Genomic DNA, 57,671 nt, shown 5'->3' with positions numbered 1-57,671 from the left:
TCACTGTCCCCGGAACTCGCGAAGGGACTCGAGTTCGATCTGGTCGTCCTCATCGATCCCGAGTCGTTCGGGACAGGAATCGAAGGGGCGGTGGACCGCTACGTCGCGATGACGAGGGCGACCAGGCAGCTCGTCATCCTGACCAGCTCCTGACGCCCCATCATGGTTCCCTGTGGGCGGCTGCCAAGGCTTCCGCCTTGACGGTCTCGATGTCTTCCCAGGCGATGCGCGGACGGGTCAGCCCACGCCGATCGAGGTAGCGCCGCGCGGTCCCGCGCAGCGCCCGGATCGTCTTCACCATGCTCAGCGGACCCTTCGGGTCGGCCGCCGGGATGTACCGCGACGGGTGCACCGTCCAGCTGTCGCCCTCTCCGGTCAGCTCGCCGGCGACCACGAAGCCGTGCAGACTCGCCAGCTCCTCGTCGTGGCTGTGGCAGAGCAGGCTGGCCTTGCCCGCGCAGACCGAGAAGCCCTCCGGCACGGTGATCAGCAGAGACCGGTTCCGGGGATCGACGACCGGACGGACCCTGGTCATCGTCGGGTGGCCGTTCTGATCGAACCCGGCCAGGACCGCACTGCGGAACTCGGGGAGCCGGCGTGCCGCCTGGCCATACGCGTCGTCCGCATCGGGTTCGACGCGGGCCGGGCCTTGGTCCCCGGCGAGCGGTCCCGGTGCAGCTACAGCCCGGCGTCGGGTGACGGCGGTCGGGGTGATCGTGATCAGCAGGCGCATGTAGTAGAAGTCCATCATCCATCGGGAGACCGGGTTCGCGCTGTAGGCCCGGGATTCCGGCTGCCGCTCGAAGATGCGGCTCCAGACCTCACGTGCCCGGAGCACGCTGGTGACCACTTCGTCCGGACAGACGGCGGTGCCCTGGATCAGGACCTGCGGTGTGTCCTGTAGCCCGCTGCCGGTGGGATCGGAGAACAGCACCGCCACCTGCGGATTGCGGCGCACGTTGAAAGCCTTCTGCGGCAGCCCGATCGAGGTGGTGAGGGTGAAGGTGCCGTCGGTGCCGTACGCGCTCACCGTCGGCCAGGCGATCGGCACGCCGCTCTTGGACACGGTGAGGAACTCGCAGGTGCGGTACGCGTCGATCACCGGAAGGACGTCGGACGGCATGCTCAGGCTGGCGGCGGTCATGGATCACTCCTGGGACGAAGGCTCGAGAATCATCTGACGGACCGATGGTGCGATCCGAGCCTTGACGACCGCTGAAAAGTCACTGAAAGGCCGTGTTCGGGGACGTCACGCAGGTTGCAGGACCACCCCGAAGGTTGAATCCGGATCGTCGAACCGCCGCACCCAGTGCCGATCCGGCCAGCGCAGTTCGACCGTGCCCGCCGCCGGCCGGTACAGGGCGGTGTAGACCGTCCCGAACGCCCGCCAGAAATGCGTCGAGTAGAGCGGCGGTTCCAGGAAGGCCGCCGCGAGTCGATCCGGCAGCGGATCACCGGACGTCAAGTCCAGCAGACGTTGTCGTCGCGGAACGCTTGCGTATCGCTCGGCATGTTCGATGTTGTCGGGGATCTCGCCGCGATGGTTGGTCGCGACCGGTGACATGCTGAACTCCGCGGCCCGGCCCGGCCCCACATAGGCCGTTAGCACATGACTGTCGGCGTCCACCACCGTCAGGTTGTAGGCCATCGCGACCGGCATCCGGGACAGGATGTCCCTTGCCTCTTCGGTGGTGGTCGCGACCTCCAGCAGGTACCGGACGACGAGTGACACCGCGAACCCCGGACCCGATCCCCGCCGCCCGCCGAAGCTGAGCGAGACCACCAGTCCGTCGGCGTTCATCCCGTCCAGCAGCCCCCACAGGCAGTCGCTGTTGCCGATCACCGGGCGACCGGTGAATCGGCTGGACAGCACCACCCGCTCCCACAGCTCCGGTGAATAGTCGTAGTTGCGGCACAGTGCGATCTCCGGCTCGGTCACCACCGCCTGTGAACAGCCGGGCAGGAACCGCGGCGGATCCCACAGGGTCAGCATCCTGGCCGCCACCTCGTCGGCGCCGGCGGCCCCCGCGAGTTCCACCATCCGCCGGTACGTCGGCACCAGTTCGGGCATGTGCCGTTCGAGCATCCCGGTGGCGTGTTCGACCGTCGGCCGGGGGCGGACGTCCCGCTGCAGGTACCAGGTCCGGTACCCGGGCCAGGTCGCGGCGAACAACTGCTGCCACCGCGCCCCCGGAACTGCTTCGTTGATGCCGTACACGGTGAGCGGGATGGGTGCGTCGGCATCGAACGGGGGCCGCCGCGGGAACGGGTCGAGCGCCCGGCGACGTCCACCCTGCGTCATCGCCGCATTCTCCGTCCTCCGGCAACCGCGCCGCCGGGTGGCTCGTTCTGCGGCCGGGCGTCCCATGCCTACCGCGGTATTGATGCCGGGTGGCCATCTTGCCGCATTTGCGCTGCTGCGGGATGCTCTGCGCACCCACGATCACCTCGAGCGAGACGATGACACGGAGATTCCATGGTCGAGCAGCAGTCGTCCGAAGCATCCAGCGACATGTCGCGCCGGCCGTTGCACGGCATCGCTGAGATCCGACACTTCTTCCGCACCAACACCACTCCGATCTTCTTCGTCGGTGCCACGTCGTTCAATCTGCTGGGTCTCGACCGGTGGGTGCGCAATTTCGACTACATCACCTACTACGACGCCTGGGAGGGGGCGCACCCTAGGGTGTTCACCCCGCAGGACAAGCCCTATATCGAATTCTCCAGCGGAGAGGAGATCAACAACTACCTGTTGCTGCATCCCGAGGTGCAGGCGCACATGCAGCGTGCCGGCGGGCGACCGAAGGTGGCGATGGTCTTCTTCGACGAGGAGACCGAGAAGATCTGCACCGAATTGGGTTACGACCTGATCCTGCCCTCGGCGGCACTGCGCGAGCACCTCGACTCCAAGATCGTCACCACCCGGCTCGGGGACGAGGCGGGGGCGCCCAGCGTGCCGAACATCCTGACGTCCGTCGACTCGTGGGACGAGCTGGTCGAGCAGACCACCGCCGCGGGTCTCGGCACCGACGTGGTGCTGCAGACGCCGTACGGGGACAGCGGCAAGACGACGTTCTTCCTCACCTCGCAGGCCGACTGGGACAAGTACGCCGACGACATCGTGGGACAGCAGCAAAAGATCATGAAGCGGATCAACCACCGGGCGATCGCGGTGGAGGCGGTGCTCACCCGGCACGGCACCGTGGTGGGGCCGTTCATGACGGAGCTGACCGGGCATCCGGAGCTGACCCCGTACAAGGGCGGCTGGTGCGGCAACGAGATGTTCCCGGACGCCCTGTCCGGCGCGCGGCGGATCAAGGCCAACCAGCTGGTGCGCCGGCTCGGGGATCGGCTGGCGGGCGAGGGTTACCGCGGATTCTTCGAGGTCGACGTGCTCGTCGACACCGATGCGGACGAGGTCTATCTGGGCGAGCTGAATCCCCGGATCAGCGGCGCGTCCTCCATCACCAATGTCACCGCCGGTGCCTATTCCGACATGCCGCTGTTCCTTTTCCATTTGCTCGAGTACATGGGCGTCGACTACATCCTCGACGTGGACGAGATCAATCGCCGTTGGGAGGACCTGGCCTCTGTCGACCTGTGGAGTCAGATGATCATCAAGGAGACCGGTTCCGCCGTCGAGGAGATCACCGCTGCCGCGCGGACGGGTCAGTGGTATTTCGATTCTGCCGGCGAATTGCGATTCCGGCGTGCTGCGCTGGACTGGCATCAATTGCAGAACGAGGACGAGTGCTTCTTCCTCCGCATCTACGGACCCGGCGATTACCGTTGGAAGGGCGCAGATCTCGGCGTCCTGGTGACGAAGGGCCGGCTGCAGACCGAGGAGCCGGAAGATTCCGGCCTGGCGAGCGCACTGGTCGGCGCCGCTTCCACCACGCCGGTCGATGTCGCGGCCGTGACGCAGGCCATCGCCGAGGAGGGCAAGGAACCACCGGCCGGCATCGATCTGGTGTCCGAGCATGAATCGGATGCCGCGCCGCGGAATGCCCCCGCCACCGCCGGCGGCCCGTCCGTGGCCGGGAGTTCCCGGCTCACCCCACGCGCCATCCGGTTGATCCAGGCGATCCGCGCGCAGTACGCCGGCACCCCGGTGGGTGCGGAGTTCACCGCTCCGGTGTCACCGGTCGGAATCAAGTCCGGCGGCTGACGGCGGGCCGGGGCCGGTAGGCGGCCGGCGTCTGCGACCGGCACGACCGGGCCGCTACCCTTTGCGGTCCGCACTGTCCGCACGCCCCGCACCTCGAGGATGACGTCCATGGGTTCTCCCAGCACGCCGGCACAGGACCTCACCGCGCGCCTCGCAGGGACAAGATCCGTTGTGGCGGTGGCACTCCTGTTCGCGGTGAACGGGCTGATCATCGGCGGATACGGGGGAGTGCTGCCGTCCATCCGGGAACGCCTGGACATCGACGCGACGTCCATCGCCATCCTGCTGTTCACCTCCGGGCTGGCCGGCATCCTGTCGATGCAGATCGGCGGCCGGTTGTCCGACTCGATCGGTGCGCGGCAGGTCGCGCTGACCGGACTTCCGTTCCTCATCGCCGCCGCGGTGACGTTCGCCTTCGCCACCACGTTTCCCGTCGCGATTGCGGGAGCCGTGCTGCTGGGGCTGGGCAACGGCTCCATCGACGTCTCCATGAACGCCATCGGGGTCCAGGTGGAGGGCGCCCGCAAGCGGCCGATCATGAGCACGTTCCATGCCCTGTGGTCGGTGGGCGGGTTCGTCGGTGCCGGGTGCGTGCTGCTGATGGCGACGGTGCTGGGTCTCTCCGGCGCCGCGATCGTGTTGCCGCTGCTGCTGTTCGTCGCGGCGGTTGCTGCCGCGGCCTTCGTGGTCCTGCTGCGGATCACGCCGCCGACGGCCGTGGTCCCGCACAGCGTCGACGGTGTTCGGGTCAAGATCCCGCCGATCGCCTGGGCGCTGGCGATCATGGCGCTGGCCTTCGGCCTGTCCGAGGGCACCGCCACGGACTGGGCCGCCCTGCACGTCACTGAGGTCGCCCAGGTCGACTCCACCACCGGTTCCCTGGGCCTCGTCGCGGTCAGTGGCTTCATGGTCGTCATCCGGCTGATCGGCGACCGGTTGGTCGCCCGGTTCGGCCGTCGTGCCGTGGTGCGCTTCGGCGGGCTGTGCGCCGCGATCGGTTACGGCACAGTCGCTCTGGTCAGTGGCCTGCCGTTGCTGCTGGTCGGCTGGGCGCTGGTCGGGCTGGGCGTCGGGATGATCGCGCCGCAGGTGTACGCGGTCGCCGGGCACGTCGGCGGCGGCCGGGTGCTCGCCGTCGTCGTCACCTTCGGATACGCCGCCTTCCTCGCCGGCCCGGCCGTCGTCGGCTTCCTGGTGAACCACCTCGGGCTGCACCACACGATGGCGGTCCCCGCGGTTCTCTGCCTGGGCATCGTGGCCCTGGCGGCGACCATGCCGAAGCAGGACGCCGACCTGACGGGCTGAACCGAACCCACCCCCGGTATCGCGAGCGGGGTCAGCCCAGGCTCAGCTGGAAGCCGATCGAATCGATCACGGCCAGCGTGTCCAGCAGCCGGCCGACGTCCTGCGGGAGCGGCCACGACGACAGCTTCACCGCCACCAGTCGCCTGGCCGGCTCCACCCAGATCATCTGACCGTGAATACCGAGACACAGCAACACGTCTCGCCCGGCATAGGGCAGCCAGAACTGGTTGCGGTAACCGCCCCCGGGGAGCCACGAATCGTTGCCGGAGGCCGCGAACGTCGCCCTGGTGTCGGGTGCCGCGGTGTAGCTGTCGGTGATCCACCCGGCCGGCACGATCTGCTGGCCGTTCGCCGTGCCGCCGTCGAGCAACATCTGGCCGAACCGGCCGAGATCGCGCAGCGTGGCCGCGAGCCCGCCGTCGTGGAACACCGCACCGGCCGGGTCCATCGCGGCGTCCATGTCCTGCTCGGTGCCGATCCGAGACCAGATCAGGCTGGACAACAATTCGGGCATCCGGATCCCGGACGCCCGCTCGCACACCCAGCCTAGGATGTCCGTCTCGCAGGAGCGGTATTCGAACGCAGCTCCATGAGGTCGATTCGCTGCCAGTGTGGTCAGGTACTCATACATCGAGGTCGGCAGTCCGGGCCGGGAACGCGGCGCCCAGCCAATGACCTCCTCGAGCACCCGTACCTCCGCCGCGGGATCGAGGTACTCCTCCGAGAACGCGATCCCTGATCGCATGTCGAGCACGTCGCGGACGGTGGCACCGCGGTATCCCGAGCCGGCGAGTTCGGGGACGTAGTGGTCGACCGCGGCGGTGACGTCGATGGCGCCCGCGTCGGCCAGCACCCCGACGACGCAGCCGATGAGCGACTTGCTGACCGACATCAACATGTGGGTGCGGTCAGCCGGCATGCCGCCCGGGTAGAGCTCTGTCACCAGGTGTCCGTCCCGGAGCACCAGGAACCCGTCCGTGTAGGTGTCATCGAGGATCTGCCCGACCGAGCCGGACGTGCCGTCGAACCGCCACACCACCTGCTCCAGGTCGACACCGATGCCGAGCGGCAGCGGCCGTGGCCCTGCCGCTTCCCGGGCGACCCGTGCCGTGGGCACGACCTCGCGCATGTGCTGGAACGACCACCGGTTGTACGGCGCGTTCTGCCAGTTGGTGAGCGACCAGCGGTCGGCGACGGCCGGCGGGAAGCCGATCATGGTCATGGCAGAGCTGCTCCAACTGGCGTGACGGCCGTGAACGGGGGGACGGGGCGGCTCCGATCGGGGGCCGATCGGAGGTAGGGACGTTACCCGGAACGCCGGCCAGGTGAGGGCCGGCGGACTGCACCCGCCACCCGTCGTAAAGTCTGGATCCATGAGCGAGACCACCGGGCAGCAGACGCCGGCCCAGCCCGCGTCCGAACAGCGTGAGCACCGCAAGCCGCACAGCCACATCGTCACGGACGGCATCGAGCGGGCCGCGGCCCGCGGCATGTTGCGAGCGGTCGGCATGGGCGATGACGACTGGCGCAAGCCGCAGATCGGCGTCGCCAGTTCCTGGAACGAGATCACCCCGTGCAACCTGTCACTGGACCGGCTTGCCAAGGCCGCGAAGCAGGGTGTGCACGAGGCCGACGGCTACCCGCTCGAATTCGGGACAATTTCGGTGTCCGACGGCATCTCGATGGGCCACGGCGGCATGCACTATTCGCTGGTCAGCAGGGAGATCATCGCCGATTCGGTGGAGACGGTGTTCCGCGCGGAGCAGCTGGACGGCGGGGTGCTGCTGGCCGGCTGTGACAAGTCGCTGCCCGGGATGCTGATGGCCGCCGCACGGCTCGACGTGGCCGCGGTGTTCCTGTACGCCGGTTCGACGCTGCCCGGCAAGCTGGACGGCGAGACGGTCACCATCATCGATGCGTTCGAGGGGACCGGCGCCTGCCTGGCCGGCAAGATCACCCGGGACCGGCTCACCGAGATCGAGAAGGCCATCTGCCCCGGCGAGGGCGCCTGCGGCGGGATGTACACCGCGAACACCATGGCGTCGGCCGCCGAAGCGTTGGGAATGTCACTTCCCGGCAGTGCCGCACCGCCTGCGCCGGACGCCCGCCGGGACGCGTTCGCGGTCCGCTCGGGCGAGGCCGCGGTGGCGCTGGTCGACGCCGGCATCACCGCCCGCGACATCCTGACCAAGAAGGCGTTCGAGAACGCCATCACCGTGGTGATGGCCCTCGGTGGTTCGACCAACGCCGTGTTGCACCTGCTGGCGATCGCCCATGAGGCGGGAGTGGAGCTGGGGCTGGACGACTTCAACCGGATCGGTGACCGGACCCCGCACCTGGCCGATGTGAAGCCGTTCGGCCGCTACGTGATGACCGACGTCGACCGGATCGGCGGGATCCCGGTGGTGATGAAGGCGCTGCTCGATGCCGGCCTGCTGCACGGCGACGCGCTCACCGTCACCGGCCGCACGCTGGCCGAGAACCTGGCGGAGCTGGACCCGCCCGCGCTCGACGGAGACGTGCTGCACACCATGACCAATCCGATCCACCGCACCGGCGGCATCTCGGTGCTGCTCGGGTCGTTGGCCCCGGAAGGAGCGGTGGTGAAGAGCGCAGGCTTCGACGCCGAGGTGTGGGAAGGACCGGCCAGGGTGTTCGACGGCGAGCAGGGCGCGATGGACGCCGTCTCCGACGGCACGCTCAAGCCCGGCGACGTCATCGTGATCCGCTGGGAAGGCCCCAAGGGCGGCCCGGGGATGCGCGAGATGCTGGCCGTCACCGGCGCGATCAAGGGCGCCGGTCTCGGCAAGGACGTGCTGCTGCTGACCGACGGCCGCTTCTCCGGCGGGACCACAGGCTTGTGCATCGGCCACGTCGCGCCGGAGGCGGCGAACGGCGGGCCGATCGCCCTGGTGCAGGACGGGGACCTCATCCATCTGGACATGGCGTCCAAGAAGCTTGACCTGCTGGTCGACGACGCCGAACTGGCCGCCCGCCGTGACGCGTGGACCCCGCATCCGCAGAACCTGAACCACGGCGTCCTGGGCAAATACGCGAAGCTGGTCGGCTCGGCGGCCAAGGGTGCGGTCTGCTTCTGAGCCGTCTGCTTGCCGGCTACGCGCCGCGCCGCGCCGATGTCAGCGCAGCCGATGTCAGCGCAGCCGATGTCAGCGCACGGTGCTGACGGCCCGAAGGGGACCGTGCGGCCGGGGGAGCGGTGCGGCGTGCCGTTCGGTGGGATGGGCACCGTTGAGGGCAGCAACCTCGCGACTGACCTCCTGCCGGGCCAGGTCGGCGGCCGCGGCAAGGCGTTGCGCGCGGATGCTGATCTGACGCTCCAATGCCGCGGCCCTTGCGTGGGCCTCTTCGATGATTGCGGCCGCACCGAGCCTGGCACGCTCGATCAGCGCGCTGCACTCGGCGAGCGTCTGTGCGCGCTGCTCCTCGGCCTCGGCGATGAGCTCGTCGGCGCGGCGCCGCCCCTCCGCCTCGACATCGAAGGCGAGGTCGGCGACCTCGGTGGGAACCGAATCGTCGGCCTCCAGGCGTGCACGCAGCAGGTCGACCTGCTGGCTGCAGGCGAGCCAGCCGTTGGACAAGGCGTCGACGACCGCTGCGCAGTGTTCCTGGAACCGGTCGACCTCCTGCGGGTGGTACCCGCGGCCGAAGGGCTCGGTGACTCCGAACCGGACGGACCTGATCGCAGCCGCGGTCCCGCCGGCGGCGCTACGGCGCGACGGGGGCAAGGACGTGGCCATCGTTGCTCCTGAACAGTGGGGCTGGCGGTGGAGGTTGGCAGGGGTCTGACGGTGGGTCTAGCAGTGGGGGGTGTCACCGGGGTGTGACGCGGAATGCCGGTGTTCTCGCTGATTGTTAACCATGGATCGTGATCGGTCGAGCGTTTGGTGCAAATAGGACGAAAATGAGTAAGCAGACACGATTTAGCACCACGTTCCGTTGCCGGTGGACCGCTCGTCGGGCAGTCGGCGTCATGCCGGGGCGGCCGGTCAATCGGTGAAGACGTCGTCCCTGTCGGCCGCCGGGTGACCAGCGTCGTCGGTGCGCGATCGTTGGTAGGGCACACCGTCCCAGCCGACGCCCTGTGTCCGGCCGGGCTGCCCGGCCACCCGCGCCGTCGACCCGCTCGTCCGGCCGAGCTGAGGTGCGGGTCGACCGTTCACCTTGGTGCTGCCCTTGGTCCCCCCGGGTCTGGTGCTGCGTCGCGGCTTTCGCGGGACATCCCTGGCGGCTTCGACCGCCAGCGGATTCGCCTTGCCGTACTCCTCGGCGACCCGGTCGAGCAGACCCTCCAGGAAGGCCTCCATCTGGGTGCGGGTGGCATCCCGCAGGGTGCGCAGGTAAGCGGTCTGCGCATCCAATTCCTGCTGGGCCGTCACCGCGCTCATCGTGAGATCGGCGAGCCGTTGCTCGGTCTCGCGTTCCAGCGCCTCCGAGCGGGCGACCGCGTCCTGGTACACCGAGCGTGCCTTGTCCTCGGTCTCCTGCTCGAGGATCGCCGCGTTGCGGCGGGCGTCCTCGTACAGGTCGCGGGCCTCCGCCATCACCGTGGTGCTGTACCCGTCCGCCTCCGCGATGGTCTTGTCCGCCGTTCGCTGAGCTGTCGTCAGCACGTTCATGGCGTTGGAGACGTCCCTGCTCCGGCCACTGCGTTCCACCTGAGCCTGCAGGTCCTCGATCTGCTGGGTGGCAGCGCGGAGCCGTCCCCGAAGCTGGTCGACCGCGGCGGCGCAGCGAGTGACGAACGAGTCGACCTCGTGCTGGTCGTACCCGCGGCCGAATGCGGTCGACATCGCGAACGTCGCGGTGCGCAGATCCGCACCCGTCAGCGCGTCGAGATCGACGTCAGCGCCAGTGTTCTCGGTCATCAATTTCCTCTCGGGTCGAACGGGTACGCCGCGCCGAATTCCTCGAAGGTGATGTCCCCCGCCGGGACGCCGGAGGCGACCAACTCGGTCACCGTTGCCTGCACCATCGGCGGTGAGCCGCAGACGAAGATGTCGTGCCCGGCCCAGTCGCCGTCGGCGGCGGCCACGTGACCGACCGGTCCACGCGCTCCGCGCCAGCGGATGTCGTCGGACACCGCGGTCACCACCCTCAGCCACGGATGGCGGTCCGCCAGCAGCTCCAGGTCCTTGCGGTCGTAGATCTCCCTCGCCGACCGCGCACCCACGTACAGGTGGGTCGGGCGTCCACCGTTGCGGGCGAGTTGGTCGATCATCGCCTTCATCGGTGCCAACCCGGTCCCGCCGGCGATCATCAGCACGGGCCGGTCCGAGCCCGGGTCGAGCACCATCCGGCCGAACGGTGGGCCGAGGCGGAGTTGATCGCCCGCTGCGGCGGTGCGGACCAGCGCCGTGGACACCGGGCCCCCGTTGACCAGCCTGGCGTGCAATTCGATGACCAGACCACCGGGGGCGGTGGCGGGTGTGTACAGGCGCCATTCGCGCGGCCGGAGGTCGGTCGGCTCGACCGAGATGGACTGGCCGGCGCGGTAGGGATGCGGGGTGACGGTGCGCACCGTCAGGACCGCGATGTCGAATGTCCGCGCGTCGACGTCGATGACCTCGGCATCCCACCACGCGGGCTCGGACTCGCCGACCTTGTCGGCGGACGCGACCATGGTGTCCGCGACGATGCCGTACGCGGCGGTCCAGTCGCGCTGCAGCCGGTCGTTCCAGGCGCTTCCGCTGAAGTGACGCAACGTATGGATCAGCGCCTCGCCGACCGCGGGGTAGTGCTCGGCGACGGTGCCGAACTTGCGGTGATCGCGGCCGAGATCCTCGAGGTACGGCACCAGCGCGCCGAGATCGTCGACGTCCGTCACGATCCGGCCCAGCGCCCGGACCAGCCGATCACGCTGCCGGGTCATGGCGGGTGGGAACATCGATCGCGTCTCGGGGTACCGCAGGAACAGATAACTGTAGAAGTGATGCGCAACCTCGTCGCCGCCGTGGGCGGCGACCTGGGCGAAGTTCAGCTTCAACCCGGCGGTGTCGATGGCTGCCTGCTCGACCGCCGGACCCGCGGCTGCTGACGGGTCCGGATCGATGGCGGCCACCCCGCTCTCACGCCGTCACGATGGACGAGCGCAACGGCGCCAGGGCTGCGACGACGGCTCCGATGGTCTCGTCGGACGCGCCGGCCGTCGCCAGGGTCGCACCCAGATGGGCAACCACGGCATCGAACGCACTGTCCGTGATGGCCCGGTCGCCGTGCGCCTCGGCCATGCTGCGTCCGGTGTACGGACGCGGCCCGCCGGCGGCCGCGGAGAGCATGGCGGCCTGGTGCCGGCGGAGAGCGGCCATGTCCACGCCGGCGAAATATCCTGCCAGCGCCGGATCGGAGGTCACCCGCTCGTAGAACACGTCGACCGCTCCCGCGATGCCTTCTTCGGCGCCCAGCTTTTCGTACAGGGTCGTGGTCGAGCTGGTCACGGTTGCTCCTCGGGGTGTCATCGGTGATCGGTCATCGGCGATCACTGTCGGGGAGCGTAGCGGTCACATGCGTCAGGACGAAAGGGACGAAACGTCCTTCTTTGCCACCGAAAGTGTGACGCGCGTCAAGATCTTCCGTTCATTGATGACAGAGCGTCATTGTGAAGACCTTCGGGTCTTGGCGGCGGACCGGTCAGGCCGGTGAGCCGACCCGGTGGGCTGCGCCGGTCAGCCGGCCGCCCCGCCGAAGGCGCTCGACGGCACCTCCGCCTCGTCGTCCAGGATCGCGCGGACGATGCGCCGGGCCACGTCGACCGGATCCGAACCGGTCGGCAGCCGTGGCGACTGCCCGGCGATCGGCCGCTGCGCGAGACCGGTCTCGGTATGCGCGGGCCGCACATCGACCACCCTGATCCGACGCCGCCGCAACTCCGCGGCCGCCGCGCGGTCGAAAGCCGTCACGCCGGCCTTGGTGGCGCTGTAGGCGGCCATCCCCTTCATCGGCTGCTCGGCGACGACGGCGCTGATGTTCAGCACGAATCCGCCGGCCGGCAGGTTCCTGGCGGCGGCCCGGGCCACCCGGATCGGCGCCATCAGGTTCACCAGCATCAACTGGTCCAGGACGTCGTCGTCGAGATCGGCCAGGTCACCGAAGGCAACGACGCCGGCGGCGAAGACCACGCCGGTCAGCGGTCGCGTCTCCGTCGCCAGTGCGAACAGTCCGGCAGGAAAGTCCGGGTCGACCAGATCCCCGGCGGCGGTCGCGAGCACTGCGTCGCCGTGCTGTGCCGACCGGGCGGCCGACAGGACGGCCGACAGGGCGGCCAGCCGGTCTGCCGAACGCCCGGACAGGGTCAGTGCCGCCCCGTTCGCGACCAGCTCCCGGCTCACAGCAGTGCCGAGGCCGCCGGTCGCGCCGATCACCAGAACATGGGCACCGTCCAGATCCGTCATGCCCACCACGATGCCATCGGCGCGCGCCGGGCGGACCGCGTCAGGTACTGACCCGGTTCCGGCCGTGCTTCTTCGCGTTGTAGAGCGCCGAGTCGGCGCGGCCGATGCACGACGTCAGCGCCTCGCCCGGGACCCAGGTGGTGTGGCCGATGGAGCAGCTGAGCCCGGAAGGCACGCTGAGCCGCACCCGATCGAGGATGGCCGCCGCCTCCGACTGGGTGCAGTCCGGGAGGGCGACGACGAACTCCTCACCACCCCACCGCGCGAAGACGTCCTGCTTCCGCAGGCAGCGGGCGGCGGCGTCGGCGAACTCGGCGAGCAGCGCGTCCCCCGCCACGTGCCCAAAGTGGTCGTTGAACGCCTTGAAGTGATCGAGATCGACGACGGCGACAGCCAGCGGCTCTCCGGTGAGCTGCGCCAGATCCATCAGGGTGTGCAGTTCGCGGTCCCAGGCACGTCGGTTCAGCGAGCCCGTCAACGGGTCGGTGTTCGCCGACCGCTCGAGTTCCCGATGCAGCCGGGCCGCCCGCAGAGAGGCACCCGCTTCGTCCGCGACGACCTCGACCACCCGCACCGCACGATCGCCGAGATCGTCGATGCGGTGCCGCCAGCCCACGACGATGACCGCCTCCACCCGCCCCTGGACGGTGACCGGCTGCCACAGTGCGCCGACCACCCGGTCGCATGTCATGAGCCCGGGATGGACGCGTGCATCGGCGGTGATGTCCGGGATGAAGACCCGCTCCCCCGATCGCCACACCTCAGCGGTCACCGAGGTCTCGCCGAGCGACAGGGAACGCCCGAGCAGGTCCCCGCCGTCGGCGGCCGTCACCAGCAGGCTGCCGTCGCCGGCCGCCTCGATCATCGACACCGAGTCGGCGCCCGACAGCGACCGGATCGTCGCCGCCACCAACGGTCGGGGGTCGTCACCGGACTGCACGCACTTGGCCACCGCCGCAACGGCGGCGAGATCGTTGCGGCTCTGCAGCAGTGCCAGCTCGGCGGTCTTGCGGGCCGTCGAGTCCTGCGCAACGCCGAGCACCCAACGACTTCCGGTCGGCCCGGCCATCGGCGCCCGATCCAGGCACAGCCAGCGGATTTCACCGTCGGTCCGCACGCACCGCAGTTCCTGGCGGGTCGGCCGACCGGTCCGGAGATGTTCGCGGCCCGCGGCGATGAAGTCCGCCCGGTCCTCGGGATGGACGAAGTCCACCGGTCTCGCTCCGATCAGCACAGCCGGTTCGACGCCCATCAGATCACCGAGCGCGTCGTTGACGTCCACCCAGCGGCCGTTCTCGTCGGCGATGCCCATCGGGGCCGGACTGTCCGAGAACACGGTGTGGAAGCGCTCTTCGGACGATCGCAGCGCCTCTTCCGCAGCGGCCGCTCCGGTCACGTCCCGCACCTCCACCAGCACCGCGGGTTCACCGTGATCGACGATTGCCGCCAAGCTGAACTCCACGGTCAGCTCGATCCCGCGAAAGGTCCGCATCGGTGAACGCCGCGAGAGGATCGGCGCGCCGCCGGCGATGACGGACGACAGTCCCGACGTGGCAGCCGTTCTCCGGTCCTCCCGCACGATGTCCAGGCACGTGCGGCCCAGCAGGGACTCGGCGTTATCGGCGTCGAGCAGGGCGACCAGTCTCGGGTTCACGTAACGGAACCGCGCCTGCCCGTCCAGCACTGCAACGGCGACCGGGGAGTGCTCGACCAGGGTCTGCCACCGCTGTTCGGCTTCGTGGTGCGCCTGACGTGCCGCGGCGAGGTCGGTGACGTCGACGGCAACACCTGCGACGGCGTAGGCCCTGCCTTGGTCGTCGAGCAGCGGGAACTTCGCCGACCGGTAAGTGTGGATGGCTCCGCCCGGCAGAGTCACTTCTTCCTCGAAGACCAGTTGCGTACCGGCCGTGGCGATGAGTTCGTCGTTCCGCCGGAACGCGGCCGCCTGGTCGGCGGGTAACAGGTCCGCGGCGGTCTTGCCGACGATGCCGGTGGGAAACTGCATCGCGCGTTCCGCGGCCGGGTTCACCACGATGAAACGGCCCGCGAGGTCCTTGGCGTAGACCACCGCATCGGTGTGCGCGAGTATCCCGTTGAGCACCCGTTGCGACTCCGCCGACCTGTCCCGGGTGGCGGTGCGGTCGGCGAGCCTGGAGGCCAGCAGGGCGTTGCGCCGCTGCAGGACGATGCGGTCGGCACCGATGCGGGCGAACGCGCGCAGATCGTCGAGGTTCTGCGCGGTGAGCACCGTCTGGGCGGTGCCGTGGACGGTCAGTGACCCGACGGCTTCGCCGTCCGTCGTGAGCAGCGGGACGTCGGCAACGGGTGCCCGGTCGGCAGGTGATTCATGGTGCGGCTGGTCGGGGTCGATCCTGTTGCTGTCGACCCGGCCGGTTCCGCGCTGGGGTGGGTGGCGGACGACGGTGCCGTCGGTCAGCCGGATCTCCGCCAGCGGGAGTCGCAGGTTTCGCGCGGCCAGACCGGCGAGCTCTTCGAGCATCGCGACATCGACCGCTGAATCGTGCTCGGCGGTCGGCCCGTTCGGACCATGCACCACGACACCCGTCCCCGCCGATGAGATCTTCTTGCAACCGCATCAACCTAGCTGACCTAGCGAAAAGCCGCCCTCCGATGACTGAGCGTGACAACACCCCTTCGCTGGTCGTCATCAGCCGCGGTCAATGTCGCTGATGGCCCAGGGAGTGTTCATGACGGCGGGGGGTGCTGGCAGGGTGAGCCGATGGTCCTGCACATGTCCGCCGACCAGCGCCGGGCCCGGTTGGGGGTGCGTCATGGGCTCGCCGCGCGCGTCACAGATCGGAGCCCCGCGGCGATCGCCGAGCGGGTGCTGGCGCTGCATGCCACCGATCCGGCGTCCGTTTATCTGTCGGTCGGCGCCCGGTCCGCCGATCTCGGCCCCGCGGAGGTTGCCGCGGCCCTGTACGACGATCGCACCCTGATCCGGATGCTCGGGATGCGCCGGACCATGTTCGTGGTGCCCACGTCCACCGCGCCGAGGGTCCAGTACGCGGCGAGCATCGCGGTGGCCGCGAGGTTGCGCGCCGCACTGGTGAAGGACCTCGGTGCGGTGGTCGAGGAACCGGACAGCTGGCTGGCTGACGTGGAGGACGCCGTCGTGCAGGTGCTCCGCGGAGCCGGTGGCGCGACCACCACCGCCCTCACCGCCGCCGAACCGCGCCTTCGGACGCAGCTCGTCTACGCGGAAGGAAAGCCCTACGGCGGTCCCGCCGCCATCAGCGGTCGGGTGCTGAACCTGCTCTCCGCGCAGGGTCGGATCGTCCGGGGACGATCCTCAGGGCCGTGGACCGGCAGCCGGTACGAATGGGCGCCGATCGAGCAGTGGCTTCCGGGCGGTTTCGTCCCGCTGCCGGTGGAGCACGCCCGCACCGCACTGGTCGCCGCCTGGTTGGCCCGATTCGGGCCGGCCAGCATCGCGGACATCGTCTGGTGGACCGGCTGGAACCAGGGTGATACCCGCCGTGCCCTGTCCGCGCTGGAGATCGAGCAGGTCGACCTGGACGGCGAGCCGGGCGTTGTCCTGGCGGCCGACACCGAGCCGCTCCCCGAGCCCGAGCCTTGGGTGGCACTGCTGCCCGCGCTCGATCCCACGCCGATGGGCTGGTCGGCGCGCGGGTGGTACCTGGATCCCGACCACCGGGCCGCGCTGTTCGACCGGACCGGCAACATCGGGCCGACCGTGTGGTCGAACGGGAGGGTGGTCGGCGGCTGGGCACAATGCCCCGACGGTCGGCTGGTCTGGCGGGTCCTGCAGGACGTCGGCGCGACCGCCCAGTCCGCGATCGCCGCCGAGGCAGCCCGCCTGCAGGCCTGGATCGGCGACGCACGGGTTGTCCCGAAGTTCAGGACGCCGCTCGAGCGGGAGCTGGTTTCCCCGTGACGCCGGCCACCGGGCACGATGGGCCGTTGGGCACAGGTCTGATGGGCACAGGTCTGATGGGCACGGTGGCCGTCGGCTCGCGGGTGGAGCAGCTGATGGCCGACCTCGTCTCCAGGGCCGGTCGCGACGACCCCTATCCGGTGTACGCGGCGCTCCGCGCGGAGGCGCCGATCGCCGTCGCCGGGGACGGCTCGCTGCTGCTCACCCGGTACCGGGACTGCTGGGCGGCGCTGCGGGACCCCGCGATCGGGCACGGCGATCCGGCGTCGCTGGAGACGGTCGGCGGTATCACCGGGTGGCGTAGTCACCTGTCGCTGTGGCAGTTCCAGACCAGCATGCTGGCCCTGGATCCGCCGTCGCACACCCGGCTGCGCAGGCTGGTCAGCGATGCGTTCACTCCGCGCCGGGTGGCGGCCCTGCGCGGCACGATCGAGACAACGACCGGTCGGCTGATGGACGAGCTGGCCGACGGAGCGGATTTCATCGCCGGGTTCGCATTCCCGTTGCCGATCGCCGTGATCGGCGAACTGCTCGGTGTCCCGGCAGTCGACCAACCACAGTTCCAGCACCTCGCGAAGGACTGGACCCAGGTGCTCGACGTCACCACGCCGCGGATCCTGGCCAGGGCCGACGCCGCGGCCGCCGAGATCCGGGAGTACCTCTCACAACTGGCCGACAAGCGACGCCGGGATCCACGCGACGACCTGTTGAGCGCGCTGATCGCCGGCGAGGGCGCCGACCGACTACAGGGCGACGAACTGCTCACGATGGCGGCGCTGCTGTTCGCCGCGGGATTCGAGACCGCGACCCACCTGCTCGGCAACGGTCTGGTTACGCTGCTCCGGCATCCGGTCGAGCTCGACCGGTGGCGCCGATCGACGGAGTTGGCCCCCTCGGCGGTCGACGAGCTGTTGCGGTACGACAGCCCCGTCCAGATCGCCCGACGAGTCGCCCTGCGCGACACCAGCATCGGCGGAACGGACGTCCCCGCGGGGCGGACGATCACCGTCTGCCTGGGCGCGGCCAACAGGGATCCGGAGCGCTATCCCGATCCCGACCGGCTCGACCTCGGGCGGTCCGACGGAGCGCCATTGTCATTCGGCGCGGGCGTCCATTACTGCCTGGGTGCGTCACTTGCCCGGCTGGAGGGTCAGGTGGCGTTCCCCGCCCTGATCGAGCGGTTCCCCGATCTCCGGATCGAGGGCAGGCTGCGTCACCGGGCAAGCATGACCGTGCGGGGCTATTCGCGGATCCCGGTCTCGCTGGGCGCTCCCGGATGACCGACCGGGAAGTGCTGTCCCGCAACGGTTCTGCCGTCACGGCATTCGACCCCGCCGCCCCACCGCCGAGCGGCCCACGCATCATGAGCCAGTTCTGGCAGAACCTAGCTTTCCTGCACTGGTTCGTCCCGCCGGCGACGGCCGAACCCATGATGCCCGAGGGCGCGCGACCGGATGTGGTGCTACAGGGGCGTTTCCAGGGGCTGACGCCGGTGGCGCTGGTTCCGTTCAGGATGGTCGGCGCCGGTTTCGGCAACCGGCCGGCAATCCCGTACTTCGGCACGTTCTGGGAAACCAATGTCCGGCTGTATTCGATCGACGCCACCGGCCGGCGCGGCGTCGTCTTCTGCAGCCTGGACGCATCCAGGCTGTCGGTCGTCCTCGGCGCGCGCCTCACACTGGGCCTGCCCTACCGGTTCTCACGCATGCGCGGCTATTCACGCGTGCGCGACGGGTGGTCCGAGTTCGGCTGGACCACGACGACACGTTGGCCGGGGCCGGCCGGGGTGAGCAGTCGGGTGGTCGTCAGGGTCGGCGATCCGCTGCCCGCCGACGACGACCTCGCCCAGTTCCTCACCGCACGCTGGGGGCTGCACACCGCGGCGTTCGGCCGAGCGCTGTATGTGCCCAATCACCATGCGCCGTGGAATCTTTCCGCGGCGGAGGTGTTGTTGCTCGACGACGGGCTGCTGGCGGCGGCCGGCTTCCCGACACTGGCCGAACGGCGCCCCGACCACGTGAGTTTCAGCGAGGGGGTCCGGACGACGTTCGGGCTCCCACGACTGCACTGATGTGCAGGCTCTGCCGAAACTGATGGGCAGGCTCTGTCGAACCGCAGTCAGGGCCGCCCAGAGCGACGCCGCCACACCCCTCGGGACTGTGGCGGCGTCGGGTCTTGCCCCTGGTGCGGCCTTCGGATCGTCCTCGATCAGCCGCTGAAACCGTGGTAGTGCATCACGTGCTTGATTCGGGTGTAGTCCTCGAACCCGTACATCGACAAGTCTTTGCCGTAGCCGGATTTCTTGAATCCGCCGTGCGGCATCTCGGCGATGAGCGGGATGTGCGCGTTGATCCAGACGCAGCCGAAATCCATCTGGGCCGTCATCCGGGCGGCGGTGTCGACGTTGGACGTCCACACCGATGACGCGAGACCGTACTCGGTGCCGTTGGCGTACCCCAGCGCCTCTTCCTCGGTGATGAACTCCTGCACCGTGATCACCGGTCCGAAGACCTCCGTCTGGACGATCTCGTCGCTCTGCTGAACGCCCGCGACGACGGTCGGCTCGAAGTAGTAGCCCGGCCGGTCAAGGGTGTGACCGCCGGCGGTGATGTCCGCGGTTCCGGAGGCCCGGTCGACCAGTCCGGCAATGTGCGCGAGCTGGTTGGCATTGTTGATCGAGCCGTACAGCACGTCGGCGTCAGGTGACCCCGTCTTGGTTTCCTTCGCCGCCGCCGTCAGCGCCGCGACGAACTCCTTGTACACACCGGCCTGTGCGATGACCCTCGTTGCCGCGGTGCAGTCCTGCCCGCCGTTGAAGTAGCCGGCCGTCGAGATGCCTTCAACTGCAGCCTCGATATCGGCGTCGTTGAAGACGACCACAGGCGCCTTGCCGCCGAGCTCGAGGTGCGCGCGGGTGACGTTCTTCGCGGCTGCGGTCGCCACCGCGATCCCCGCGCCGGTCGACCCGGTGATCGACACCAGGGCCGGAGCGGGGTGGCCGGTCAGCGTCGCGCCGGTGTCCCGGTCGCCGCAGATGACGTTCACCACGCCAGGCGGGTAGAAGTCCTGCAGCGCCTTGGCCATCCACACCGAACTTGCCGGCGTCGTGTCGGACGGCTTGAGCACGACGGAACAGCCGGCGGCGAGCGCCGGCGCCAGCTTCCAGATGGCCATCATCATCGGGTAGTTCCACGGCGCCACCTGGCCGACGACGCCGACCGGTTCGCGGCGGATCGACGACGTGTGCCCGCGCATGTACTCGCCCGACGAGCGACCTTCCAGCACCCGGGCAGCGCCCGCGAAGAACCGCACCTGGTCCACCATCGGGCCGATCTCCTCCGACAGCGTCAGCGCAGTCGGCTTCCCGGTGTCCTGCACTTCGACCGCGACCAGCTCGTCGGCGTTGGCCTCGAGATGATCGGCGAACTTCAGCAGGGCGAGCTGCCGCTCCCCGGGCGTGGCCCACCGCCATGTCTTGTAGGCCTCGGTCGCCGCGGCGTACGCGCGGTCGACGTCGACCCGGCCGGAGAGCGGGGAGGTGGCGTACACGGCGCCCGTACTGGGATCGATGATGTCCATCGTGGCGCCGTCGGCCGCCGAAACCGACTCGCCGTTGACGATGTTCTCCAGCACGGTCTTGTCGCTCATTGCCTGTCGGCACCTTTCGTCGGTGGCTCGGTCGTCGGTGGCTCGGGTCGTCGGTTGCTCGGGTCGTCGGTTGCTCGGTCGTTCGGTCGTTTGGTCGTTTGGTCGGGATATTCGTTCGTTGATCGCCTCTGTGCTGATTCCTTGTTGGGACGATAAACCCGTTGGGGTCAGCCCGCTTCGGCCGCTGTGCTGTGCAGCACGCCGACCGGGCACTGGGCGTGGGAGAGCAGTTGCTGGCTCACCGAACCCATCACCAGACCGCGGAATCCACCCTTGCCGCGGGCGCCGAACGCGAGCAGCACGCTGCCCCTGGACTGCTCGACGAGCACGGCACCTGGCCGACCGTCGGCCTCCCAGAAGGAGACCGGTGTCTCCGGGTACTCCTGAGCCAGCAGCACGAGCGGGGCCCAGAAGGCGATGGCCGGTGATCCGACCGGCGCGTGCACCGGATCCACCCTGCTGATCGTCGACGCACCCCGCTTGTTGTGCACGGTGATGGCGGCGACCCCGCATCCGACGGCCGCCGCATGACGAAAAGCCAATGCGGCAGCGGCATTCGACTCGATCGACCCGTCGAACGCGACGACGACCTCGCCCGCGTGTGGCACCGGGCCCTCTGCGGCCGCATCGCCCGGCCGCCGGCCGTGCAGCACCACCACCGGGCACTTGGCGTACGGCACCACATGCAGGGTGGTCGAACCCACCAGCAGACCGGTGAAGCCGTCCCAGCCGCGCGAGCCGATCACCAGCAGGTCCGCGGTCTCCGAGGCCAGCAGCAGCGTTTCGACCGGCGGCTCCGGAAACGTCGCCCCCCGGACCTCGAGCTCCGGGTGCTGCTCCTTGATCTCGGCGACCGTCACCTGGACGGGTCCGCTCAGGCTGCCCTCGTTCGCGGAGACCACGACGTCGCCCTCGGCGTCGGGTCGTGCGAACAGCACCGTCAGCGGGAGACCGTAGAGCGCAGCGGTGTCAGCGGCCCACTCGAGGGCGAGATGGCTCGACGGCGATCCGTCGACTCCTGCGACGATCCCCCCGACGTCGGGCAGGACCCCGGACTGTGGCCCGCTCTGGACATCGGGGGAAGGATCAACCATCGTCGGTCACCATCACAATCCGTCGGCTCCGACATTCGTTTCGCCTGAGCTGCCAACTGTCGACGGCTAGTTTACTGTGAGCGACGGTGATTTTGACCACTTCTGCGAGCCTTTGCGAGGTTTCACGATGACGATCGAGGGCTCTTCGACCGGTTCCGGTGGCGTGGATCAACCTGGGCAACCCGGCGCCGCCGGGCACCCGCACCCGCAGGTCGAGAAGGGGCTCGCGGGAAACTCCGTCGGGTTGCTCGGTGGCACGGTCCTCGGTATCTCCTGTGTGGCACCCGCCTACACGTTGACGGCCACGATCGGTCTTGTCGCTGCGGTGGCCGGGGTCAAAATGCCGGTCATCTTCATCGCCGGATTCATTCCGATGTTGTTCGCTGCGTATGCGTATCGCGAATTCAACAAGGTGGACCCGGACTGCGGCACCTCATTCACCTGGACCACCAGGGCCTTCGGCCCCTACGTCGGCTGGCTGGGCGGCTGGGCCGCGATTCTGGCGACGATCATCGTGCTCGCGAACCTCGCGGGCATCGGTGTGCAGTTCTTCTACCAACTCCTGGGCAGCTTGTTCAGCAACCCGGACCTCGGGGCGCTCTGGGAGAACCGCGTCATTAACGTCCTCACCTGCCTGGCGTTCCTGCTGGTGGCCACGGCGATCGCCTACCGGGGCATCACGACGACGGAGAAGGTGCAGTTCGTCCTGGTGTTCTTCCAGCTGGGCGTCCTGGTGCTCTTCTCGATCATGGCGTTGGCAAAGTCGGGCAGCTCCGACACCGGACTGGCGTTCTCCTGGGATTGGTTCAACCCGTTCACCGGACTGTCCATGACCGCGCTGGTGGCCGGCCTTTCCGCATCGATCTTCTCGTTCTGGGGCTGGGACAGTGCCCTGACGGTCAACGAGGAGTCCAAGGACTCCGGCAAGACGCCCGGCCGTGCCGCGCTGCTCGCGGTGGTCTCGATCCTGCTGACCTACCTCCTGGTCTCCGTGTCGACGCTGATGTACGCCGGTGACGGAGCCGAGGGCCTCGGGCTGGGCAACGAGGAGATCTCCGACAACGTGTTCGGGGCGCTCGCCGAGCCGGTAATGGGCACGCCGTGGAACAACCTGCTGTTCCTCGCCGTGCTGGCGTCGTCCGCCGCGAGCCTGATGACGACCTTCCTGCCCACCACCCGGACGATGCTCGGGATGGCGTCCTACGGCGCACTGCCGAAGCGGTTCGCCAGCATCCACCCGAAGTACCTGACCCCCGGTTACGGAACCGTGGTCGCGGGAATTATCGCCGGGACGTTCTACGCGGTGCTGACCTTCGTCTCCGAGGCCGTGCTGTTCGACACCATCCTGTCGTTGGGCCTGATGATCTGCTTCTATTACGGGCTCACCGCGATCGGCTGTGTCTGGTACTTCCGGCACGAGCTGTTCACGAGCTTCTACAACTTCATCTTCAAATTCCTGTTCCCGTTCGTGGGCGGGCTGGGGCTGTGGTTCGTCTTCTTCGTGACGATCAAGGACAGCGCCGACCCGGAGTACTCGGGGTCGAGCATCTTCGGGGTGGGGACGGTCCTGGTGCTGGGGCTGGGGCTGATCCTGTCCGGGGTGGTCGTCATGCTGATCATCCGCGCGCGCCAGCCGGCCTTCTTCCGGGGCCAGACGCTCCGCCGGGACACCCCCTCGCTGATCATTCCGGAGTAGCCGTTGCTGGGGTGAGCGCACCTCCGGGCAGGTGCACCGGGTCCCGCTTGACCGTGTTCAGTGCAGTCGGCGGGTGGTGTCCGGCCGGGCAATAGCCGGACCGATGCGGCAGGTGGCGCTGGTCACGGCCAGGCCGGCCGGCCCGACCAGCACTGGACGCAATTCGAGTTCGGAGACCTCCGGTAGCTGGTCGGCCAGGGTGGAGAGCCGTAAAGCCAGGTCGATGAGGGGTTCATGGGCGACCAGCCGGGTGCCCCGGTAGCCGTCCAGCAACGCTGCGGCCCGCGGCGCCGAGATGAGCTCGGCGGCGGTGGCGGTGGTCAGTGGTACAGCCCGGTAGGCCCGGTCGTCGAGCAACTCGGTGGCCACGCCGCCGATCCCGAAGGACACCAGCACGCCGAACGAGGGGTCGGCGCTGATCGCGAAGACCGTTGACACGTCGGACCGGTCGCGCGGTGCCATCGCCTGGACGTCCAGCCAGGGGCCGGCGACCCCTGACAGCTCCTCGTAGGCAGCCGTCAGCTGGTCGGCGGTATTCAGGCCGAGCCGCACACCGGAGCGGTCCATCCGGTGCCGCAACGAATGGTCGAACGACTTGAGCATCACCGGGTAGCCGATTTCGGCGGCCCCGGTCACCGCTTCCGCCGCGCTGCCGATCGCCCGGTACGGCAGCAGCGAGATCCCGTAACTGTCCAGCAGTTCGGTGACCTCGTCGTCGGTCAGCGCCCGCGGCGGATCATCCGGGCCGCGCAGCCGGGTCATCAGCGCCCGGGCAGCGTCGATGTCGATCCCGGGCAGGTCCGGGACGGTGCCGGCCGGTCTGGTCAGCCACGAGCCGTACCGCACCGCGTGGGCCAGCGCGACCACCGCCCGCTCGGGGGTGCGGAAGGACGGCAGCGACCCGCGAGCAGGGTTGCCGTCGGCGGGCATCGGGAAGGTGGTGAGCACCGGAATGGTGGTCTGGCTGACCGCCGACCGCAGCGCAGCCGCGTGCGCCAGTCCGGTCGTCGCGACGACCGGCACGTACACCACCACCAGCGCGTCGACATCGGCCCGGGCCAGCGCGGCACGCACGGCCTCGGCAAGGTCCTCCGGGTTCACGCCCACTTCCAGGTCCAGGGGCCGGCCGTCGGTGACTCGCAGGTCGGCGTCCCGGCAGGCATCGACCGCCAGCATGCTCAGCGCGGTCGAGTTCCCGATGACGGCGACCCGGTCACCGACCGGCACCGGCTGAGTGGACAGCAGCTGGGCGACATCGAAGGCAGCGGCCAGCGTCTCGGTCCTGATCACCCCGGACTGTGCGAACAGGCTTGCCACCGCGGCCCCGGACATCGGGGCCGCGTTCGACCCGGTTGCGGGGGTCGGTGTGGCGTGCCGGCCGGACTTCACTGCGATGACCGGTTTGGTCCTGGCAAGCACCCGGGCCAACCGGGCGAACTTGCGGGGATTACCGAACGACTCCAGGTACAGCAGCACCACCTCGGTGCGGTCGTCGCCGTACCAGAACTGCAGCAGGTCGTTGCCAGACACATCGGCCCGGTTGCCGGCCGAGACGAACGTGGACAGGCCGAGCCCGCGGGCGGCGGCGTCGGCCAGGATGGCGATACCCAAGGCACCGGACTGGCAGAAGAACCCGACCCGACCCGACGGCGGGACCAGCGGGGCCAAGGTCGCATTCATCCGCACCGCCGGGTCGGTGTTGATCAGGCCCAGGCAGTTCGGGCCGAGGACCCGCATGCCCGCACCGCGGGCCAGCGCGACCAACCGCCGCTGTTCATCGGCGCCGACCGGTCCGGCGTCGGCGAAGCCCGCGGTGATCACCACCAGGCCGTGCACTCCCTTGGCCCGACACTGTTCGACCACCTCGGCGACGTGACGGGCCGGCACCGTCACCACGGCCAAGTCGACCGGATCGGGGATGTCGGCGACACAGGCGTATGCCCGGACACCCTGCACCGACCCGGCCGCCGGGTTGACCGGGAACACCGGCCCGGTGAAGCCACCGCGTAACAGGTTCTCCAGCACGACGTGACCCAGTTTGGTCGGCTCCCGGGAGGCTCCGATGACCGCGATCGAGCGTGGTGAGAGCAGCCGGGCGATCGACCGGGCCTCCGCCCGGTGTTCCCGGGCGGTCATCACCGCCCGGGACTTCTCGGTCGGCTCGATGTCGAACACCAGGTCGACCACGCCGGAGTTGTTCTGCTCGTGGATCGTGTACCCGGCGTCCACGAGCACCCCCAGCATCGTGGTGTTCTGGCCGAGCACCTCGGCGGTGAAACGGTGGATCCCGCGTTCCTGGGCGGCCGCGGCCAGGTGCTCCAGCAGGATCGACCCCAGCCCCCGGCCGTGCTGCGAGTCCTCTACCAGAAACGCGATCTCGGCTGAGTCGGTGTCACCGACCGGGGAGCGATGGTAGGTCCCCGCAGCGATCATCTGCCCGCCCACCACGGCGACCAACCCGACTCTGGAGTCGTAGTCAACGTCGGTGAAGATCGCGACCTTCTGCTCGGAGACCGTACTGACCGGCGAGAAGTACCGCAGATACAACGTTTTCGCGCTGGACCGGGCGTGCATGGCGCGGATCGCGTCTTCGTCGCCCGGACCGCTGGGCCGCAGGTGCGCGACACCGCCGTCGGCGAGCAGCACGTCAGCCTCCCAATGCAGCGGGTACCCGGCGATCGGCGCCTCAACCACGAACGCTCCTCCTGACTTTCGACCCTGTCGACGGCCCTGGACTGCCCGTGCGGGCGTCAGCGTGCATCTCCCGGCGAAGTGCCATTTGTCGGGATCGTAGGCGTCCAGACAGTGCAGCGAGCAGATGACGCTGGGTGGCCTGGACAGTTCGGTCGACGCTCACGTCCAAGCTGATCAGCAACATGGCCTTCGTGCGTCGGCACCGCGTTGCCGGACACCGTCCCCAGATCAGGACCTGACAGGCAACCCATGCTGATCGGTGTCAAGCGGTGAGAGCTGCGCGGTGTTGCGAGGCGGTGTTTTTTCGTACTTGGTGCCTCGGGCCGTTCAGTCCAAGGCCAGGGCGGCGGTCACGGCGGCGTGGTCAGATGCGCCGAGCGCGGGTGTGGTGATCGTGGGGTACAGCAACACATAGTCAATCTTGTCCTTCTCGTTCCCGCTGCCGTGGCGCGAGAGGGCGGGTTGTGCGACGTAGCGGTTCAGTGAACGGTGTTGGGGCCGGGCGGGGCGACCGCGCGCTGGGGGAGGCGTGGTGTAGCCCGAACGGCCATCCCGCTTCGTCCTGGCCGCTCCGTACCCTGTGCTGGTGCCGAATCCCGTTCGCCTGTCCGACCTGACCACGCTGCGGCTGGGTGGGCCGGCGCCCGACCTTCGCAGGGCCGAGACGGCGGCCGAGGTCGCGGAGGCTGTCGGTGGCGCGGACCGGGTGGGCTCGGGAGTGCTGGTCCTCGGCGGTGGTTCCAACCTGGTGGTCGCCGATGACGGCATCGACATCCCGGTCGTCAAGGTCGCGATCCCCGGCATCACCGTCCGCAACGAGCCGGACGGCGGTGCCCTGGTGACCGTCGGCGCCGGCGAGGACTGGGACGGCGTCGTCGCCGAGCTGACGGTGCAAGGGTTCGGGGAGCTCGCCCCGCTGTCCGGCATCCCGGGATCCACCGGAGCCACCCCGGTACAGAACGTCGGCGCGTACGGCACGGAGATCGCGGAGGTGCTGACGGCCGTCACCGTCTACGACCGGGCTACCGGAGACGTCACCGAAATCCCCGCCGCCGACCTGCACCTGAGCTACCGCAACTCCACGCTGCGCGGCACGAACCGCGCGGTCATCGTGGACATCACCATGCGGCTCACCCGGGCGCCGGTCGTCGTCCGTTACGGCGAACTGGCGCGAACCCTGGGCGTCGCGCCGGGGGAGTCGGCGTCGCCGGCAGCGGTGCGCGAGGCAGTCCTGGGGCTGCGGCGGAGCAAGGGCATGGTGCTCGACCCGGACGACCCCGACACCTACAGCGCCGGTTCGTTCTTCACCAACCCGATCCTCGACCCCACGGCCGCCGCGCTCGTCGACAAGCACATCCACGACAGGCTCGGCCCGGCCGCGAGTTACCCGTCGTACCCGGTCGCCGGCTCGGACGCGGTGAAACTGTCAGCTGCCTGGCTGATCGAGCGCGCCGGTTTCTCCAAGGGCCATCAGGGCCCCGGCGGGCGGGTCGCGTTGTCCGGCAAGCACACCCTTGCGCTGACCAACCGCGGCGGCAGCACCAGGGATCTGCTCGAGCTGGCGACAGAGATCAGGGACGGCGTGCGCGCCGCGTTCGGCGTCACGCTGCATCCTGAGCCGGTGCTCGTGGGAGTGTCGCTCAGCGACTGACGATGCGCCGCCCGGGTGGCCGGCCCGGCATGATCAGCACCTCGTCACGAGAACCTCACGTGATCGGCCTACGGTGGTCGGGTCGGAACACGACGCGGCACGCGTGCCGGAACACCGCTCGAGCACGACCAACAAGAACCCGCAGCAGTCCGGCGCCGGCAGGTGCGGGCGCGCTCAGGAAGGACCATCACGGTGCGACGCTCGCCCATCGGGGGACTGCGTGGCCGGATCGCCGCGGCAATCGCCCTTGCACTGTCTGTGCTGATGCTGATCGCCGGGTGTGCCGGCTCGCAGGGGGATGTCGTCGTCACGGTGACCTCGACAGCGGCCCCGGCGGTGACCGTCTCCGGTATCGACCAGTCGCAGGCCGCCGCCAGCAGTTCCCCTGCACTGTCCAGTCAGGTCAGGGTGGCCTCGAAGCCGAAGTTCGGCTCGAAGGACGTCGCTCCCAACGACCCTGTCACCGTCACCGTCTTCTCGGCCACCATCAAGGACATCTCGGTGACCGCCGACGACGGGGTCGAGGTCGAAGGGAAGATCTCCGACGACAAGGCGACCTGGACGCTCGCGCAGCGACTGGCCTACAACACGAAGTACACCTTCAACGGCACCGCCGTCGACGCGGCTGGGCAGGAGTCGCCGATCAGCGGCTCGCTGACCACCGTCAAACCCAAGAAGACGATCCGGGCGTCGTTCCAGATTCCCAGCGGAACGACGGTGGGGGTGGCCGCCCCGGTGATCATCACGTTCGCCGAGCCGGTCGAGGACAAGGCCGCCGCCCAGGAGACCTTCAAGCTGACCACCAACAAGGGCGAGATCGAGGGCTCCTGGGGGTGGCTGCAGGACGAGGACATCCAGGGCACCGGCGTCGAGCAGTCGATCGTGCACTTCCGGCCGGCCGAGTACTGGCCCGCCAACACCAAGGTGCACGTCGAGGCGGACCTTGCCGGGGTGAAGCTGGGCGCCGACGCCTGGGGCCGGGAGGACATCGTCACCGACTTCAAGGTGGGCCGGTCGCAGATCGTGAAGGCCGACGTCAAGAGCTTCCGCATGGTCGTCCTGGTCGACGGGAAGGTGACCAAGAACTACCCGGTGTCCTACGGCAAGGAGTCGGTGCCCGGCCGGAACACGGTGAGCGGCATCCATGTCGTGACCGAGAAATTTCCCGAGTTCGAGATGTGCAACCCGCAGTTCGACTACTGCAACGTCAAGGAGAAGTGGGCCGTCCGGATCAACAACAACGGCGAGTTCATCCATGAGAACCCCTTGACCACACCGTTCCTCGGTAAGGCAAATGTCTCGCACGGGTGCGTCAACATGGGTGTCGGGGATGCGGAGGACTACTACAAGTCGGCGATGTACGGAGATCCGGTCGAAGTGACCAATACCGGCACGCCGATGACGGAGGCGGACTACATCTACGACTGGATCTACTCCTACGACGAATGGCAGATGCTGTCCGCGCTGTAGCCGCGCGTATCTTTGCGGTGATCATGGGGACACAGTGGGCGGACGCGCGCGCGTCGAACGGGAAGGTGCCGGAACGCATCCGGCGCCTCGCCGCCATCTCGCTGCACACGTCCCCGTTGGCGCAGCCCGGCACCGGTGACGCCGGCGGAATGAACGTCTACGTCGACCAGACCGCACGCCGGCTCGCGGCCAGGGGTGTCGAGGTGGAGATCTTCACCAGGGCGACGTCATCGGATCAGCCGCCGGTCGCCGAGCTGGTTCCCGGAGTGCTGGTCAGGCACATCGTCGCCGGGCCGTTCGAGGGCCTGGAGAAGGAGGAATTGCCCGGCCAGCTCTGCTCCTTCGCGGCAGGGGTGATGCGGGCAGAGGCGCGGAGCGCGCCGGGGCATTACGACGTCGTCCACTCCCACTACTGGCTCTCCGGCCAGGTCGGCTACCTCGCGCGCGACCGGTGGGGTGTGCCGCTGGTGCACACCGCCCACACACTGGCCAAGGTCAAGAACGCAGCACTGGCGCAGGACGACGACCCGGAACCGCGCGGTCGGCTGATCGGCGAGGAGCAGGTGGTCGCCGAGGCCGACCGGTTGATCGCGAACACCGACGCCGAGAAGAACGAGCTGGTGACGCTCTACGGCGCGGACCCCGACCGCGTCGACGTGGTGCCGCCCGGTGTCGACACCGACGTGTTCAGCCCCGGCGACAAGGTGGCCGCGCGCCGGGCCACCGGTCTGGACCCGGATGAGCTGGTGATCGTGTTCGCCGGGCGCATCCAGCCGCTGAAGGGCCCGGACGTGGTGGTCAAGGCCGTCGAACGGCTGGTGGCGCTGTACCCGGACCGGCGGTGGCGTGCCGTGATCGTCGGCGGCGAATCGGGCACCGGCAGGCGTTCGGGACACCGGCTCGACGAGCTGGCCGCGCGGCTCGGCGTCGACGGCAATCTTGACTTCCGGCCCCCGATCCCGGCGGCGGGCCTGGTCGAGCTGTACCGGGCGGCCGACGTCGTCGCGGTGCCCAGCTACAACGAGTCGTTCGGACTGGTGGCCCTCGAAGCGCAGGCGTCGGGCACGCCGGTCGTTGCGGCGGCCGTCGGTGGCTTGACGGTGGCCGTCGCCGACGGGATCAGCGGTCTGCTGGTCGGCGATCATGATCCGCAGACCTGGGCCGACGCGATCGCGAGGGTTGTGCTCGATCCCGCCCGGCTCGCTGCGTTGTCCGCAGGCGCCCCGCTGCAGGCGGCCCGCTTCTCCTGGGAGGTCACGGTCGACGGCCTGCTCGACAGCTACCGGCGCGCGCTGCACGGAACCCGCGTCGACGGGACCCCGCTGGCGATCGCCGACCCGCGACTGCTCCGCACGGTGCAGGGCTGACGGCGGCTGTGACCGCAGACGAACTGGGTGCGGCGCTGGAGGCGCTGGGCGTCCCGGTGACCAGGGACTCCGCCGACGCCTTCCTCGTCACGCTCGCCGGGGAACGCCGGCACCGGACGCTGGTCTGGCTCGTCGTCGGGGCCCATCACGTGCTGGTGGAGTCGTTCGTCTGCCGGGCTCCCGACGAGAACGCCGAGGACGTCTACCGCTACCTGCTGCAGCGCAATGCGAAGCTACGGTCCGTCGCCTACGCGCTCGACATGGACGGCGACATCCACCTGGTCGGTCGGTTGGATCGGCGAAGCCTGTCGGCGGAGGAGCTCGACACGGTGCTCGGCGTCGTCCTGCAGACGGCCGATGCCGACTTCAATCCGATCCTCGAGCGGGGCTTCGCCGGCGCGATCCGGCGGGAGTGGGCCTGGCGCACTTCCCGCGGCGAATCGGTCCGAAACCTCGCGGCTTTCCGGCATCTCGTCGCGGACGCGAGCAACTGAGCACGGCGAAAGACTCCTTCGGCGGAGTTCTGTAACCGTTGTGACGAAACGGTCGACTCCGCCGGGATGAACTTCACCCGTCCGGGAGAGAAAAACCCTTCCGGGGCAATGCTTCCCGGCACGTACAGTGACTACGATCAATATCACAGTCGGTGCTGACGTCTAGTATCGTCGGACCGGCAGAGCTGGTTGAGGCGGCCGGCTTCAACAGTGGGGGATTGTCCGTGGGCGGGCCGCAATCACGAGCACGAAGAGTGCTGGTGCGCGCCGCAAAGCTGCTCACGATCACCGTGTCCGCGGCCGTCGTCACCACCATGGCCGTCGCGACCGGTGCGGCCGCCGATCCACCTTCCGTCGCGGCACCAGCAAGTGCCACCGCACCGACCACGCCCCCGGTGTGCCTTCCGGGGCAGGAGCCGACGACGCAATCGGGCTCGGGAACCCCGGCCCCGCTCGGCAACCTTGAGGGTCTGCCTGCGGATCTCAAGGACGGCGGAACCTTCGGCGGCGTCACCCTCGACGGCGGCCAGACCGAGATGGCGGCCGTCATCGTCGCGGTCGGCAAACAGATGGGCATCACCCGGCGCGGTATCGAGATCGGCCTCTCGGTCGCCACCGAGCAGTCCAGCCTGCGGCCGGAGGCGCTCAACAAGGACTGGCTGGGTCTGTTCCAGCAGAACCCCGTCACCTATACGCAGTACCGCCGGACCGAACCGGGCGGCGCCTCGTGGATGTTCTACGACCAGCTGCTGAAGCTGGTCCCGGAGTACGACACCGACCCGCGGGCGAACTACGAGATCGGCGACGTAGTCCAGAAGACCACGACAGGTGAGCGGTTCGCCCGGTACCAGGACATGGCCACCGACCTCGCCGACCGGCTGATGGACCCGGTCGTGCTGCAGCAGGACGACGTCACCTGTACGCCTGCGCCCGCCACCGCAGCGGCGACCGGATCGGCCTTCGACGCCGGCAACATCGTCTCCGATTCGGTGTTCTACAACTCGGCCGCGATGACGGTCGATCAGATCCGGATCTTCCTGCGGGCCGAGGGCGAGGGTTGCACCGGTCCCTACTGCCTCAAGAACCTGGAGGTCAGCACCCCCGACCTGCCTGCCGACCGCTATTGCGCGGCCTACCCGGGCGGGCTCAACGAGGACGCGGCGACCGTCATCGCCAAGGTGTCCGTGGCCTGCCGGATCAACCCGCAGGTCATGCTGGTGACGCTGCAGAAGGAGTCGGCCCTGCTCAACAGGACCGATCCCAGCGCCTCGACCTACAACGCGGCGTGGGGGTGGCACTGCCCCGATACCGGGCCTGGCGGATCCGCGAACTGCGACCCGGCCTACGCGGGCTTCTTCAACCAGGGCTACGGCATGGCCAAGCAGTGGGCCCGCTACCGGCTCGATCCGGAGAAGTACAACTACCGCGCCGGGCAGACGGTCAACATCATGTGGAACGTCGCCGAGACCGGCTGCGGTTCGGCCCCGGTGAGCATCAAGAACACCGCGACGGCCTCGCTGTACAACTACACGCCGTACCAGCCCAACGCCGCCGCACTCGCCGCCTACCCCGGCGTCGGGGACCGCTGCTCCGCCTACGGCAACCGGAACTTCTTCTACCTGTTCCGCAAGTACTTCGGATCCACCGGCGGCGGCGCGTCGACCACCACCTCGTCGTCCGTGCTCGCGGCCGGCAAGACCGTCACGATCCCGAAGAGCCCGTACGTCTCCGCCGCGCTCGCCGGCCAGAAGATCACCGCGCCGAATGCGGCGGTGGCAGCAGGTCTGGCCGCCGGCTTCAGTGCGCTGGGCCTGCCGTACGTCTGGGGCGGCGGCGGTTCCGGCGCCGGACCCAACAACGGCTGCTCCCGTGGCGGCGGCGATTACAACAGCTGCGGCACCGAGGTCGGGTTCGACTGCTCCGGCCTGACGGCGTACGTACTGGGCATGGCGGGCTACCGCACCCCTGGCGACTCCGGGTCGCAGCGGGGTTCGGGTACGTCGATCAGCTGGGCGCAGGCGCTGCCCGGCGACATCGTCGGCTTCCCCGGCCACGTCGCGATCTACCTCGGCACCTTCGGCGGCCGGCCGTACATCCTCGAGGCGTCCTGGGTCGGCACCCCGATCCACATCGTTCCGCTCACCCGGACCGACTTCGACGACCGGGTTCACCGCTACTGGACCGGCCCCGCCGTGAGTGCGCCGAAGGTCGCCGACTTCAGCTCCATCGTGACGGGCGGCTCGGGTCTCCCGCTGGTGTCCTACGACGGCACCGGTTCGGACTTCACCGATTCGTCGAGCAGCGTCACGATCGGCGAGCGCACCTACGAGGCGACCATCCCGCGCATCCGGCCCCGCCCGTGGCCCGCCCCCGTGGTGACCCGTCCGGCCGTCGTGCCTCCCGCTCCGTCGACGGCCGCACCTGCGCCGCCGACGACCAGGCCCGCGACGCCGGTTAATCCGACCACCAAGCCGGTGACGCCGGCCAAGCCGACGACCAAGCCGGCACCGCCGACCTCCAAGCCACCGACCTCCAAGCCACCGACCTCCAAGCCGCCGACCTCCAAGCCGCCGACCTCCAAGCCACCGACCTCCAAGCCACCGACCTCCAAGCCACCGACCTCCAAGCCACCGACCTCTCGGCCGCCGACGTCCACCTCCACGTCGAGGCCGACGCCGACCACTCCGCCCAAGACCACGACGGCTGTGCCGACCTCACCGACAACGACCACCCCGGTGACCACGACCACCCCGGTGACCACGACCACCTCGACGACCACGACCACCTCGACGACCACGGCGACTTCGCCGACCACGGCGACCTCGACAACCAGCAGCGCTACGCCCACGACGGACACTTCGTTGACCGACTCGTCCGGCACCGGGTCGTCGAGCACCGACTCCTCCAAGACGGGGACCTCCGGCACCGGATTCGGTAGCACGTCGTCATCGACAAGCGCTTCGATCACGGCGTTGTCGGTCACCGGGTCGGTGATCACCGGGTTGTCGATCTCCGGGCTGACGATCACCGCGTCCGGCACCGACCCGTCGCCGACAGCGACTGCTGCCGAGACGACGTCAGCGATCCCTTCAGCAGCCTCGACGTCGACCGTTCCGGCGCCGACTGTGTCGACGACCACGACTTCGCCGACGGGCACGACGACGCCGACTCCGTGAGCCGGCCACTCCGCGTCGGCTGAACCGTTCCGCTGCATTTCCGCTCGTGCGTGCGTCCGTCCCAAGGCATCGGTTCATTCGCCGCCCGTTGATACACGGCTTGTCGCCCACACCGGCCCGTCGCCCACACCGGCCCGTCGCCCACACCGGGCCGGTTGCGCAATCGTGACCTCGCCGCGTGCATCCGCTGAGCGTCCCGCTGCCGTCATGCCCATCAGACGGTGCGGACGCACCGCGGATCCGGCAGGGAGCAGACCATGAGCGCATCGCTGGTTCGTCGAACGTCACGGTGCATCGTCGCGGTGCTGGCCGGCGGTGTGCTGCTGGCCGGCTGCACGGCGGGGACCGGCACGGCGAGCAGTGAGAACGCCGCGCAGGTAACTGTCGCCGCTGCGGCCGAGGCGCCGGCGGGCCGCGACGCAGCCGAATTCGGGGTCGGGTCCGCAGATGCCGCCGGGCAACTCTCGGCGCCGGATGGCGCACCAGCGCCCGCGGCCGACGCTCCGCAGGAGGCCGCCGATCTACCCGCGATGGCTGCTGCCGACGGCAAGGTGATCCGGACTGCCGACCTCGCCGTTCGGCTCGAGGTCGGGCCCGTCCCGACGACCGGCAACGGGACGGCCGACCGGGATGCCGCCGCCGCTGCCCGTGCTGCCGCGGCATCCGAAGCCGCCGGCTCGGCGCGTCAGATCGCCACTGCCGCAGGCGGTTTCCAGGCTTCCGCGGAGGGTGGCGGCTCACAGTTCACCATCAGCCTGCGGGTGCCGACCGCTCAGTACGACTCTGTCCTGGGCAAGCTGTCCGGCCTCGGCGAGGTGACCCGGCGAACCGAGAGTAGCGAGGACGTCACCGGTCGATCGGCCGATGTGGACAGCAGGGTGAAGAGCATGACGGCCAGCGTCGCAAGGGTGCGGGCGCTGCTGTCGGAGGCGACGAGCATCGGCGACGTCATCTCGATCGAGGCGGAACTCGCGGCGCGGGAGGCGGACCTGGAGTCGCTCCAGCAGCAGAAGGCGGCGCTCGACGGGCAGGTCGCCCTCTCCACCATCGGGCTCAGCCTGACCGCGGTTTCGGCCGACGACGCACCGCCCCCGGCCACCGCGGACAGCGGCTTCGTCGCCGGCATCAAGGCGGGCTGGTCGTCGCTGCTCGAGTTCCTCTCGTGGAGCGGCGGTGTGGTCGGTGCCCTGCTGCCCTTCCTGCCGATCGTCGTCGCCGTCGGTGCGCTGCTCTGGTGGTGCTCCCGGCGACTGGCCCGGCGTCGCTCGGCGGCGCGCCGGATGATCCGGGACCGGGAGACCGGAGTTGAGGCGCCCGACACGGCTCCCACGGCGGAGCCCGAACCGGTCGGCGCCGGTCAGCGCTGATCCGGACTTCCTGCCGCGCAGGGTGAGCCCGAACGACGCCTCCGCGACGTCGGCCCCCGACAGGTGATCGCCGACGGACTACGGAACAATGCCGACATGACCACGACCTTGATCCTGTTGCGCCACGGCGAGAGCACCTGGAACGCGTTGAACCAGTTCACCGGCTGGGTTGACGTGCCGCTGTCGGAGAAGGGCACCGCGGAGGCCATCCGTGGCGGTTCCCTGCTCACCGATGCAGGTGTGCTGCCGGACGTCCTGCACACGTCCCTGCTGCGTCGGGCGATCACCACGGCCAACCTGGCGTTGGATGCGGCCGATCGGCACTGGATCCCGGTCCGCCGCTCGTGGCGGCTGAACGAACGGCACTACGGCGACCTGCAGGGCAAGAACAAGAAGCAGACGCTCGAGCAGTACGGCGAGGAGCAGTTCATGCTGTGGCGCCGCTCCTACGACACGCCACCGCCGCCGATCAGCGACACCAACGAGTACTCGCAGGCGGACGACCCGCGGTACGCCGATCTGGGCGACGCGAACCCGAAAACCGAGTGCCTGGCCGACGTCGTCGCGCGGATGGAGTCCTACCTGTACGGGCCGATCTTCGACGATCTGAAGGACGGCAAGACGGTCCTGGTCACCGCGCACGGCAACTCGCTGCGGGCGGTGGTCAAGATGCTCGACGGGATCAGCGACGAGGCGATCGCAAAGGTGAACCTGCCGACCGGCATCCCGCTGCGGTACGACCTGGATGACGACTTCAAGCCGGTGAACGCGGGCGGCACCTACCTCGACCCGGACGCGGCCGCCGCCGCCATCACAGCCGTGGCGAACCAGGGCAGGTAGCGAACCAGCAGGTAGCGGACGGGGCAGGTCCCTGCCTGCAGGTGGCCGCCGGGTGAACGTTGGATGAACACCCCGGCGGCCCGCTGCGCTTTCCGCACTACGGACGGCGGAGCGTTCCCGGCCGTGCTCGTCACGGACCTACCATCACGGTGTGTCGAGTCTCGGGTACGTTGCCGCCTTCCTGGGTGGCGCAGTACTCGGCTGGCTCGTGTACTACCTGGTGGACCGCCGCGAGATCCCCTACGCGCTTGCGTCGCCGGTGGCGGCCGAACCGCTCGAGGCTGAGGTGCTGCGGTACTCCAGCACCGGCTACCTGGTGATGGATCCGGCGGGCCGGCCGTTGCTCTACAACCATCGGGCCGGCGCCCTGGGTGTCCTCCACGCCGGCATCGTCGACGGGAGGATCCTCGCCGCGGCCGCCCGTTGTGCGGTCTCCGGAGAGCGCATCGAGGTCGAGGTCGAACAGGTCAGCAGCAGCGCGTCGCTGACCGCGCCGCGCACGACGCCGAGCGTCGTCGCGGTGGTCCAGCTGATCGGCGCGGATCGCATCCTGGTCTCGGCCACCGACGAATCCGCCGCCCAGCGGATGGAGGCGGCGCGGCGGGATTTCGTCGCCAACGTCTCCCATGAACTGAAGACACCGGTGGCCGCCATGGGCCTGCTGGCCGAGGCGACGGTCGACGCCGCCGACGATCCCGCGCAGGTCCGCCGGTTCGCCGGAAAGCTGCAGGCCGAATCGGTGCGGCTCGGCGCCCTGGTCGGTGAACTCATCGCGCTGTCCCGCCTGCAGGGCGCCGACCCGCTGCCCGATCTCGCTGTCGTCGAGGTCGACGCCGTCGTCGACGAGACGATTGCCCGGGTGGCCACCGCGGCCGAAGGCGCCGGGATCCGGGTGATCAGCGACAACCGCTCCGGCCTGCTCGTGCGTGGCGACCGCGCTCTGCTGGTGACCGCCTTGACGAATCTCGTCGACAACGCGATCAGCTACTCGGCGGCCGGCACCCAGGTTTCCATCAGCCGGGGTGTGGCCGACGGTTTCGTTCAGATCGCTGTCACCGACAGGGGTGTCGGGATCGCACCGGAGTACGCCGAGCGGGTCTTCGAACGGTTTTTCCGCATCGACCCCGCCCGCTCCCGGGCCACCGGCGGCACCGGGCTCGGGCTGGCGATCGTCAAGCACGTCGCGGCCAATCACGGGGGCTCGGCGACCGTCTGGAGCAGGCCGGGCACCGGCTCGACCTTCACCCTGCGGCTCCCGGCGCTCGAGGCGCCCACCGGCAACCAGGCGGTCGCAGCCGCGTCGGCCACCCCGACTCACACCGCACCCCCCAACGCACCCGAAGCAGCCTCAAGAGGAGTTTCGTGACCAAGGTTCTGATCGTCGAGGACGAGGAGTCGATGGCCGATCCGCTGGCCTTCCTGCTCCGCCGAGAGGGTTTCAGCACGGAGATCGCCACCAACGGCCCGGACGCCCTGGTCGCCTACGACCGCAACGGGGCCGACATCGTGCTGCTGGACGTGATGCTGCCCGGGATGAGCGGTACCGAGGTCTGCAAGCAGCTCCGGGTCCGCGGGGCGGTCCCGGTGATCATGCTGACCGCCCGCGACAGCGAGATCGACAAGGTGGTCGGACTCGAACTCGGTGCCGACGACTACATCACCAAGCCGTATTCGACGCGGGAGCTGATCGCCAGGATCCGCGCGGTGTTGCGTCGCGGTACAGACGCGGAAGAGGCGTCGTCGCCGATCCTGCAGGCCGGCCCGGTCCGGATGGACACCGACCGGCATGTGGTCAGCGTGCACGGCGTTCAGGCGTCCCTGCCGCTCAAGGAATTCGATCTGCTGGAATACCTGATCCGCAATGCGGGTCGGGTGCTCACCAGAGGACAGCTGATCGACCGGGTATGGGGATCGGATTACGTCGGTGACACGAAGACACTGGACGTCCACGTCAAGCGGCTCAGAGCCAAGATAGAGCCCGATCCGGCAGCCCCGCGCTACCTGATCACGGTTCGCGGCCTCGGGTACAAACTGGAAGCCTGAGCGCCCGCAGGTAGCGTTGGCTCCTCGGGTCCGTCGAATTCGGCGGAGAGCGAGCGCGAGAGGCAGGACCGTGAGCGGATACGCCGACGACGCCGAATTGGGCGTCCCGCCGACGACCGCTGCAGGGATCGGTGCTGCGCCGCGCACCGGAAGTAACCCGGTCATCAGAATTCCGCCGGTCAAGGTCGGAATGTCGACCGCGGCGGTTTATCCGGAGGGTACGGCCGAGGCCTTCGCGCTCGCCGCGGAGCTCGGTTACGACGGCGTCGAGGTGATGGTGCAGACCGAGGCGCTCAGCCAGGACGCCGACCAACTCGCCGGTCTGATCGACGAGTTCGGAATTCCGGTGCTCTCGGTGCATTCGCCCTGTCTCCTGGTCACCGCACGGGTGTGGTCCACCGACCCATTGGTGAAACTCGCCCGCTCGGTCGACATGGCCGAACGGCTCGGCGCCGACACCGTCGTCGTGCATCCACCATTTGTGTGGCAACGAGCGGCCGCAGCCATCTTCGCTCCGTCAATTGCCGAACTCCAGGCACGCACTTCCGTGCGGATCGCGGTGGAGAACATGTTCCCGGTCAAGGTCCGCGGCGCGATCGTGAATAGCTACCGTCCGCACTGGAATCCGGTGTCCGCCGGCCACCGCTGGTACACGCTCGACCTTTCGCATACCGCCACCTCCGGGACGGACGCCCTCGAACTGGCCGCGATGATGGGTGACCGGCTGGGGCATCTTCATCTGGCCGATGGATCCGGCTCGGCCAGGGACGAACACCTGGTCCCGGGACGGGGCGGGCAACCATGCGGTGAAATTCTGGAAATGCTGGCGCACAACGACTTTGGCGGTTCCGTGGTTGTCGAGATTTCCACCCGGGGAGTTGATCGGAGCCAGCGGGAGGACGACCTGGCGCAGGCGCTCTCCTTTGCGCGCTTACACCTGGCCGCCGCTGTCTGACCCGCGGCGGGTAATTGCACAAACAAGTTCGGCTATTGTTGGTTCAATCAGGTTCTCTTCCTCAGATGAGGGGTTACCCTGGTAGCGCGCCGGAGTTCCAGCGCGAGCCGGTCGATCGGGAGACGTAGCTGACACCCACCCCAGCCAGGAGTCCTGCACTGCAGGGCTTCCGCTGCGGGGTGCCGGTCGAGGTGATGTCATCGATGCGCCGGTATGCACATAATGCGTCGCACACCAGAAAGGCACAGCGAGATGGCACAGCAGACCACAGTTACCCTGACCGATGATCTGGACGGGGGCAAGGCCGCGGAAACCGTCTCCTTCGGGCTCGACGGCCGCATCTATGAGATCGATCTGAGCAAGAAGAACGCGGCCGCCCTGCGTAAGGCCCTCGGTGAATACACGGCGTCGGCGCGTCGTGTGCGGTCTGGTCGCCCCGTCGTCAAGGCTTCCCGCGCCGCGTCCGAGCGGGTCGACGCCAAAGCGATCCGGGAATGGGCTCAGGAACAGGGTTACAAGGTTTCCGCCCGCGGCCGCGTTCCGTCCGACATCGTCGAGCGTTTCCAGGAAGCGAACGGCTGATCGAGCGCACGGCCGGTGGATTGCCGGCCACCTGTGCCATTTGTCCGTTTGAGAGAGAGCAATTCAGATCGTGAACAGCGCTGACTCCAGCACGGCCCCGGTGTCCACCGATAGCGCGTCTCCGCACGGCGCCGCCGACGAACCGTGGTGGAAGCAGGCAGTGGTTTATCAGATCTACCCGCGCAGTTTCGCGGATTCCGACGGCGACGGGATCGGCGATCTGCGGGGGATCATCGGGAGGCTGGACTACCTCGCCGAGCTCGGGGTCGACGTCCTGTGGCTCTCGCCGGTCTACCCCTCGCCGCAGGACGACAACGGCTACGACATCAGTGACTACACCGACATCGAGCCCACCTTCGGCACTCTCGATGACTTCGATGCCCTCATTGAGGGCGTCCATCAGCGCGGTATGAAGCTCGTCATGGACATGGTGGTCAATCACACGTCCGACGAGCACCCGTGGTTCGTGGAATCGAGGTCGGGTATCGACAACCCGAAAAGGGATTGGTATTGGTGGCGACCGGCACGTCCGGGAATGGAGCCGGGTGCGCCGGGGGCGGAACCGACGAACTGGGCGTCGTTCTTCAGCGGTTCAGCCTGGGAATACGACGAAGCGACCGGTGAATATTACCTGCACCTGTTCTCCCGGAAACAACCGGACCTGAACTGGGAGCATCCGGCTGTCCGTTCCGCGGTGTACGAGATGATGCGGTGGTGGCTCGACAAAGGCGTCGACGGCTTCCGCATGGACGTCATCAACATGATCTCGAAGGACACCTCGCTCCCTGACGGTTCGACTTTGCACGGTGGCGTCCACGGGGACGGGTCCGCGCATTTCCTGAGCGGGCCGCGTATTCACGAATTCCTGCAGGAAATGAATGCGGAGGTCTTCGCCGGCAGTCCGAAGGTTCTGTTGACGGTCGGTGAGATGCCAGGAGTCACGGTCGAGGACGCTGCTCTGTTCACCGATCCTGCTCGGCGGGAGGTGAACATGGTGTTCCAGTTCGAGCACGTTTCGCTGGATTTCGGCCCCGGCGGCAAGTGGGACGTCCGCCCGCTGCAGCTCCTCGACCTGAAAGCCAGCCTCGGCAGGTGGCAGGCCGGGCTGGCCGAGAGCGGGTGGAACAGTCTGTACTGGGACAACCATGACCAGCCGCGGGCGGTTTCCCGATTCGGCGACGACGGTGAATTCCGCGTGCAGTCTGCGAAGATGCTCGCGTCCGTGTTGCATCTGCACCGCGGAACCTCGTACGTGTATCAGGGTGAAGAGCTCGGCATGACGAATGTGCCGTTCGGTGGACCGGATGAATTCCGGGACATCGAATCGGTGAATCATTACGCCGCGGCGATCGCGGCAGGCGACGATCCCGAACATGTGCTCGCTTCGCTGCGCGTTCGCAGCAGGGACAATGCGCGAACCCCGATGCATTGGGACGGAAGTCCGTCGGCGGGATTCACCACCGGCGAGCCATGGATCGCCGTCAATCCCAATTACCCGGAGATCAACGCCGCCGGGCAGCTTGGCGATCCTGACTCTGTGCTCGCGCATTTCAAGGCGGTCATCGCGTTGCGCCATTCCGATCCCGTGGTCGCGCACGGAAATTTCGAGATGCTGCTTCCCGAGGACCCCCAGGTCTACGCGTTCACCCGTAGCTGGCAAGGCAGCACGCTGCTGGTGCTGGGCAACTTCTCCGGCTCTACCGCCAGGGCCGCCGTGCCGGACGAAGCCGGCTGGGCGGCTGCGGAGCTGGTGCTGGCGAACTACCCGGCAGAGTCCGGCGACACGATCGTGCTCCGCCCATGGGAGAGCCGCATCTATCGTCAGCGCGGGAGTGACGAGGCCGTGCCCCGTACCATCGTCGGGTGAGCCTGCAGCTGTACGACACCGCCACCAGATCCGTTCGGCCATTCGAGCCGCTGCGTCCCGGTGTGGTTTCGCTGTACAACTGCGGCGCAACGGTGCAGTGGCATCCCCACATCGGGCACCTTCGTGGAGCCGGCGTGGTGTACGACGTCTTGCGTCGCTGGCTCGAGTTCAGCGGCTTCGAGGTGCTGCACGTGCGGAACGTCACGGACATCGACGACAAGATCCTCGCGAAGGCGACCGAAGCGGGCCGCCCGTGGTGGGAATGGGCGGCGACGCACGAGCGGAGTTTCGACGATGCCTACGACACGCTCGGTTGTCTTCGCCCGGCGATCGAGCCGCGCGCGACGGGTCACATTCCGCAGATCATCGAGATGATCACCGAGCTCATCGACAAAGGACACGCGTACGCGGCGAAAGGCGACGTCTATTTCGCGGTTCGCACACAGTCGGATTACGGGTTCCTGTCGGGTCAGCGGATCGACGAGATGGTGCAGGGCGAGACCGAGGCGGCCGGCAAGCGTGATTCCGCCGATTTCACCCTCTGGAAGGCGGCGAAGCCCGGCGAGCCGTTCTGGTCGTCACCATGGGGCCCCGGCCGTCCCGGCTGGCACATCGAGTGCTCGGCGATGGCCCGGACGTATCTCGGGCCGGTGTTCGACATCCACGGTGGCGGGCTCGATCTGGTGTTCCCGCACCACGAGAACGAGGCGGCCCAATCGCACGGAATCGGTGACGGATTCGCCCGCTACTGGATGCATTCGCATTGGGTCACCATGCAGGGCGAGAAGATGTCGAAGTCGCTGGGCAATATCCTGTCGGTCCCTGCCATCACCGAGCACACCCGTCCGATTGCGCTGCGCTATTACCTGATCAGCGTGCACTATCGCTCGTCCATCGAGTACTCGCGTGAATCCCTGGACAATGCGGCGAAGGCCTTCGATCGGATCGAGGCATTTCTGTACCGGGTGGCGGACCAGGACCGATCCGGATCCGGTGCGGAAGTGCCGCTCGGCGAGGTGCCGGCGGCGTTTCGCGACGCGATGGACGACGACCTCGGAGTGCCGCGCGCGCTCGCCGTCGTGCACGACCAGGTGCGCGCGGGCAATGCGGCGCTGGCCGCCGGAAACGCCGAGCTCGCTGCCGGGATCGGCTCGTCGGTGCGGGCGATGATGGCTGTCCTGGGGCTCGATCCGTGGTCCGCGCCGTGGGTCGGTGCAGCCGCATCCACCGGCGGTCAGGATCGCCGGCTGATGGAGGCCACCGGGAAGCTGATCGGCGAATTGCTGACCGAGCGTGCCGCCGCCCGTGCCGAGCGGGATTTCGCCAGGGCGGACGCCATTCGGGTGCGGCTCGCGGAAGCCGGATTCGCCATCGAGGACACCAGGGACGGACCGATCTGGTCGGTGGCGCCGCCGGCGGAGAAATGATCCGCGCCGGTGGCTGAGCCCGCGGGGTTCGGTCGACCGAATTGGCCGCATTCCGGTGCGCGAATGATGGTGTTGAGTTTTCAAGTGGAGGCGTCATGGCAGGCAATTCCCAGCGGCGGGGCGCAATGCGCAAGCCGGGTACGAAGAAGGGTGCCGTCGTCGGCTCGGGCGGTCAGTCCCGCCGGGCGGTGCAGGGCAGGGGCCCGACCCCACCCGCTGAGATCCGCAAGGGGCATCCGGCTGCACGGCGGGCCGCGGCCGCCGCGAAACGCGACGGCCGCGATGGACCGACCCGCAAGCCGCCCGCCCGCGGCAAGGGTGAGTTGCCGGAGACGGTGGTCGGGCGAAACCCGGTGGTGGAAGCCCTGCGCGCGGGGGTCCCGGCCACCGCGCTGTACGTCGCGACGGGGCTTGCCGCCGATGAACGGGTCAACGAGGCCATCGCCGGCGCGGGCGACCGCGGTATCGCGCTGCTCGAGGTGGCCCGCCCGGAGCTGGACCGGCTCACCGGCAACGCCATTCACCAGGGTCTCGCGTTGGTCGTTCCGCCGTACCAGTACGCGCACCCGTCCGACCTGCTCGCCAGGGCCAAGGACTCGGGTCGCCCCCCGTTGATCGTGGCGGTGGACGGCGTCACCGATCCGCGGAATCTTGGTGCCATCGTGCGGTCGGCCGCGGCCTTCGGGGCGCACGGCGTTGTCGTGCCCGAGCGGCGCAGTGCGGGTATGACGGCCTCTGCCTGGCGCACGTCGGCGGGTACGGCCGCTCGTATCCGGGTGGCCCGCTGCACGAACCTGGTGCGGACGCTCAAGGACTACGCCGAGCAGGGCCTGATGATCGCCGGGCTGGACGCCGACGGGACCACCGACACCGACACCTTCGAGCTGGCCACGTCGCCGCTCGTCATCGTCGTCGGGTCGGAGGGCCGCGGCCTGGCAAGGCTGACCCGGACGGTCTGCGACGTCACGGTGTCCATCCCGATGGCACGGTCGGTCGAATCGCTGAACGCTTCGGTGGCCGCCGGAGTGGTGCTCGCGGAGGTGGCCAGGCGCAGGCGCGTGGCGGCCAGCGGCTGACTTTCAACCGGCAACTGGGCTAGCATGATGAGAGCGATTCTCACTTCAGCGTCCAGGAGCCGTGCCCGTCATGAGCCGCCGTGCCACCCTCCCCGAGGCCGGGAACCCGCCCGGCGGCGGAGTCGTGCCCGCGGTGCGAGCTGCTCCGCTCACTGATCTGCGCATCCGGCCCGCTGCCGTGCGGACCAGGGACGCGTGCCTCGCCTACGGCGACAGGGTGCTGTGGGACGGGCTGGACCTGGACATCGCCCAGGGCGAGTTCGTCGCCATCCTCGGGTCGAACGGATCAGGGAAGACCAGTCTCCTCAAGGTGCTCCTCGGTGAGCAGCACCTGACCCGCGGCCAGGCATGGATCGCGGGTGAGCCGGTGCGGCGTGGCTCCACGGCCGTCGGCTACGTCCCGCAACGGGTGGCGATCGACGAGGGAACGATGATCCGGGCGCGGGATCTCGTCCGGATGGGTCTGGACGGGCACCGTTGGGGTCTTCCGATCGGCCGGGCGGCGTCCCGTCACGCCGTGCGGTCACGGATCGATGTTCTCCTCGCCTCCGTCGACGCCGCCGACTTGGCGGACGCTCCGGTCTCCATGCTCTCCGGCGGTGAGCTGCAGCGCGTCCGGGTCGCCTCGGCGCTGGCGTCCGACCCCTCGATCCTGCTGTGCGACGAGCCGCTCGCCGCGCTGGACCTGCGCCACCAACAGGAGGTCGCCGCACTGCTCGACCGGCGGCGCCGCGACCACGGCACCGCGGTGCTGTTCGTCACGCACGACATCAATGCCGTCCTCGACTACGTCGACAAGGTGCTCTACCTGGCGGGTGGCAAGTTCCGGTTGGGGACGCCCGACGAGGTGCTCACCTCCGCGGGCCTGACGGAGCTCTACGGAGCACCCGTGGAGGTGGTCAGGGCGCAGGGCCGGGTGATCGTGGTGGCGTCCAACGACCCGAGCACCGGCTACCACCTGGCCGAGAACGACCACAGCGGCGGGGATCACGGCGAGAGCGACCGCACCGGCCGATTCGGGAAGGTCCGGCCGTGACGGACCTCTGGGACAAGATGTTCAACTTCGCCAACTACGGCGAGCTGCTGGCGCTGTTTCACAATTCGATCATCGCCGGGGCGCTGCTGGGGGTGATCGGGGGGCTGATCGGCGTCTTCGTGATGATGCGCGATCTCACCTTCGCGGTGCACGGCATCAGCGAGTTGTCCTTCGCCGGAGCGTCTTTCGCGCTGCTGGTCGGGTTCAACGTCGTCATCGGGTCCATCTTCGGGTCGCTGATCGCGGCCCTGCTGATCGGGGTACTCGGGGTCCGGGCCCGTGAACGGTCGTCCATCATCGGGGTCCTCATGCCGTTCGGCCTCGGCCTCGGCGTGCTGTTCCTCGCGCTCTACCCCGGGCGGACGGCGAACAAGTTCGGCGGCCTGATCGGGCAGATCGTCGCGGTCGACGACCCGCAGCTGCTGTGGATGCTCAGCGTGAGTGTCGTCGTCACCGTCGCGCTGGCGATCCTCTGGCGCCCCCTGATGTTCGCCACCGTCGACCCTGAGATCGCCGCCGCCAGGGGAGTCCCGGTCCGCGCGCTGTCGCCGATCTTCATGATCATCCTGGGCTTGACGGTGGCCATGGCGGTGCAGGTGGTCGGAGCGCTGCTGGTGCTTGCACTGCTGGTGACGCCCGCCGCCGCGGCGATGCGGGTGACGGCGTCAGCCCTGTGGGTGCCAGTGCTGTCGGTGCTGTTCGCCACCGTGTCGGTCGTCGGCGGGATCATGATTGCGCTGGGCGGGAGCCTGCCGATCAGCCCGTACGTCACCACCATCTCGTTCCTGATCTACGTGGTGTGCCGGATCGTCGGCGCCCGCCGGCTGCGCCGCGGTTGGGCGCCCAGGCCGGTACGGGAGCCCGTCGCGGTCTGAGCGGGCTTCCGATCTCTCGGGGCGCTTCCGGTGGGCAGCGGGCGCCCCACCCGACCCGGTACCGCCCCGGCCCAGCAGCATTCGCGCGCCGCGCCACCCTCCCTCGGCGCCACCCGGTCGAGTGTCGTTTCTGCAGGGAGATCGGGCCTTCGGACCCTGCTGGTGTGGCAGTGGACGCCCGGGGGAGCCGGAAAACGCACGGCGGAGCTGGAAACGGCCGCGCACGCCTGAAAAACAGCAGCGGGCGGGACACAACACGGGGAGCCTGGAACCAGCCGCGGGGGACCCGGGAAAACCGCCCTGACCCGAAAACAGCCGCAGGGGCGACCCGGGCATCCGGGCCGCCCCTGCGGCGGACTACTTCAGCAGAAGTGCAGGTCAGTCCTTCACGTACGCCGAGCTGCCGGCGGCCGGGATGTCGTGCGAGACGACCGGCGACGAGTCCGCGACGACGGCCGACGAGGACCGGAACCGCTGACCGGTGTTCGGGTCGAACACGTGCATGTGGTCGCTGTCGGTCACGGTGGCGCGAACGGTGGAGCCGTTCTGCGGGTGCACCCGGGCGTCGGTCCGGATGACCATCCGGCCGCCTTCCGGGGTGTGGCCGTGCACGAAGGAGTCCGCGCCGAGCTCCTCGACGAGATCGATGGTGACCGGCAGGCCCTCACCGCTCAGCGTCAGGTTCTCCGGACGCACACCGAAGACGACCTCCTTGAGGTTCTTCTCCGAGGCTTCCGCCATCAGCTCACGGGGCAGCGGCACGACGGTCTCGCCCAGCTTGGCGCCATCGGCGACCAGCGGCAGCGTCAGCAGGTTCATCGACGGCGAGCCCATGAAACCGGCGACGAAGACGTTGTTGGGCTTGTCGTACAGGGTCCGCGGGGTGTCGCACTGCTGCAGGATGCCGTCCTTGAGCACCGCGACGCGGTGACCCATCGTCATGGCCTCGACCTGGTCGTGGGTGACGTAGACGGTGGTGGTCCCGAGCCGGGCCTGCAGTTCGGCGATGTTCGCGCGGGTTTCCACCCGGAGCTTGGCGTCGAGGTTCGACAGCGGCTCGTCCATCAGGAAGACGGAGGGCTCGCGGACGATGGCCCGGCCCATGGCGACGCGCTGCCGCTGGCCACCGGAGAGCGCCTTCGGCTTACGGTCGAGGTACTTCTCCAGGTCGAGCAGGCCGGCCGCCTCGCGCACCTTGGTGGCGATCTCGGCCTTGTTGACGCCGCGTAGCTTGAGCGCGAAGCCCATGTTCTCGGCGACCGTCATGTGCGGGTACAGCGCGTAGGACTGGAAGACCATCGCGATGTCGCGGTTCTTCGGCGGCACGTGGGTGACGTCGCGGCCGCCGATGATGATGCGGCCCTCGTTGATGTCCTCGAGGCCGGCGAGCATCCGGAGTGCGGTGGACTTACCGGAACCGGAGGGGCCGACGAGGACAAGGAACTCGCCGTCGGGGATGTCCAGGTTCAAGCTGTCGACCGCGCGAACGGGCGGGTCGCCCGCGTAGATCCGTGAGGCGTCCTCGTACTTGACGTCAGCCATTGTCACGTCCTTCCGTTGGCCGCCGTTGCGGGGCCAGAGGTGGGCGGGCCCGCGTCGTCGCAGGGCTCGTCAGCCGGTGTCGGCGTTGTGTGCGTCTCGACGATAGAACACCTCGCCGTCGATGGGAAGGGCTCGGGAAAACGTTTACCACGCCTGTCCGCACTGTCCGTTTTGCGAAACACGCCTCCATCGGCCGGTGAGCACGCCCCTTGAAGAGCGGATGAACTCCGAGCGGATACCGTGTGTCCGTGGAACGATCATCCCGCTCGCGGCCGCCGGCAACATTGGCGTCCTTGGCCGCTGAGCTGGGCATCTCCAGGACCACGGTTTCCAACGCGTACAACCGGCCGGACCAGCTGTCCCCGCAGCTCCGGGCCAGGGTCATGGAGGCCGCTCGGCAGATGGGTTATCCGGGGCCGGACCCGGTCGCGCGCTCGCTGCGGACCCGCAAGGCCGGCGCGGTCGGGCTGTTGCTCACCGAGCAGGTCTCGTACGCCTTCCGCGATCCGGGGGCGGTCGCCTTCCTCGAGGGTTTGACGCTGGAGTGCGACGAGGCCCGGGTCGGACTGCTGCTCGTTCCCGCACGCCCGGATGCCGAGGATGTGCTCGGTGTGGCCGGTGCCGCGGTGGACGGATTCATCGTCTACTCCATGCCTGATGACGATCCCCACCTCGCCGCTGCGCTGGCCCGGCCGGTGCCGTCCGTCATCTGCGATCAACCCGGCATCCCCGGCGCCGACCTCGTCGGGATCGACGATGCGGCAGCGATCCGGGGGGTGGCAGACCACCTCATCGCCCTCGGGCACCGCCGGATCGGCGTCATCACGATGCGCCTCGGCCGCGCCAAACTCGACGGTCCGGTCTCCATCGAGCGGCAGCAGGCGGCTCACTACCACGTGCAGCGCAACCGCCTTTCGGGTCTGAACGATGCGTTCTCCTCGGCCGGCGTTGCGTGGGATCGCATACCGGTGGTGGAGCGGTTCGAACACTCCGTCGAGGCCGGCGCATCGGCGGCCGCCGAGGTGCTCTCGCTGGATCCCGGCATCACCGCGTTGATCGCCACCAGCGACGTCCTCGCACTGGGGGCTATCGAGGAACTCACCAGGCGCCGGCAACGGGTGCCGGAGGACGTGTCGGTCACCGGGTTCGACGGGATCCGCAGCGCCATCGACGCTCAGTTGACGACCGTCGTCCAGCCCGTCGTGGACAAGGGCCGGCAGGCCGGCCGGATGCTGCTCAACCCGGAACGCAAGACGCAGGGCCGGCGCATCATGCTTGGCACGACCTTCCTGCCGGGCCGGACCACCGCCCCGCCCCGCATCTGACCCAGGACCGTCGTCCGTCCAGCGAATTCCCGCGTCCGCGCGACCGAGCGTGTCGAATCTGTCGTACCGCTTCGTATAGAGGGTGAGCGCGGGGTGTCCGATCCCGCACCCACGCACGGGAGAGGAAAGCCATGAAGCAGTACCTGCTCAGCGTCCAGCAACCTGACGGAGATCCGCCGCCGCCCGAGGTGATGGGGCCGATGATGCGTGATCTGGAAGAGCTCAACAACGACATCCGGGCCGCCGGTGGCTGGGTCTTCGCCGGAGGCCTGCATCCAGTGGGTAGTGCCACGGTCGTGCGCTCCCGCAACGGCGAGGTCGTGCTGACCGACGGCCCGTACACCGAGGGCAAGGAACACGTCGGCGGCATCTCGATCGTCGAGGCGCCGGATCTCGATACGGTGCTCGGATGGGCCGCCAGGATGGCTGCGGTGACGACGCTGCCGATCGAGGTCCGGCCGTTCCAGGGCGGCGAGCACCCCTGAGCCAGAACCATGCGGCGGCATCGGGTCCGGCGATCGAACGGCTGTTCCGGGCCGAGAACGGGCGTGCCGTCGCGGTTCTCGTGCGGGTGCTCGGCGACATCGATCTCGCGGAGGAGGCCGTGCAGGATGCCTTCGCCGCAGCGGTGCAGCGCTGGCCGGTCACCGGGCTGCCTGCGAGCCCGGTGGGCTGGATCATCACCACGGCGCGGAACCGGGCGATCGACAGACTCCGCCGTGAGTCGATCCGCGACGTCCGGCAGGTCGAAGCCGTCCGGCTGCTCGGCCTCGACGGGGGCACAGCCGGGAGCCCTGCCGATGGCATGGCAGGGAGCGGGACCGCCGACCGGCGCGCTGACCTGATCGACGCCGGGCAGCCCGCGGAGGCCGGAACGGAGGATGTCGTGCCCGACGACCGGCTCCGGCTCATCTTCACCTGCTGCCACCCGGCGCTCGCCGTCGACGCACGCGTTGCGCTCACGCTCAAGCTGCTCGGCGGACTGTCGACGGCGGAGATCGCCGCGGCGTTCCTGGTGCCGGAGGCCACCATGGCGCAGCGGTTGGTGCGGGCGAAGGCGAAGATCCGGGACGCCGGGATCCCGTATCGGATACCGGCCGAGGCGGAGTTGCCCGATCGTCTTCCGGCGGTGCTGGCCGTGGTGTACCTGATCTTCAACGAGGGCTACGCCGCGAGTTCGGGTGATCGTTTGGTGCGTGACGACCTCTGCGCGGAGGCGATCCGGCTGGGCCGGCTGCTCACCGACCTGATGCCGGACGAGCCGGAGGTGCTCGGACTGCTGGCCCTAATGCTGCTGATCGACGCGCGACGAACCGCACGGGTCACCGCCGGCGGCGATCTGGTGGTGCTCGCCCAGCAGGACCGCGGCAGTTGGGACGCCGGTGCGATCGCCGAGGGCCAGCACCTTGTCCGGCGGTGCCTGCGCCGTAACCGGCCCGGTCCCTACCAGATCCAGGCAGCGATCAACGCGGTGCACAGCGACGCGCCTTCGGCCGAAACCACCGACTGGGCGCAGATTCTCGCCCTGTACGACCAGCTGACGGCAGTGGCGCCCAGCGAGCTGGTGGCGTTGCACCGTGCGGTCGCGGTGGCCGAGGTGAGCGGCCCTGAGGCGGCGCTGGCCGTTGTCGACGGGCTCGACGTCGAGGCGACGCGGCTCGATCGCCAGCACCTGTATCACGCCATCCGTGCGGACCTGTTGAGGCGATGTCATCGTGACGGCGAGGCGGTCGACGCGTACGACGCTGCCATCGCCCTGGCCGGCAACGGCGCGGAGCGAGCGTTTCTCGAGCGGGCCCGTGCGGGCGCGCTCGATGGTCGGCGGTGACGCCAATCGCCGGACGCCGGTGGTCCCCGATTCGCCGATGATGATCGACAATTCGGTCATGACCGACCATGACAACACAGCGGCGAGGGTTACAGTAAACCCGACCCGGTCCGATCAGTTGCCGGCTCCGCTTCCTTCACCGGCGCCCAGCGGCCCCGGTGCGGCGAGTGACCGCAGCGAACTGGCCCCGGGCGCGCCGCCCGGTCGCTACGGCCTGCCCCGCGCATTGATCATCACGCTTGGGCTCGCGGCGGGCGTCGTCGTCGCCATGGGGATGCGCGCGATCCCCGGCATCATCGGACCGGTATTCATGGCCGTGGTGTTGACCATCACGGTGAACCCCGTCCGCGGCTGGCTGCTTCGGCGCGGGGCCAACCGGGCGGTCGCCTCCCTGGGTGTGTTCCTCACCGCGTTCGCGATCATCGTCGGATTGTTCGCGGCGACCGTCGTCGGGGTGGTGCAGTTGGCCACCCTGTTGCCGCAGTACTCCGACCAGATCCAGCAGGAACTCAGTGGTCTGCAGTCCTGGCTGGCGGGAATGGGTGTCACGTCGGCGGACATCCAATCGGCGCTGAGCGGGGTGAGCAGCAGTCAGATCGCCGCGGTCGCCGAAGGGCTGCTGTCGAGCCTGTCGAGCATCGTCTCCTTCGTGCTGTTGATGATCGTCGTGCTGATCTTCCTGGCGGTGGACGGCGCGATCTTCGGCGAACGGATGGCCAGGGTCCGTCCCGGACGAGAAGCCGTGCTGGATGCGATGGGCGTGTTCGCCCGCGGCACCCGCAAGTATTTCGGGGTGGCCACCGTGTTCGGCGGAATCGTTGCGGTGCTGGACGGGGTGACCCTGCTGATCCTGGGGATCCCGGCAGCGGGGCTGTGGGCGCTGGTCGCGTTCGTCACGAATTACATTCCCAACGTCGGTTTCATCATCGGCCTGGTCCCACCCGCCATTCTCGGATTACTGGTCGGCGGGCCGAGTCTCGCCATCGCCGTCATCGTCGTGTACTGCGTGCTGAACTTCATCATCCAATCGGTGTTGCAGCCGAAATTCGTCGGGGACGCGGTCGGTTTGACCACGACGGTCAGCTTTCTGTCCCTGATCGTCTGGGCGTATGTCCTCGGTCCGATCGGCGCCATCCTGGCGATTCCGGCGAGCCTTTTCTTCAAGGCGCTGCTGGTCGATATGGACCCCGACGCTCAATGGCTCGGACTGTTCCTCGGGGACAAACCGGTGTTCCCCGATCGGAAGTCGAAACCTGCTGCGCCACCGGCCGTCTCCACGCCGTCCGCAGTCGACCGGTCCGCCACCGCCGAGGGCGGCTGAACCCCGACCGCGCGAAGGTGCGGTCTGGTCGATGCGCGGCCCGGGAATCGGCTGATTGCGGCGTGCAACCCATCGGTGCACGACCACCGTCCTGCTGGTAACCGCGTCTCCAGGAGGACTCATGAGGAAGTCACTGTCCATCACGACCGTCGTTGCCGCCGGGGTTCTGGTGCTGGCCGGGTGTTCGGGAACCCCTCAGGAGCAGGCCGGTGCCGCCGCGCCCTCGGCGCCGGTCGCCGCTGCTGCCGGACTCACCTCCTTGAGCAGTGCAGCCGCGGCGGAATCCGACCGGAACACGATCACCGCGCAGGGCACCGGGAAGGTCCTCGGTACCCCGGACATCGCGACCATCGGGCTGGGTGTCGAGACCAACGCTGCGTCGGCCAAGGATGCGCTCGACCAGAACAACAAGATCGCCACGGATCTGATCACGGTCCTGAAGGACAACGGGGTGGCGGCCGAGGATCTGCAGACCAGCCAGCTGTCGGTGAACCCGGTCTACGACGACAAGTCGACGATCACCGGCTATCAGGTCACCAACCTCGTGACCGTCACCTTGCGGGACATCCCGGGAGCAGGCGCCCTGATCGACCTGGCAGGCCGCACCGCCGGCAACTCCGCACGGGTGCAGCAGCTCTCCTTCTCCATCGACGATGACAGCGAATTGAAGGCCACGGCGCGGGCGGATGCGGTGAAACAGGCACAGACGCAGGCCAAGCAGATGGCCGACGCCGCCGGCGTCCAGCTCGGGGCGATCCACTCGATCACCGAGGTGCCGACCTACGACGCGATCCCGTATGCGACGGCGACCGCCGACAGCGCCGCTGCGGCGCCATCGGTGCCGATCGAGCCCGGCAGCCAAGAGCTCAACGTCGTCGTTCAGGTGGTCTACGACATCGCTCAGTGATCTCCTGAATCGATCTCCCGAATTCAGGAGATCCGCGAGTCGAGCGCCGCAGAAGCCCCGTCCTCGGCGGAGGGCGGGGCTTCCTTGCGGGGCCGGGTCGGCCGGCGGCGTGCCGGTCGATTCCGACCTCTGTCTGCCCGGTACCCGGTCGGTCGGAGGAGAAACCCGATGCGCCGGATCCACGCCGAATTCCACCCCTAGGGGTGGGAAGCCGCAGTGCCGCAGCGATTCCCGCTCGCGGCGGGCCCGTTGACGGAACAGTTGCCTGGCACCGGCAGGTGGCCATGCCGAACCGTGCGAGGATGCGGTTCGGTCGATGCCGAGCCAGAGCTCAGGTACGTCAGGTGAGGCGGGTCAGCCCCGCTCGGCGGATTCGGCGTCAGCGACGTCGGCCGTGTCGGGTTGGCCCTTCAGGAACAGGTACCAGTAGGCGCCGGCCACGAACAGCAGCGCACCGACCAGGTTGCCGGTGCCCGCCAGCAGCCAGTTCAGGCCCGCCTCGGACCAGTCGATGCCGGGGACACCGGCGAAGATCGCGGCGGGCAGGAAGAACATGTTCGCGACGACGTGGTCGAAGCCCATCGCCACGAACGCCATGATCGGGAAGAAGATCGCCAGGATCTTGCCCGAGATGGTGGTCGCCGCCAGCGACATCCACACGGCCAGGCAGACCAGCCAATTGCAGCCGATACCGCGCAGGAAGGTCTGCCAACCGGTGTGCGCGGTGGCCTTGTCGCCGGCGATCTGGGTAAGGCGGTCGTACGTCAACCCGGCGCTGCCGGACGCTCCGGCGTGGCCGATCACCCCGGTCTGGACCGCTAAGAAATACGCCACGAACAGTGCACCGATCAGGTTCCCGATGAGCACCAGGGCCAGATTTCCGGCGACGTCACCCAGGCCGATCTTGCGCCGCATGGCGCTGAGCGGGACAAGCATCATGTTGCCGGTGGCCAGATCGGAGCCGGCGATCAGGACCAGCACGAGACCGAGGGTGAAGGCGATGCCGGTGAACAGTGTCGGCAGGGTGCCCCAGATGTCCGGCGACAGTCCGGAGGACACCGTGATCGCGACCAGGGCGCCGAACGCGATGTAGGCACCGCCGAGAAAGGAGCTGACCAGCACCTTGTCCCAGCGGCGGTGCACCTTCTTCGTGCCGACACCGACGGCGACCTCGGCGACTTCCTGCGGTTCCCGCGCGGACATCTGGCCTCCGGGTGCTGGCAGCAACGGTGTCGGCAACGGCCCACCCGGGCGAGACACCGCCCCGGAATGGCCCGGCACGCCCTATGGATTCCCGGGTGCGGATCACCGAAACACCACGGGCGTCAGGCCCGATCGTCCTGTGCCCGGGCCGCTATTCGCCGGTGCGGCCGTCCACCGCTTCCCGGATGAGGTCCGCATGGCCGTTGTGCCGCGCGTACTCCTCGATCAGATGGACCAGGATCCAGCGCAGGCTGGGTGCCCTCCCGTCCGGCCATGGACGGTCGGCGGGCCGGCCGGGGCCACCATCGGCCAGCGCCTGGCCCACCAGGGTGCGCGAACGGACCACCGTTTCCCGCCACAGCGCCGTGAGCTGGTCGGGGGAGTCGTCAACCGCGGAATGCCAATCCCAGTCCTGATCGGCCGACCAGTCAACGGTGTCCCACGGTGGCTCGGGATCCCGGTCGTGCAGCATGCGCGAACACCAGTGGTCCTCGACGTAGGCGAGGTGTTTCAGCATGCCGCCGAGGGTCATCGTCGAGACGCCGACGGTGGTGTTCAGCCCGGAGGCGTCGAGGTCCGCACACTTCCACGCGAAGGTGGCGCGCTGGTAGTCGAGAAAGCCGAGCAGGGTGGCCGTTTCGTCCGCGGACAGCGGAGGCTCCGGGCGGCCGTACTCGTCATGGTCGGTCATCGTGGGCGAGCCTATGGTGCCCGCCGCGTCGCCGCCATCGGGTTGTCAGCCGATGCCCTCGGTCGGCCGCGGCCGGTGACTGTTGTCCGCCTCCATCCGCGTCGGTGACCGGAAGATCCTGCAGCGCAACGGTCTTGCCGCCGCGGAGGGCGAGCGTCGGCCAGCCGTCGCCGGCTACCGGCACCGGTATCGCCTCCACCTCGGACCAATAGACGATCGAGGGTACCCGCCCTGGCCGGCGAATTCCTGCCGCGGTCACCACCGTCGGCGGCCGCAGGCCGCGAAACAGTCGGGATAGGGGGAACGCCAACCACATCAACAGGTAGTAGTTCGCGCGCCAGATCGGGTACACCACCGCCGGCACGGTGATGGCGCAGGAGAGCAGCAGGTCATTGCCGGTCAGCTCTCTCCGCCGACCGACAATGCTCTGCGGAACGTCCGCGTCATCTCCCTGCGGCACTTCGCGTCAGCCGCGCGGGCCGCCCGTGCGGAGGGTGCTGACCCGGACATCGTCGAACTCGGCGGTGAAGGTGCCTACGGTGGCGGGCTGCTGACCCATCGCAACCAGGCCGATCCGCGCGTCTGCGCCCAGCGTGTGGGTCCAGGCGCCGCCGCGCACCCAGTGCCGGCCGTCCTGACTGGTGTAGGCGGTGTACCGCTCGGTGTCGCCGAGCGCCGCCGCCCGGTCCTTCCCGCGCAGTGTCTCGACGACGATGCGGAGGTAGGTCCAGTCGGCCGACGGCGGCCCGACAACACTGTTGCCGTAACGGGCCCAGCCGGTCGGCACCGGGAACTGCTCCTTGGCGAATTCCGTCTGCCGGGTGTTCCAGATCGACGTGTTGGTCAGCTTGACGAAGTTGTTGTCGTCGCCGTAGACGATGATGCCGGCCTGCGCGAAGTTGAAGCAGCATCCCTCATCGGGCACGTCCACCCGGACCTTCGCCTGGAAAACGTAATCTCCGCGCGGTTGGTTGCGGAGCAGCACGGATGCGGTGTTGTCGTCCTGGTAGAGCTCGGCCTTCTGGATCGGCAACGTCAGCACGCCGTTCGTCACGCTGTAGGAGCCTGCAGCAGGCGGGCGCACCCAGGACCAGGCCCGGTCGAGCCCGTCGTTGAAGTCGTCGGAGTAGCGGGCCTGCAGCTTCCCGGGAAGCTGCGGCCGGACGAGTGTCGTCCGGTACCTGCTGTCCTGACCCGGCTGCGCGGCCGGTGCGGGCATCCGGGAGTCCGACGCCCACTGGCCGCCGCGGACCGTTGGCCAGCCCTTGACCCAGTCGATGGGATCGAGCAGGGCGGGCCGCTTGGTGAAGCCCAACTCCGTCTCGAGCAACGGCCCGGTGTCGAAGAACGGGTCCTCGCGGTCGACGGCGTGGTACATGGTCCACCATTGGCCGTCGAAGTCCTTGAAGACACTGTTGTGTCCGGTGCCGACCCAGCGGTTGCCGTTCATGCTGATCACCGGGGTGCCGCCGGCCCGGGCGTCGAGTAGCGAGTTGCCTTCGCGGTCGAGATAGGGGCCTTCGATCGACCGCGACCGGCCGGCGAAGACGCTGTAGCCGGTGAGCGCTCCGTTGCAGCAGTTGGCTGCCGACACGAACAGGTAGTAGTAACCGTCGCGCTTGACGACGTTGGCGCCTTCGTACTTGTTGTCGATGGCGACCATGGTCGGGTCGCCGCCGACCGTGGCGCCGGTCGCGGTCAGGGTCAGATCGTCGACATAGATTCCGCCGTAGTAGCTGCCGTAGAACAGGTGCCCCGCAGCGCCGATGGTGTCGCCCGGTACCTCCGGATCGAAGGTCCACAGGAAGTTGCAGCCCTCGCCGCCACTGCGTGGGCCGACGACGGGTGCATCGGAGAACGTCCACGGCCCGGTCGGGGTCGGTCCGGTCGCGACGCCGATCGCGTTGTCGCTGTCGCAGCCAGGCACTCCACTGACCGCATCGGCCGTGTCGGTGACCACGAAGGTCATGTAGTACTGCCGAAAGGTGCTGGAGTACACGACGTCCGGCGCCCACAGCGCCGCTGTGGGAGCCGCCCAGGCCGGGAGCGAGTCGAACGCGTCGCCGACGTAGGTCCAGTTGACCAGATCGAGCGAGCGCATCGTCGGGATGCGGTGGAAGCGCAGATCGCCTGCCGCGTCGAGATCCTCGTCGTTCAGCGGATCCGTCGTGCAGTACATGTACCAGTACCGATCGCCCTTCTGCTGCCCTCGCAGGACGGTCGGGTCGGCGCAACTCTCGACGGCGCCGTCACCGGGAATGCGCGGAAGGATGGGGTTCTCGTACGAGGTTGGGCCGCGTCCGTGACCCGCCGAGCCGGTTGCGGCGCTGCTTGTTTCACCCGCGGCGGCGCTGCCGGCGACCGCCGGAAGGCCGGCGGCGAGCATGCCGACCAGCATCGCGATCACCACCGCGATCCGAGCCGGTGTGTTTCGGTGTGCTCCCGCAAACGCATTCATCGCTGCCTCCGGCCCGGTGGTGCTCTGGTCTGCTGAACCGCGGCACCGATGGAACGGGCGGCAGTGAGAGCCTGTATATCCCGTCGAAACAACGTTGTAAACGGATGGCAACCAAATACTTTCCAACGTTGTACTGGAGTCCGCTTTACGCCATTTGGCGGTGGGCGAAATAGCCTTTATCTGAACGCAGAAACCGGTACATCCCAAAAGGTCAGTTTGTTACGTCTCATGCTGAAT

45 protein-coding genes and 2 pseudogenes (1 of these 47 running past the window's edge) are annotated in these 57,671 nt (G+C 68.7%); 30 read left to right on the top strand and 17 right to left on the bottom strand.

Features of this window, described 5'->3' with window-relative positions; all coding sequences use genetic code 11:
* Nucleotides 1–153, top strand: the end of a protein-coding gene (gene helR, locus ACVBEQ_RS14105) for an RNA polymerase recycling motor ATPase HelR (protein WP_447153933.1). Its footprint begins 2,037 nt before the window's first position; 153 of the gene's 2,190 nt are visible here — the last part of the coding sequence; its start codon lies beyond the left edge, outside the window; its stop codon occupies nt 151–153.
* 7 nt (nt 154–160) lie between these two features.
* On the opposite strand, the gene ACVBEQ_RS14100 is transcribed toward helR, so the two are convergent.
* Nucleotides 161–1,144 (bottom strand): pyridoxamine 5'-phosphate oxidase family protein, encoded by a 984-nt coding sequence (locus tag ACVBEQ_RS14100; RefSeq protein ID WP_447153932.1) that lies wholly within the window; start codon nt 1,142–1,144, stop codon nt 161–163.
* Between the two features lie 105 nt (nt 1,145–1,249).
* Nucleotides 1,250–2,302 carry a C45 family autoproteolytic acyltransferase/hydolase gene (locus tag ACVBEQ_RS14095; RefSeq protein ID WP_447153931.1) on the bottom strand — a complete coding sequence of 351 codons (1,053 nt, stop codon included), beginning with the start codon at nt 2,300–2,302 and terminating at the stop codon, nt 1,250–1,252.
* A gap of 174 nt (nt 2,303–2,476) precedes the next feature.
* Here ACVBEQ_RS14095 and ACVBEQ_RS14090 point away from each other — a divergent pair, with 174 nt between their 5' ends.
* Together ACVBEQ_RS14090 and ACVBEQ_RS14085 are read left to right on the top strand one after the other, a co-directional pair.
* Complete coding sequence (locus ACVBEQ_RS14090) at nt 2,477–4,168, top strand: biotin carboxylase (RefSeq protein WP_447153930.1); 1,692 nt, start codon at nt 2,477–2,479, stop codon at nt 4,166–4,168.
* 108 nt (nt 4,169–4,276) lie between these two features.
* Nucleotides 4,277–5,473, top strand: a complete 1,197-nt coding sequence (locus ACVBEQ_RS14085; RefSeq protein WP_447153929.1) for an MFS transporter — start codon at nt 4,277–4,279, stop codon at nt 5,471–5,473.
* A 31-nt stretch (nt 5,474–5,504) separates the two neighbouring features.
* Here ACVBEQ_RS14085 and ACVBEQ_RS14080 read toward each other — a convergent pair whose 3' ends face one another.
* Nucleotides 5,505–6,695 carry a serine hydrolase domain-containing protein gene (locus ACVBEQ_RS14080; RefSeq protein ID WP_447153928.1) on the bottom strand — a complete coding sequence of 397 codons (1,191 nt, stop codon included), beginning with the start codon at nt 6,693–6,695 and terminating at the stop codon, nt 5,505–5,507.
* Nucleotides 6,696–6,846: 151 nt separating this feature from the next.
* Between ACVBEQ_RS14080 and ilvD the strand changes: the two genes are divergently transcribed.
* The gene (gene ilvD / locus ACVBEQ_RS14075; protein WP_447153927.1) at nt 6,847–8,571 is read left to right on the top strand and encodes a dihydroxy-acid dehydratase; all 1,725 of its coding nucleotides are present in this window, start codon (nt 6,847–6,849) and stop codon (nt 8,569–8,571) included.
* A 69-nt stretch (nt 8,572–8,640) separates the two neighbouring features.
* Here ilvD and ACVBEQ_RS14070 read toward each other — a convergent pair whose 3' ends face one another.
* From ACVBEQ_RS14070 to ACVBEQ_RS14045, 6 genes are all read right to left on the bottom strand, one after another.
* Nucleotides 8,641–9,231 (bottom strand): DivIVA domain-containing protein, encoded by a 591-nt coding sequence (locus ACVBEQ_RS14070; protein WP_447153926.1) that lies wholly within the window; start codon nt 9,229–9,231, stop codon nt 8,641–8,643.
* Between the two features lie 249 nt (nt 9,232–9,480).
* Nucleotides 9,481–10,359: a DivIVA domain-containing protein gene (locus ACVBEQ_RS14065; protein WP_447153925.1), complete on the bottom strand. Its 879-nt coding sequence runs from the start codon at nt 10,357–10,359 to the stop codon at nt 9,481–9,483.
* Nucleotides 10,359–11,552 carry a globin domain-containing protein gene (locus ACVBEQ_RS14060; protein ID WP_447153924.1) on the bottom strand — a complete coding sequence of 398 codons (1,194 nt, stop codon included), beginning with the start codon at nt 11,550–11,552 and terminating at the stop codon, nt 10,359–10,361. The genes ACVBEQ_RS14065 and ACVBEQ_RS14060 overlap by 1 nt, the downstream gene beginning before the upstream one ends.
* 7 nt (nt 11,553–11,559) lie before the next feature.
* Nucleotides 11,560–11,928, bottom strand: coding sequence for a group I truncated hemoglobin (locus ACVBEQ_RS14055; RefSeq protein WP_447153923.1), 369 nt, complete (start codon nt 11,926–11,928; stop codon nt 11,560–11,562).
* A gap of 228 nt (nt 11,929–12,156) precedes the next feature.
* Nucleotides 12,157–12,882: an SDR family NAD(P)-dependent oxidoreductase gene (locus ACVBEQ_RS14050; protein ID WP_447153922.1), complete on the bottom strand. Its 726-nt coding sequence runs from the start codon at nt 12,880–12,882 to the stop codon at nt 12,157–12,159.
* A 40-nt stretch (nt 12,883–12,922) separates the two neighbouring features.
* The gene (locus ACVBEQ_RS14045) at nt 12,923–15,439 is read right to left on the bottom strand and encodes a PAS domain S-box protein (protein ID WP_447153921.1); all 2,517 of its coding nucleotides are present in this window, start codon (nt 15,437–15,439) and stop codon (nt 12,923–12,925) included.
* Between the two features lie 183 nt (nt 15,440–15,622).
* Between ACVBEQ_RS14045 and ACVBEQ_RS14040 the strand changes: the two genes are divergently transcribed.
* Genes ACVBEQ_RS14040 through ACVBEQ_RS14030 form a run of 3 tightly spaced genes read left to right on the top strand, consistent with a single transcriptional unit; the run spans nt 15,623 to nt 18,872 of the window.
* A complete protein-coding gene (locus ACVBEQ_RS14040; protein WP_447153920.1) occupies nt 15,623–16,801 on the top strand; it encodes a winged helix DNA-binding domain-containing protein in 1,179 nt (392 codons plus the stop codon).
* Nucleotides 16,802–16,827: 26 nt separating this feature from the next.
* A complete protein-coding gene (locus ACVBEQ_RS14035) occupies nt 16,828–18,081 on the top strand; it encodes a cytochrome P450 (protein WP_447153919.1) in 1,254 nt (417 codons plus the stop codon).
* Nucleotides 18,078–18,872, top strand: coding sequence for a YqjF family protein (locus ACVBEQ_RS14030; protein WP_447153918.1), 795 nt, complete (start codon nt 18,078–18,080; stop codon nt 18,870–18,872). Before ACVBEQ_RS14035 ends, ACVBEQ_RS14030 begins: the two co-directional genes overlap by 4 nt.
* A gap of 137 nt (nt 18,873–19,009) precedes the next feature.
* On the opposite strand, the gene ACVBEQ_RS14025 is transcribed toward ACVBEQ_RS14030, so the two are convergent.
* On the bottom strand, nt 19,010–20,449 hold the full coding sequence (locus ACVBEQ_RS14025; RefSeq protein WP_447153917.1) for an aminobutyraldehyde dehydrogenase: 1,440 nt from the start codon (nt 20,447–20,449) through the stop codon (nt 19,010–19,012).
* Nucleotides 20,450–20,616: 167 nt separating this feature from the next.
* Nucleotides 20,617–21,543, bottom strand: coding sequence for a universal stress protein (locus ACVBEQ_RS14020; RefSeq protein WP_447153916.1), 927 nt, complete (start codon nt 21,541–21,543; stop codon nt 20,617–20,619).
* Between the two features lie 127 nt (nt 21,544–21,670).
* Here ACVBEQ_RS14020 and ACVBEQ_RS14015 point away from each other — a divergent pair, with 127 nt between their 5' ends.
* Nucleotides 21,671–23,239 carry an APC family permease gene (locus tag ACVBEQ_RS14015; RefSeq protein ID WP_447153915.1) on the top strand — a complete coding sequence of 523 codons (1,569 nt, stop codon included), beginning with the start codon at nt 21,671–21,673 and terminating at the stop codon, nt 23,237–23,239.
* Nucleotides 23,240–23,296: 57 nt separating this feature from the next.
* On the opposite strand, the gene ACVBEQ_RS14010 is transcribed toward ACVBEQ_RS14015, so the two are convergent.
* Entirely contained in the window at nt 23,297–25,933 is a 2,637-nt protein-coding gene (locus ACVBEQ_RS14010) for a bifunctional acetate--CoA ligase family protein/GNAT family N-acetyltransferase (protein WP_447153914.1), read from the bottom strand.
* 586 nt (nt 25,934–26,519) lie between these two features.
* Between ACVBEQ_RS14010 and ACVBEQ_RS14005 the strand changes: the two genes are divergently transcribed.
* The 17 genes and pseudogenes from ACVBEQ_RS14005 (at nt 26,520) to ACVBEQ_RS13925 (ending at nt 46,159) form a co-directional block, all read left to right on the top strand.
* Nucleotides 26,520–27,584: a UDP-N-acetylmuramate dehydrogenase gene (locus tag ACVBEQ_RS14005; protein WP_447153913.1), complete on the top strand. Its 1,065-nt coding sequence runs from the start codon at nt 26,520–26,522 to the stop codon at nt 27,582–27,584.
* A gap of 192 nt (nt 27,585–27,776) precedes the next feature.
* Nucleotides 27,777–29,054, top strand: a complete 1,278-nt coding sequence (locus tag ACVBEQ_RS14000; RefSeq protein WP_447153912.1) for a L,D-transpeptidase — start codon at nt 27,777–27,779, stop codon at nt 29,052–29,054.
* Between the two features lie 23 nt (nt 29,055–29,077).
* Nucleotides 29,078–30,421: a D-inositol-3-phosphate glycosyltransferase gene (gene mshA / locus ACVBEQ_RS13995; RefSeq protein ID WP_447153911.1), complete on the top strand. Its 1,344-nt coding sequence runs from the start codon at nt 29,078–29,080 to the stop codon at nt 30,419–30,421.
* 8 nt (nt 30,422–30,429) lie between these two features.
* On the top strand, nt 30,430–30,915 hold the full coding sequence (locus ACVBEQ_RS13990) for a type III secretion system chaperone family protein (RefSeq protein WP_447153910.1): 486 nt from the start codon (nt 30,430–30,432) through the stop codon (nt 30,913–30,915).
* A gap of 314 nt (nt 30,916–31,229) precedes the next feature.
* Nucleotides 31,230–33,068, top strand: a pseudogene (locus ACVBEQ_RS13985) (C40 family peptidase); the annotation flags it as partial.
* A 410-nt stretch (nt 33,069–33,478) separates the two neighbouring features.
* Nucleotides 33,479–33,853: pseudogene (locus ACVBEQ_RS13980) on the top strand (hypothetical protein); the annotation flags it as partial.
* A 495-nt stretch (nt 33,854–34,348) separates the two neighbouring features.
* Entirely contained in the window at nt 34,349–35,458 is a 1,110-nt protein-coding gene (locus ACVBEQ_RS13975; RefSeq protein WP_447153909.1) for a DUF4349 domain-containing protein, read from the top strand.
* Between the two features lie 96 nt (nt 35,459–35,554).
* On the top strand, nt 35,555–36,298 hold the full coding sequence (locus ACVBEQ_RS13970) for a phosphoglyceromutase (protein WP_447153908.1): 744 nt from the start codon (nt 35,555–35,557) through the stop codon (nt 36,296–36,298).
* 151 nt (nt 36,299–36,449) lie between these two features.
* Nucleotides 36,450–37,664, top strand: coding sequence for a sensor histidine kinase (locus ACVBEQ_RS13965; RefSeq protein WP_447153907.1), 1,215 nt, complete (start codon nt 36,450–36,452; stop codon nt 37,662–37,664).
* The gene (locus ACVBEQ_RS13960; protein ID WP_447153906.1) at nt 37,661–38,341 is read left to right on the top strand and encodes a response regulator transcription factor; all 681 of its coding nucleotides are present in this window, start codon (nt 37,661–37,663) and stop codon (nt 38,339–38,341) included. The genes ACVBEQ_RS13965 and ACVBEQ_RS13960 overlap by 4 nt, the downstream gene beginning before the upstream one ends.
* A 190-nt stretch (nt 38,342–38,531) precedes the next feature.
* Entirely contained in the window at nt 38,532–39,296 is a 765-nt protein-coding gene (locus ACVBEQ_RS13955) for a sugar phosphate isomerase/epimerase family protein (protein ID WP_447153948.1), read from the top strand.
* A 252-nt stretch (nt 39,297–39,548) separates the two neighbouring features.
* Entirely contained in the window at nt 39,549–39,878 is a 330-nt protein-coding gene (locus ACVBEQ_RS13950; protein ID WP_447153905.1) for a histone-like nucleoid-structuring protein Lsr2, read from the top strand.
* 100 nt (nt 39,879–39,978) lie between these two features.
* Nucleotides 39,979–41,745: a glycoside hydrolase family 13 protein gene (locus ACVBEQ_RS13945; RefSeq protein ID WP_447153904.1), complete on the top strand. Its 1,767-nt coding sequence runs from the start codon at nt 39,979–39,981 to the stop codon at nt 41,743–41,745.
* Complete coding sequence (gene cysS / locus ACVBEQ_RS13940) at nt 41,742–43,172, top strand: cysteine--tRNA ligase (protein WP_447153903.1); 1,431 nt, start codon at nt 41,742–41,744, stop codon at nt 43,170–43,172. Before ACVBEQ_RS13945 ends, cysS begins: the two co-directional genes overlap by 4 nt.
* Nucleotides 43,173–43,267: 95 nt before the next feature.
* Nucleotides 43,268–44,248 carry a 23S rRNA (guanosine(2251)-2'-O)-methyltransferase RlmB gene (gene rlmB, locus ACVBEQ_RS13935; RefSeq protein WP_447153902.1) on the top strand — a complete coding sequence of 327 codons (981 nt, stop codon included), beginning with the start codon at nt 43,268–43,270 and terminating at the stop codon, nt 44,246–44,248.
* A gap of 70 nt (nt 44,249–44,318) precedes the next feature.
* On the top strand, nt 44,319–45,284 hold the full coding sequence (locus tag ACVBEQ_RS13930) for a metal ABC transporter ATP-binding protein (protein ID WP_447153901.1): 966 nt from the start codon (nt 44,319–44,321) through the stop codon (nt 45,282–45,284).
* A gap of 17 nt (nt 45,285–45,301) precedes the next feature.
* Nucleotides 45,302–46,159, top strand: a complete 858-nt coding sequence (locus tag ACVBEQ_RS13925) for a metal ABC transporter permease (RefSeq protein ID WP_447153947.1) — start codon at nt 45,302–45,304, stop codon at nt 46,157–46,159.
* Nucleotides 46,160–46,537: 378 nt separating this feature from the next.
* Here the strand turns inward: ACVBEQ_RS13925 and ACVBEQ_RS13920 are convergent, their stop codons facing one another.
* A complete protein-coding gene (locus ACVBEQ_RS13920; protein ID WP_447153900.1) occupies nt 46,538–47,701 on the bottom strand; it encodes an ABC transporter ATP-binding protein in 1,164 nt (387 codons plus the stop codon).
* A gap of 248 nt (nt 47,702–47,949) precedes the next feature.
* Here ACVBEQ_RS13920 and ACVBEQ_RS13915 point away from each other — a divergent pair, with 248 nt between their 5' ends.
* The 5 genes from ACVBEQ_RS13915 to ACVBEQ_RS13895 all read left to right on the top strand — a co-directional run bounded on the left by ACVBEQ_RS13915 (nt 47,950) and on the right by ACVBEQ_RS13895 (nt 53,082).
* Nucleotides 47,950–49,026 (top strand): LacI family DNA-binding transcriptional regulator, encoded by a 1,077-nt coding sequence (locus tag ACVBEQ_RS13915; protein ID WP_447153899.1) that lies wholly within the window; start codon nt 47,950–47,952, stop codon nt 49,024–49,026.
* A 131-nt stretch (nt 49,027–49,157) separates the two neighbouring features.
* Entirely contained in the window at nt 49,158–49,511 is a 354-nt protein-coding gene (locus tag ACVBEQ_RS13910) for a YciI family protein (RefSeq protein WP_447153898.1), read from the top strand.
* The gene (locus ACVBEQ_RS13905) at nt 49,436–50,854 is read left to right on the top strand and encodes an RNA polymerase sigma factor (protein WP_447153897.1); all 1,419 of its coding nucleotides are present in this window, start codon (nt 49,436–49,438) and stop codon (nt 50,852–50,854) included. Before ACVBEQ_RS13910 ends, ACVBEQ_RS13905 begins: the two co-directional genes overlap by 76 nt.
* 58 nt (nt 50,855–50,912) lie before the next feature.
* On the top strand, nt 50,913–52,175 hold the full coding sequence (locus tag ACVBEQ_RS13900; protein ID WP_447153896.1) for an AI-2E family transporter: 1,263 nt from the start codon (nt 50,913–50,915) through the stop codon (nt 52,173–52,175).
* 121 nt (nt 52,176–52,296) lie between these two features.
* Nucleotides 52,297–53,082 (top strand): SIMPL domain-containing protein, encoded by a 786-nt coding sequence (locus ACVBEQ_RS13895; RefSeq protein ID WP_447153895.1) that lies wholly within the window; start codon nt 52,297–52,299, stop codon nt 53,080–53,082.
* 354 nt (nt 53,083–53,436) lie between these two features.
* On the opposite strand, the gene ACVBEQ_RS13890 is transcribed toward ACVBEQ_RS13895, so the two are convergent.
* The 4 genes from ACVBEQ_RS13890 to ACVBEQ_RS13875 all read right to left on the bottom strand — a co-directional run bounded on the left by ACVBEQ_RS13890 (nt 53,437) and on the right by ACVBEQ_RS13875 (nt 57,434).
* Complete coding sequence (locus tag ACVBEQ_RS13890) at nt 53,437–54,285, bottom strand: formate/nitrite transporter family protein (protein WP_447153894.1); 849 nt, start codon at nt 54,283–54,285, stop codon at nt 53,437–53,439.
* A 151-nt stretch (nt 54,286–54,436) separates the two neighbouring features.
* Complete coding sequence (locus ACVBEQ_RS13885; protein WP_447153893.1) at nt 54,437–54,976, bottom strand: DinB family protein; 540 nt, start codon at nt 54,974–54,976, stop codon at nt 54,437–54,439.
* Nucleotides 54,963–55,436: a hypothetical protein gene (locus tag ACVBEQ_RS13880; protein ID WP_447153892.1), complete on the bottom strand. Its 474-nt coding sequence runs from the start codon at nt 55,434–55,436 to the stop codon at nt 54,963–54,965. Before ACVBEQ_RS13880 ends, ACVBEQ_RS13885 begins: the two co-directional genes overlap by 14 nt.
* 6 nt (nt 55,437–55,442) lie before the next feature.
* Nucleotides 55,443–57,434: a glycoside hydrolase family 43 protein gene (locus ACVBEQ_RS13875; protein ID WP_447153891.1), complete on the bottom strand. Its 1,992-nt coding sequence runs from the start codon at nt 57,432–57,434 to the stop codon at nt 55,443–55,445.
* Between the last annotated feature and the right edge of the window lie 237 nt (nt 57,435–57,671).

This window comes from Nakamurella sp. GG22, assembly GCF_052976845.2.
This window is presented reverse-complemented; position numbering and strand designations above follow the sequence as displayed.

Coding starts and splice junctions, on each gene's coding strand:
- ACVBEQ_RS14085 (WP_447153929.1), top strand. CDS start 4,277: ATGGGTTCTCCCAGCACGCCGGCACAGGACCTCACCGCGCGCCTCGCA.
- mshA (WP_447153911.1), top strand. CDS start 29,078: ATGGGGACACAGTGGGCGGACGCGCGCGCGTCGAACGGGAAGGTGCCG.
- ilvD (WP_447153927.1), top strand. CDS start 6,847: ATGAGCGAGACCACCGGGCAGCAGACGCCGGCCCAGCCCGCGTCCGAA.
- ACVBEQ_RS13950 (WP_447153905.1), top strand. CDS start 39,549: ATGGCACAGCAGACCACAGTTACCCTGACCGATGATCTGGACGGGGGC.
- ACVBEQ_RS14040 (WP_447153920.1), top strand. CDS start 15,623: ATGGTCCTGCACATGTCCGCCGACCAGCGCCGGGCCCGGTTGGGGGTG.
- ACVBEQ_RS14065 (WP_447153925.1), bottom strand. CDS start 10,359: ATGACCGAGAACACTGGCGCTGACGTCGATCTCGACGCGCTGACGGGT.
- ACVBEQ_RS14050 (WP_447153922.1), bottom strand. CDS start 12,882: ATGACGGATCTGGACGGTGCCCATGTTCTGGTGATCGGCGCGACCGGC.
- ACVBEQ_RS14020 (WP_447153916.1), bottom strand. CDS start 21,543: ATGGTTGATCCTTCCCCCGATGTCCAGAGCGGGCCACAGTCCGGGGTC.
- ACVBEQ_RS14100 (WP_447153932.1), bottom strand. CDS start 1,144: ATGACCGCCGCCAGCCTGAGCATGCCGTCCGACGTCCTTCCGGTGATC.
- ACVBEQ_RS13895 (WP_447153895.1), top strand. CDS start 52,297: ATGAGGAAGTCACTGTCCATCACGACCGTCGTTGCCGCCGGGGTTCTG.
- rlmB (WP_447153902.1), top strand. CDS start 43,268: ATGGCAGGCAATTCCCAGCGGCGGGGCGCAATGCGCAAGCCGGGTACG.
- ACVBEQ_RS14025 (WP_447153917.1), bottom strand. CDS start 20,449: ATGAGCGACAAGACCGTGCTGGAGAACATCGTCAACGGCGAGTCGGTT.
- ACVBEQ_RS14095 (WP_447153931.1), bottom strand. CDS start 2,302: ATGACGCAGGGTGGACGTCGCCGGGCGCTCGACCCGTTCCCGCGGCGG.
- ACVBEQ_RS13920 (WP_447153900.1), bottom strand. CDS start 47,701: ATGGCTGACGTCAAGTACGAGGACGCCTCACGGATCTACGCGGGCGAC.
- ACVBEQ_RS14070 (WP_447153926.1), bottom strand. CDS start 9,231: ATGGCCACGTCCTTGCCCCCGTCGCGCCGTAGCGCCGCCGGCGGGACC.
- ACVBEQ_RS13890 (WP_447153894.1), bottom strand. CDS start 54,285: ATGTCCGCGCGGGAACCGCAGGAAGTCGCCGAGGTCGCCGTCGGTGTC.
- ACVBEQ_RS13930 (WP_447153901.1), top strand. CDS start 44,319: ATGAGCCGCCGTGCCACCCTCCCCGAGGCCGGGAACCCGCCCGGCGGC.
- ACVBEQ_RS13925 (WP_447153947.1), top strand. CDS start 45,302: ATGTTCAACTTCGCCAACTACGGCGAGCTGCTGGCGCTGTTTCACAAT.
- ACVBEQ_RS13885 (WP_447153893.1), bottom strand. CDS start 54,976: ATGACCGACCATGACGAGTACGGCCGCCCGGAGCCTCCGCTGTCCGCG.
- ACVBEQ_RS14090 (WP_447153930.1), top strand. CDS start 2,477: ATGGTCGAGCAGCAGTCGTCCGAAGCATCCAGCGACATGTCGCGCCGG.
- ACVBEQ_RS13975 (WP_447153909.1), top strand. CDS start 34,349: ATGAGCGCATCGCTGGTTCGTCGAACGTCACGGTGCATCGTCGCGGTG.
- ACVBEQ_RS13900 (WP_447153896.1), top strand. CDS start 50,913: ATGACCGACCATGACAACACAGCGGCGAGGGTTACAGTAAACCCGACC.
- ACVBEQ_RS13905 (WP_447153897.1), top strand. CDS start 49,436: ATGGGCCGCCAGGATGGCTGCGGTGACGACGCTGCCGATCGAGGTCCG.
- ACVBEQ_RS13970 (WP_447153908.1), top strand. CDS start 35,555: ATGACCACGACCTTGATCCTGTTGCGCCACGGCGAGAGCACCTGGAAC.
- ACVBEQ_RS13875 (WP_447153891.1), bottom strand. CDS start 57,434: ATGAATGCGTTTGCGGGAGCACACCGAAACACACCGGCTCGGATCGCG.
- ACVBEQ_RS13955 (WP_447153948.1), top strand. CDS start 38,532: ATGTCGACCGCGGCGGTTTATCCGGAGGGTACGGCCGAGGCCTTCGCG.
- ACVBEQ_RS14080 (WP_447153928.1), bottom strand. CDS start 6,695: ATGACCATGATCGGCTTCCCGCCGGCCGTCGCCGACCGCTGGTCGCTC.
- ACVBEQ_RS14030 (WP_447153918.1), top strand. CDS start 18,078: ATGACCGACCGGGAAGTGCTGTCCCGCAACGGTTCTGCCGTCACGGCA.
- ACVBEQ_RS13910 (WP_447153898.1), top strand. CDS start 49,158: ATGAAGCAGTACCTGCTCAGCGTCCAGCAACCTGACGGAGATCCGCCG.
- ACVBEQ_RS14015 (WP_447153915.1), top strand. CDS start 21,671: ATGACGATCGAGGGCTCTTCGACCGGTTCCGGTGGCGTGGATCAACCT.